The sequence below is a fragment of the Flavobacterium cheonanense genome (assembly GCF_039539185.1).
GTDB lineage: Bacteria > Bacteroidota > Bacteroidia > Flavobacteriales > Flavobacteriaceae > Flavobacterium > Flavobacterium cheonanense.
The window spans coordinates 576,714-634,384 of sequence record NZ_BAABCT010000002.1; the positions used below are offsets into that span (position 1 = coordinate 576,714).

The window sequence follows — 57,671 nt, forward strand, 5'->3', positions numbered from 1 at the left end:
CCTTGATTCGTTATACTGTAAACTTGAAGGAATTTCATTTGAAATAATTGTTCTTGATAATAATTCTTCAGATAACAGCTGCTTATTTATAAAAGAAAATTATCCTCAAGTAATTTTAATTGAGTCAAAAATAAATCATGGTTTCGGAAAAGGAAACAACGAAGCGGTCAAATATGCTAAAGGCGAATTTTTATTATTAATTAATAATGATACTATTGTTTTAGACAATCTATTACCAGTTTTAAATCACATAAAAAGCAATGCAAATATTGGTGTAATTGGCATAAACATGTTGAATAAGGAAAAAAAATACATTCCTGCTGCAGGCGTGTTTCCTAATTTCATCAATATGTTTCTAATGAAGAAACTTCTCCAAATAGATGAAGAATTTGTTAATGGAAATTTTTCAAAATCAAGTTATAATGTAGATTGGCTTGGAGGCTCTTTCTTATTGCTAACCAAAACCCTTTACAATGAAATAAACGGATTTGATGAAGATTATTTTATGTATGTAGAAGATGTAGATTTTTGTAAAAAGATTGCAAATAAAGGACGCGCAAGAGTGTTTTTAACAAACTATAGTTATATTCATTTTGTAGGCTTCACAAAATCAAAAAACCCAATGCTAATCAAAGGTTATGAATTATATATTTCCAAACACTTTAATGGTTTAGAAAAACTAAAGGTGATGACAGCTTTGAAAATAAATAAGTTAGTAAAAAAAATAAAATCATCTCTGAATTTAGATTAATTTTGAATTCTCAAAAAACCTAAATGAAAATAAATTCCACTAAATTTTATAGCGGCTTGTTTGTAATTGTAATTTTATTGCAGTTGTACTTGCCATCATTTAAGTTAAATTTAATTATACAATTATTTTTATTAGCACTATTTTTCTATTATGAAAAAGTAAAAGTAAATATTCAGTTTTATAAAATTATCTCACCACTTTTCCTTCTTTTTTTTATTGGATTTATAGGAGCAATTATCAATAATTTTGGAATGTTTAACATAATAAAAGACATTTCACATTTTTTGAAACCAATAATAGGTTTGCTTATTGGATATCTGTTTTACAAAAAGATTGATAATTTAAAGACATTTACTAAAACAATTGTTTTAGTAGGATTTATTTCTGCAATAATTCATTTTATAATTGTTTTTGGTTTTAGTAAAACCAATACAGTTGCAGAAATAAGAGAATATGGAAGAGATAACTACTTAGAGTTATTTTCTTTTTTCTTTTTATCTTTTTACAAAAAACTAACAAATGACAATTTATTTGATAATAAATTAAATTATAGAATAGTTTTTTGGGTTCTTTTATTATCGTGTATTTTGTATTTATCCAGAACAATGATGGTTTTAGCAATATTACTTTTATTATCAATCAATGGATATACCAAAATAACCATGAAAGGATTAAAAGCAATGGGAATATTTTTATTAGCCATTATTGGCTTTTATATTTTTTTACATAGCATAAAAATAGACAGAGGCAAACCAGGATTAGAAGCATTTTTATTTAAAGTAAAAATTGCTCCTGAAGAAATTTTTAAAACAAGAATAGATAGAGAAAACCATAAAGAATTATGGGATCACTGGCGTGGATATGAAGCAAAAAGAGCTTTCGATTTAATGACAGAATATCCAAGTAGTTTTGTTTTTGGAACGGGTTATGGTTCTTTAGTCAATCTAAAGTTTGAAGCACCACTTACAGGAGAAAATAAAGGAATGAAATTCATTTCTGAGCTTCACAACGGATTTGCTTATGTCTTTTATAAAACCGGAATTATTGGTTTAATAATTTATTTAAGTTTTTTAATTTCTTTATATAAAGTAATATATAAGAACTCTAATTACGCAACGGCTTTTATCTCTTCAATTGGAATTTTATATTTTTTTACAACACTAACCATTACAGGAATATATAATTCTAGAGATATAATTATTTTTATTCTTGGAGCATTATTGTTTTTTAAAGATAAAATTAATGCATCAACAAAGCCTGCTTTATCTTCTCACTAGTAGTTCCATCACCATAAGGATTTGTTGCTTTTGAAATGGAATTATAATAGTCATTGTTTTCTAATAATTTCTTTGTTTCTGAAACAATTTTCTCTTTGTCTGAACCTACTAAAATTGCTGTTCCTGCATCAACACCTTCCATTCTTTCTGTAACGTATCTTAAAACCAAAACAGGTTTCCCTAAACTTGGAGCTTCTTCTTGAATACCTCCAGAATCGGTTAGTATTATATTACTTTTACTCATCATCCAAATAAGATCAGGATAGTCAAGAGGTGAGATTAATTTTATGTTTTTAGCAATAAGTTTTTTATAAGCAATATCCTTAACATTAGGGTTAAGGTGAACAGGATATACAATTTCAACACTTTCTGAATACGTTGAAGAAATTTCAAGTAAAGCATCACAAATATCTTCAAATGGTTCTCCAAAATTTTCTCTTCGATGACAGGTAACTAATAGTATCTTTTTTGAAAAATCTATAAAATTATACTTTTCAACAAATTGATTTTCTATCATTTTTACTTTCTCTAATCCTAAAAGCAAAGCGTCTATAACGGTATTCCCAACAACGAAAACATTTTTATTGATATTCTCTTTTATTAAACTTTCTTTAGAATTTTCAGTAGGACAAAAGTGAAAAGAAGCTAAGTTTGAAGTCAAAACCCTATTCATTTCTTCTGGAAACGGTGAGTGCATATCATTACTTCTTAATCCGGCCTCAATGTGTACAATTTTAATTTTCTGATAAAAAGCAGCAATTGACGATGCTAAAACTGTTGTAGTATCGCCTTGAACAAAAACATAATCAAAATTCTCTTTTAATAAAATTTCATCTGTGATACGCGAAATCAAATCGGCAGTTAACTGATGAAGAGTTTGATTAGGCTTCATGATGTTCAAATCATAATCAACATTAATATTAAAAAAATGCAAAACTTGATCTAACATTTCTCTATGTTGAGCTGTAACAGCAACTTTTACATCAAATAATTCATCATTAGAAAAACATTGAATTAGCGGAGCCATTTTTATAGCCTCTGGTCGAGTTCCAAATAGGAATAGTATTTTTTTCATTATTAGAATAATCCTAATTTTAAGAAGTGTAAAACTACTAATAAAAACTATATTTGCAACTCTTAATTTGCTAAAATGAAAGTGCTTTTTCAATCTCGAACCAATTTATTTGATGCTCCAGGTGGCGACATGGTTCAAATGTTAAAAACGAAGGAATTTCTTGAAAAACTAGGTGTAACCGTTGATGTTTCATTAGAATTTGAACCAGACTTAAAAGATTATGATTTAGTTCATTTGTTTAACTTAATGGAACCACAAGACATTTATCGTCAAATGATAAATGCTAAAAAGCAAAATAAAAAAATTGCTTTATCAACAATTTATGGTCTTTATACCGAATTTGAAAGGAAAGCACGTGGTGGAATTTTTCAAAAAGTAGCCAATTTTCTCTCTCCATATCAGATAAATTATTTGAAAACATTAATAAAACACTATTTTGAAAAACGTTTTCATAAAGGAGTTTTCAAAATGATTTATAAAGGATATTATGGCTTAATGAAAGAGATTGTTGATAACACATCTGTTTTTTTACCTAATTCAGTTTCCGAAATGAACAGAGTTGCAACTGAATTTAATCTTAAAAACTACAATTTTGTTTCCATTCCAAACGCAATTGATAAATCGGTTTTTACTGATAGCGATACTGAAAAGCCAAATAAATATTCAGAATTCAAAGATTGTATACTTTGTGCTGCCAGAATAGAAGGAAGGAAATCAACATTAAATTTAGTAAAAGCAGTGAAAGGAACTAATTATAAGTTAGTTCTAGTAGGTAAAGAATCACAAAATCAAAAAAAGTATGTTGAACAAGTTCATGAAGAAGCTGGAGACAACGTAACTTTTTTAGGTGCAATTTCACATGATGATTTACGAGATTTATACAAAGTTGCTAAAGTACATGTATTAGCAAGTTGGATGGAAACACCTGGATTATCTTCTTTAGAAGCTGCCGCAATGGGATGCAATATAGTTGTTACAAAAAAAGGAGATACTTATGACTATTTTGAAGATTATGCATTTTATTGTGAACCAGACGATGTAGATTCAATTAAAAGAGCAATTGATAAAGCTTACAATTCAACATTCAATCCAAAACTAAAGGAAAAAATACTTACGGATTATATTTGGGAAAAAACCGCACAAGAAACCTTGAAAGGATATGAATTAATATTAAAACATTAGTTTTTATAATTTTTTAAAACAACAAAATTCCCTATTTTTGCCCTCAGAAAAAGAAATCACTTCATGAAAATTGCCATTCTCGGAACTCGTGGAATTCCAAATCATTACGGAGGTTTTGAACAATTTGCTGAATTTTTTTCGGTTTATCTTGTAGAAAAAGGACATGAAATATATTGCTATAACTCGCATAATCACAAATTTCAAGAAAAAACTTTTCACGGTGTAAATATCATTCATCAAAATGATCCCGAACACAAATTTGGGACTTTTGGGCAATTTATTTATGACTACAATTGCATCATGGATTCTCGAAAACGAGATTTTGATATTATTCTTCAATTAGGTTATACAAGTAATTCTATTTGGTTTTTTCTTCTTCCAAAAAAGCCAATCATTATTACAAATATGGACGGTTTAGAGTGGAAAAGAACTAAGTATTCTAAACCGGTTCAACAATTTTTAAAATTTGCCGAAAGACTTGCAGCGAATTCAAGTGATTATTTGGTCTCCGATTCTATTGGAATTGAAAAATTTTTGAAAGAAAAATACAAAAAAGAGTCAACCTATATTGCCTATGGAGCTTATCCGTTTGATTCACCTAATGAAGATTTTCTAAAAGAATACAATGTTGAAAAAGAAAATTTCAACATGATTATGGCGCGCTTTGAACCCGAAAATAATCTTGATATGGTTCTTGAAGGAGTTGCTCAATGCAACGATAAAACACCAATTTTAGTCATAGGAAAACACGAAACAAAATATGGTGAATACCTAAAAAATAAATTTAAAAGCCACGAAAACATTAGATTTCTAGGTGGAATTTATAATCTTGAGCATTTAAATAACCTTCGTTATTTTTCAAAATTATATTTTCATGGTCATTCTGTTGGCGGAACCAATCCATCACTTTTAGAAGCTATGGCTTCGCAAGCATTAGTTATTGCACACAATAACGATTTCAATAAAGGAATCTTAAAAGAAAATGGAATCTATTTTTCTAATCCTTCTGAAGTCAAAAATATTTTAGAATCTGTCAAAAAAATTGATAACTTGCAGAAAGTTCAAAATAACTATCAAGCTATAATTAAAGATTTTAATTGGGAGAAAATAAATGGTCAATATTTACAACTTTTTGAAGAGTGTTATTCAAGACATAAAACAAGAAAGCAATAAGAATAGTTCTTTTATTTTCATCTTAGTATTACTTGTTACAATTCCATTTTCATTAGCCGTAAACAATATTGCATTAATACTATTAATTTTATCGGTTCTTATAAATTTCAATAAGACCAATTTCAATATAAATTTACTTTTTTTCTTTCCAATAGTATTGTTTTTATGGATGTCTGTATCCTATTTTTGGAGTATTGATAAACATGAAACTTTAAAAGCTATTCCAAAAGGAATTACTTTACTACTACTGCCATTGGTGTTCATGAAAGTACAAATTTCCAAAACAGAAAAAGAAAAGCTTTTGAAATATTATAGCTTCTCAATGGTATTAATTGTAGTTTTTTTCCTTTTAAGAGCAGTAATTAGATATTTAGTAAGTCAAGACACACGGAACTTTTTCTACCACGGAGAAAGTGATGATGATTATGGATTAGTACCTAATCTATTAAATGCAATTCATGTTTCAGTTTTTGTTGCATTAGCTTTTTTTTATTTTTTCACAAAAGAAATGAAATCTAAAATTGATATAGCACTCTCATTACTTCTCGCAGGATTTATTATTTTACTTTCTTCCAAAAATATAATTCTAGTTGTTGTTGTTTTAATTTTAGTTTACTTTTTATACTATTCAAAAGCATCTCACAAAATGAGACTAAGAAATCTTATAATTTTTGGAGGGATTATTGTGATTGGACTGTCTTTAGGTAAGATTAAACAACGTTTCCAAGAGGAGTTTAGAAATAATGCACCAAATAGTATAAGTCCAAATGTTTCAGCAACTTTAGAAAACGGCGTGCACAACATTAGTATCTATGAAGCATGGAACAATGAAAAATTTTCTCCAAATGATTATTTTCCAGGAACTGCTTTAAGAGTTTATCAAGCAAGAATGTTTTTGGAACTTTTGAAAGAAGAATCAATTTTCTTTAAAGGATTCGGTTTAAATGCTTCCGAAATTAAATTATTAGAAAAAGAAAAGAAATATAATCTACATAATGGATACGGAAGATTTAACTTTCACAATCAATACATCCAGAATTTTGCCGAAATTGGTGTAGTTGGATTTCTACTTTTAGTCATTATGTTATTTCAAACATTAAAAAAAGCAATTAATAACAAAGATTTTATGCATTTTTCTTTTGCAGTTCTAATGATAAGTTTATTTTTGACAGAATCTTTTCTTTGCAGGCAAAGAGGCGTTGTATTTTTTACATTATTATTTTGTATTTTCAATTCAATAAGCCCCAAAGAATCAATTAATATAGAAGCAAAATTATGAAATCGCCATTAAAAACTTGTTTGCGCAAGCAAACCCTAATAAATAAAAAAGCGATACCATATATGACCGCTTAAAAATAAATTTTACTTATATGAAAAGAATATTAATAACAGGAGCGGCAGGTTTTTTAGGATCACATCTTTGTGATCGTTTTATCAAAGAAGGATACTTTGTTATCGGAATGGATAACCTGATTACAGGAGATTTAAAAAACATTGAACATTTATTCAAACTTGAAAACTTTGAATTTTACCATCACGATGTAACTAAATTCGTTCACGTTCCAGGAAAATTAGATTATATTCTTCATTTTGCATCTCCGGCATCTCCAATTGATTACTTAAAAATTCCTATTCAAACTTTAAAAGTAGGTTCTTTAGGAACACATAATCTTTTAGGATTGGCGAGAGTAAAAAAAGCTAGAATTCTTATTGCTTCTACTTCAGAGATATATGGAGATCCTTTAGTTCATCCACAAACAGAAGAATATTATGGAAATGTAAACACCATTGGTCCTAGAGGTGTTTATGATGAAGCAAAACGTTTTCAAGAATCGATAACAATGGCTTACCATACTTTTCATGGTGTGGAAACAAGAATAGTTAGAATTTTTAACACTTATGGACCAAGAATGCGACTAAACGATGGACGTGTAATTCCAGCTTTTATCGGACAAGCTTTACGTGGTGAAGATTTAACTATTTTTGGTGACGGAAGTCAAACACGATCTTTTTGCTATGTTACCGACCAAGTTGAAGGAATTTTCAGACTATTACATTCAGATTATATTTATCCTGTGAATATTGGTAATCCAGATGAAATCACAATTAAAGATTTTGCAGATGAGATTATAAAACTTACAGGAACTGAACAAAAAGTTGTTTATCATCCATTACCAATAAATGATCCTCTACAACGTCAACCAGACACCACTAAAGCTAGAGAAATTCTAGGTTGGGAAGCTAAAGTAAACAGAGAAGAAGGCATGAAATTGACTTATGATTATTTCAAATCTTTATCATCGGAAGAATTACTAAAAGAAGAACACAAAGATTTCAAAGGTTACATCCATTAAAATATGGTTGCACAGCAAACAGGTAGATATTCAAAATATATTAGACCAATAAGTATCACTATAGATATTTTGGTCATTACCATATTAAGTTTATATTTCTTTAGAGATTTAAATCTTAATATGGTATATTATATTGCATATCAAACACTTGCTTGGATATTTATTGCCTTTTTAGTTAAATTTTATGAAGTATACAGATTTACAACTCCGGTAGAAATTATATCTAAAATATTTAAACAATTTGGCTTATTTCTGTTAGTTGTAATTGCTTTTTTTCCTTTTGCAAAAACAGTAATTTTCAGCGGAAAAGCTATTGCAATTATGATGACGATTAGTTTTGTTATTATTGCAGGAATTAAATACTTCTTGTTTTTTTACCTTAAAAAATACAGAATTACTACCAAAAATAATTTCAGAAATGCAATAATAATTGGATATACTCCAGAAGCAATTCGACTTAAAGAAGTTTTTGATAACAGACAAGATTACGGCTATCGTTTTCAAGGTTATTTTTCAGATAAAAAACAAAATCCCGAGGTAAAAGGTAGAGTAGATGACATTAAGAATTTTGTTATAGATCAAAAAATAGATGAAATTTATTGTTCTTTAAATGAGATTTCAAATGAAAAATTGAAAGAATTAGTTGAGTTTTCAGACGAAAACAATAAAACAATAAAATTTATTCCCGATACTAAAGAGATTTTTTCTAAAAACATGAGAATTGATTATTATGAGCTTTTCCCTGTTTTATCGCTTCAAAAAACCCAACTTCATGACCCAACAATAAAAGGTATTAAAAGAGGATTTGACATTGTTTTTTCTTTTTTTGTTATCGTTCTCATCCTTTCTTGGTTAATGCCTTTAATTGCAATTTTAATTAAATTAGAATCTAAAGGGCCTATTTTCTTCAAACAAGGAAGACCAGGTTTAGATGAAAACGAATTTTTTTGCTATAAATTTCGTTCCATGCAAGTCAATGAAACAACTGAAAAAGAAGCTTCAAAAAATGACCCTAGAGTTACTAAAATGGGACGATTTATGCGTAAAACCAGTATTGATGAATTACCACAATTTTTCAATGTATTACTTGGCGATATGTCGGTTGTTGGGCCAAGACCTCACTTGTGGTCACAAAATAAATCGTATGCTAGCAAAGTAAAAAAATACATGGTTCGTCATTATGTAAAACCAGGAATAACAGGACTTGCTCAAGTAAAAGGATATCGTGGCGAAATAGAAACCGATGAAGACATGATTAACCGTATCAAATTTGACGTTTTCTACATTGAAAATTGGTCAATAGTAATGGATATCAAAATCATTATTCAAACGGTTGTAAATATTTTTAAAGGCGAGGATAAAGCTTACTAAAAAACATCTTTTTCAATTAAATAATTCATTTGATTATCTAAATTGAAATTGATTTCTGATTTAATAAAGATGCTCTTTTTCTTTTCGAATAATTCTGATTTACTCATCTTCGAAATCTTTTGAATTTCATGGTTTAATTGCTCATAATTTTCTACAGATGCAATCCAACCCATATTGTTTTCTTCAACAATAGTTTCGCCTTCGCCACCACCAAAGTATAAAATAGGAAATCCAAGTGCACCATATTCGAAAATCTTAGAAGGAACAGAACCATAAATTCGAACTTTTAATGGAACAATAGCAATATCAAAAGTTTTTAATTTTTCGTGCAAATCATTACGTTCCATCATACCGTGAAAGAAGATATTTTTCCCTTTTTCAGAGGATAGTAAAGCTTTGATTTGACTTTTTTCAGCACCATCACCAAATAGGTGTAGTTCAATATTTAATCCTTTTAAATCTATTTTTTCACACAATTCATATACGCCTTGTGCAATTCCTAAAAGTCCAGCGTAAAATATTTTAATAGGTTGATTTTCTTCAAACTTTAAATCAAATTCTTCAACTTTATGGTCTGGGAAATTCCTATATAAATAACATTTTTTTTCAGGAAACAATGATTTTACGTGAGTGATAATTTCGTTAGATTGACCAATTATTAAAGTTGCTTTTTTATAAATAAATCGTTCTAAAAACAAAGAGAATTTATGTGAAAAAGAGCCTTCTTTCAGAGCTTTCAATTCAATTGCAGCCAATGGCCAAAGGTCTGAAATATTGAGAATTATCTTTTTATTTTTCAACGATAATACAAAAACAGAGATAAAAGAAAGCAATAAAGGAGGTGATTGAACGATCACTTTTTGAGGAGTTTTTTTAAACAATAAATAGAAAAATAAACTCAGTGAAAAAGACAAAACAGAAATAATTCGAACAACCAAATTTTTGCTCACACTAGGATAAATCCATAACCTTTTCACGGTAATATTATCACGATTCTCAGTAACTGAAAATTTACCTTTATACTCAGGAAACAATTCTCCTTTTGGATAATTTCCTAGCGGACAAATTACAGAAACTTTATAATTATTTTGATGCAATTTCAAGGCCAACTGCTCAATTCTATTGGCGGCAGCACCTTTTTCCGGCGGATAATAATTAGATATAATTAGGATTTCTTTCATGTAAGCACAATTTAAAACTTTGCGCCTTTGCGCCTTTGCGAGAAATTATTTAGTTAATAAAATAGCAATAATTCGTTCCGATGCTTTTCCGTCCCAAAGCTCAGGAATTCCTCTTTTCGATAAACCATTTTCTAAAAATTTAGTAAATTCTAAAGTTAGATTTTCAATAGAAATTCCAACCAAATTATTAGTGCCAATTTCAATAGTTTCTGGTCTTTCGGTTGTGGTTCGCATAGTAAAACACGGAATTCCTAAAACCGTAGTTTCCTCAGAAATTCCACCAGAATCGGTAATCACTGCAAAACTATTTTTTATCAAATACATGAAATTCAAATAGCCTTGAGGCTCTACGAATAAAATGTTTTTTAAATTCAAATTGGTTTCACCTAAAATTGCTTTCGTTCTTGGATGAATTGGAAAGATTATTTTTTTATCTCCAACCATTTTATCAATTCCTTCCAATAAATTGATTAATGATTTTTCTTCATCAACATTTGATGGACGATGTAAGGTTAAAATGATATAATTTCCAGTTTCTAAATCGAATTCATCCCAAAAACTCGGAGCGGAAATTCGATTTAAATTCTGATGTAAAGTATCTATCATCACATTTCCAACAAAATGAACATTTGATGAATCGACACCATTTTTTAATAAATTTTCAGATGCAGATTTTGATGTTGTAAAGAAATAATCGGTAATACTATCGGTAACTATACGGTTAATTTCCTCTGGCATGGTCATATCTCCTGAACGAATTCCGGCTTCAACATGAGCCACTTTAATATTCATTTTCTTAGCTACAATAGCACAAGCCATAGTCGAATTGACATCACCAACAACCAAAACTAAATCACAAGGATTTTGAGTTAATTCTTTTTCAAAAGCAACCATTATTGCGCCAGTTTGCTCTGCTTGTGAACCACTTTTAACTTCCAAGTTAGCATTTGGATGTGGAATATTCAACTCCTCAAAAAAAGTATCACTCAAATTTTTATCATAATGTTGACCTGTGTGAACTAATCTATAAGAAATAGTTTTTCCTTCAGATTGCTGCTTTTCAATCGCTTTTATAATAGGTGCGATTTTAATAAAATTAGGTCTTGCGCCTGCAATTATGGTTATTTTCATAGTAATCCTGAACTTGTTTCAGTATCTGTTAATTTATTTCGATTTCATTAAGGTCGCAATTTGCGTCATTAAAAAACTATTTTTTATAACCAATTTTTGTTCTTGGTTTTGTATTTTCTTTTTTATCAGTCAACTCATCAAGATAACTAAAAACCAACTCAATATTTTTATCGTGATTTTCGAGTTTTTTCTGAATTTGCATAATATCAATTTTCAAATCAGTTGTATCCAAAAGCATTTGACGTACTTTGGTAAAGATCCTCATAATTTGAATGTTGGTCTGAATAGCTTTATCACTATTCAAAACACTTGATAACATTAGAACGCCATGTTCGGTAAAAGCCATTGGAACATAACGTAAACCCATTTTATCTGAATTGGAGGTCGCAAATTGCGACCTCCAATTTGCAAATTCATCCCTTGTTAATTCAAACATAAATCTTCAGGAAATCTTGAAATATTTCGTTTAACTTGTTCTTTTAATCTTTTAGTTTCAATCCCATAAAGCATTGCTAAATCTCTGTCTAACATTACTTTTTGATTTCGGATAAAGTAAATTTTATCTGAAATCGTTTCTTCTGAAATAATTAAATTTTGGCTCATATAGTTATTTTAATGGTTTATATTTTATTTCATCATCGAAACAAACTGTTTCAATTTTCCGCTTTTACTTCTTTGTAATTTGTCTTTTCTTGTAAATGTAAAGTTCAAACCACTTTCTAAATAAGTTGTAATTGCTTTTTCAATAGTTAGAATTTGACTTTCCGTTAGCGCATTTTCACTTACATATTCCACTTCAAAAGTATCGATTTTTGTTTGTTTAATCACAAATTCTTTTACATTTCCGTCGTCTTCAATAATACTTTTGGTTACGTAGTAAAATGTTAATCCCGGTGATTTTTTTCCACTTGGTAAAATAGCAATATCGTTGGTTCGACCAATTAATTTCTTAAGAATTGGTTTTTTGAAGGTGCTTTTCTCATCAAGAATTCCAACATCTCCAATATCATATCGAATGAATGGATGCGCTTTGTTATACAAGGAAGTAATTACAATTCGACCTTCTTTTCCGTTGGGAAGCACGTTATCATTATCGTCTAAAATTTCTACAAATAAGGTTTCAGAATTTACTTGCCATTCATCTTGAGGATTTTGAAAAGCAATCAAGTCCAGTTCGGAAGCACCATATTCGTTGATAACTGGAACTCCAAATTGTTTTTCCATTAAAACTTTATCTTCTGCAAATAACATTTCGGAAGTAACAACACAACATTTTAAACTAGGACAAATTGAGGTTAAAACAATGTTTTTCTTTTGAAGAAATTTAGCAAATAAAACGATAGAGGAAGTATAACCATTTATGTAATCGAACTTTTTATTCTGAAATTTCAGCAACACTTTTTCAAGAATTTCATCTGACAAATCAAAAATGGTGAATCGATAACTGTTTTTCAAAACATCTTTTAATCGTTCTTTTTTATTTCCGATAAAATCCAACGGAATTCCATAAAATCTTGCTTGTTTAGAGGAATTAAAATCAATTCCAAACCATCCAAATCTATTAATGATATTTGCCCAAGTCAAGGCATGACAAAATTTATCTTTGGCGAAAATAAACGGATCACCACTTGAACCAGAAGTTTTATTGACGTAAACATTTTTTAAAGTAAAACCATTAGAAAGTCTTTCAGATAAAGGTTTCTGAAATTCTTTTTTAGTCATTATTGGAAGTTCATGCCAATTTTTAATCTCAGGTTTTCCAACAAATTCTTTATAGGATTTGTTGTTTTTTAAATGGTATTCAACAATTTCTTTTCGTTTTAGATTAATATAATTTTCATATTCAGCATCAGAAATGGCTTGAATTTTTTCAAATTCAGCAGTTGCTTTCTTCATCGGAAAACCGTTTGCCTTGAGTGATAAATTGAAAAGGTTGAACACAAAAAAACTATTTTGTTCAAAAATACTAAAAACAAAAACTTTTCTATCAATTAGCTTTAAATTCTTTTGAAAACAAACTATTTTTGCACAACAACATAACTACACACACAATGACAATTTTACTACTTGGTTCAGGCGGACGCGAACACGCTTTAGCATGGAAAATGTTACAATCAGACAAATGTTCTAAACTTTTTGTAGCACCAGGAAACGCTGGAACGTCACAAATTGCCACAAATGTTTCTATAAATATTTTAGATTTTGAAGCTATAAAAACATTTGCTTTGGCTGAAAAAGTGAATATGGTTGTTGTTGGACCTGAAGATCCTTTGGTTCACGGAATTTATGATTTCTTCAAAAACGATGCTGATTTAAATCATATTCCTGTGATTGGACCGTCAAAAGTGGGTGCGCAATTAGAAGGAAGTAAAGAATTTGCTAAAGAATTTCTTATCAAACATAAAATCCCAACTGCAGCTTATGATAGTTTTACCAAAGAAACAGTTGAAAAAGGATGTAATTTTCTAGAAACTTTACAACCTCCATACGTTCTTAAAGCTGATGGTTTGGCTGCTGGAAAAGGTGTTTTGATTATTCAAGATTTGGAAGAAGCTAAATCGGAATTAAGAAACATGTTGGTTCATAAAAAATTTGGAACCGCAAGTGCAAAAGTTGTGATAGAAGAATTTCTTGACGGAATTGAACTAAGTTGTTTTGTTTTAACCGATGGAAAAAATTATAAAATTCTTCCAACAGCTAAAGATTACAAAAGAATTGGAGAAGGCGATACGGGTTTAAATACTGGTGGAATGGGAGCAGTTTCTCCAGTTCCATTTGCAGATGTAGTTTTGTTAGAAAAAATTGAGACACGAATTGTAAAACCAACAATCGCAGGTTTGCAAAGCGACGGAATTGAATATAAAGGTTTCGTTTTTATTGGACTGATTAACGTGAAAGGAGAACCAATTGTTATTGAATACAATGTAAGAATGGGCGATCCAGAAACGGAAGTTGTTATTCCGAGATTGAAATCGGATTTAGTAGAACTTTTTCAAGCAGTTGGAAATCAAACATTGAATGAAGTTTCTTTAGAAATTGATGAAAGAAGTGCCACAACAATCATGGTAGTTTCAGGCGGATATCCTGAAGATTATGGAAAAGGATTTGAAATTTCTGGTTTAGAAAACATCGAAGATTCAATTGCTTTTCACGCTGGAACAAAATTAGAAAATGGAAAAGTGGTAACCAATGGTGGTCGTGTAATTGCCATTACGTCATTTGGCGAAAGCTTTCAAGAAGCCATAAAAAAATCTTATCAAAACATAGACAAGCTACATTTTGATAAGATGTATTTTAGAAAAGATATCGGTTTAGACTTACTTTAAGAAAGAGTGAGCCGTTGTATCTTGGTTTTCTTCGTTGTTTTTTTGGTGAGCAGCTAGTTGTTTGCACCAGTATACAATGTATTTAGCACAAATTGCCATTAATGTCCAGCTAACGATATTAGCCAACCACCAATTATCTAACTCTAATGCACGTAACCAATCTAGTGGTTTAAATAAAAAATCTACAAAAAGTGATTGTATTGCTTCGAAAAATGCTTTCATTTTTAAACAAGTGTTATATTTACATCCACAAAAGTATAAAATATCCTCATGATAACAAGCGTTTTTAAAAAATCTACACCAATTAATTATTCTTTTATAGGAATTTTGATGGTTTCTGTCTTTTTTACCTACCAGTTGCAGGATACAAAATGGACAAGTTCGTTATTTGAAATTGCAAAAAAGTCGGCTTTATTATTGATTTTATTTGCATCACTTTTCATTTCAAATTTTATTGTTAAGAAAAACGCATTAACTAAGGATAGTGCTTATACCATTTTCTTTGTTCTTATTTTTTTAATGTTTTTTCCAAATGTTTTAGATAATTACAAACTAATTGTATCTAATTTTTTTATTCTATTAGCAATGAGAAGATTGGTTTCTTTGCAAACATTGAAATCCCCAAAAGAAAAAATATTTGATGCTTCGTTATGGATTTTTGTAGCTAGTTTATTCCATTTTTGGGCAATACTTTTTATTTTATTGGTTTACATCTCCATAATTTTTCACGTTTCAAGAGATTATAGAAATTGGTTAATTCCTTTTGTAGCCCTTTTCAGTTCATCAATAATCTTTGTTTTTTATGCTTTACTATTTGATAAAGGAGCTATTGATGTTTATCTTCAATCGGAAGTAATAAATTTGCAGGTAGATTATTTTACTAATAATTATCAAAATATTGCTTTTTCTATTTATGCAGTATTCGCTGTTTTTTTTGTTTTACCTTATCTGTTTACCTTAACAAACAAGCCACTAAATTTACAAGCTTCTTACAAAAAAGTATTGTTAGCTTTTTTTATTGGTATAGCAATTTTCTTTATCTCAGCAAATAAAAGTAATGAAGTATTGGTTTATACATTTTTACCAATGGCTATAATGGCGACAAACACGGTAGAATATTTACAGAATAAAATTCAACAAGAAATTATTTTGTTCGTATCAATTATTTGTGGAGTATTCTGTTTCTTTTCACAGTTATAATTTACTTCCGTAAGCTAAATCTCCTGCATCTCCAAGTCCTGGAATAATGTAATTTTTCTCGTTTAGTTTTTCATCAAGAGCGGCAACCCAAAGATGACAATTATTTGGAAGATTTTCTTCAAGATAAGCAATTCCTTCTGGTGCAGCAATTACAACTGCAAGGTGAATTTCTTTTGGTTTTTGTTCCAAATGCAATTTATTTAAAACTGCAACAATGGATTGACCTGTTGCTAACATAGGATCAATTAGAATTAAGTTTTTATTTTCAAAGGATGGAGCTGCTTGATATTCTACTAAAATTTCAAAATAATCATCATTATTTGGATGATGACGATAAGCTGAAACAAAACCATTTTCGGCATTATCAAAAATATTCATGAAACCTGTATGCAATGCCAATCCTGCACGAAGAATAGAACACAAAACGACATTGTCTGCAATTGTTGTAGTATGTTTTACGCCAAGAGGAGTTTGAACATCAATTGATTTATACTCTAAAGTTTTACTTAATTCATACGCCATAATTTCTCCAATACGTTCAATGTTTTTTCTAAAACGCATGCTGTCTTTTTGAATGTTGACATCCCGAATTTCCGCCAAAAAATGATTTAGAATACTATTGTTTTCAGAGATATAATGAATTTGCATAAAAGTAAAAAATTTGTATGTTTAAGTAAAAGTATAAAAACTATCTTTGCAAATAAAATTAATCATTATGTTTTCAAAATTTGCCTATTCTATATTTGAACAAAGTATCAAGGATTATCACGTTTACGACAATGTAAACCAACCTATTAACAATCCATATCCAAAGGAAAAAATAGAACATTTACTTTATTTTAAAAACTGGATTGACACGGTTCAATGGCATTATGAAGACATTATTCGTGATCCAAATATCGATCCTGTTGCAGCATTAACTTTGAAAAGAAAAATCGACGCTTCTAATCAAGAACGTACCGACATGGTAGAATATATTGACAGTTATTTTCTTCAAAAATATGCTCATGTTGAAGTAAAACCAACAGCCAAAATTAACTCAGAATCGCCAGCTTGGACGATTGATAGATTGTCAATTTTAGCTCTTAAAATTTATCATATGAACGAAGAAGCAACTCGCGCAGAAGCTTCTCAAGAACATAGAGATAAATGTCAAGAAAAACTAAACGTACTTTTAGAGCAAAGAACCGATTTATCAACAGCAATCGACGATTTATTGACTGATATTGAAAATGGTGACAAATTCATGAAAGTGTACAAACAGATGAAAATGTACAATGATGATGATTTGAATCCGGTTTTGTATCAGAATAAAAAATAATTTCCGACAACCTTTGTCACATAAAATAAAACATATAGCTGTCATTCGACTCTCTGCAATGGGAGATGTCGCAATGACAGTTCCTGTTATTTTAGCTTTAGTAAATCAATATCCGGAAGTTAAAATAACGATGGTTTCTCGCCCATTTTTCAAACCCATTTTTGAAAATATACCTAATTTAACTTTTTTATCAGTTCATACCAATCACCAACACAAAGGAATATTTGGATTGTATAGATTATACAAAGAAATTAAACACCAAAACGTTGAACAAGTTGCCGATTTGCACAACGTTTTGCGTTCAAAAGTTATTAGATTTTTATTTGCTTTAAGCGGAAAAAAAGTAGCCTTTACTGATAAAGGAAGAAAAGAGAAAAAAGAATTAACACGTGCAGAAAATAAAATTTTCAAGCCATTAAAATCAATGTTTGAAAGACATGTTGCTACTTTTAAACAGTTAGGTTATGATATAGATTTAAGCAATCCTGTTTTTTTGAGACAAATGGATATTCCTTTGAAAGCACAAAAAATCATTGGAAATAAAAATCAAAAATGGATAGGAATAGCACCTTTTGCTCATTATCAAAGTAAAACCTATCCAATGGATTTGATGAGAGAAGTTATTAGTAAATTATCTGAAAACCTAAACTTAAAAATCCTTCTTTTTGGTGGTGGAAAAAAGGAAATGGAACTATTAGAAGAGTTTTCAAATGAAAATGTAATAAATTTTGCTGGGAAAATATCTTTTGATGATGAATTACATCTGATTTCAAATTTAGATTTAATGGTATCGATGGACAGTGGAAACGCTCATTTGGCAGCGATGTTTGGCATAAAAACCATCACGCTTTGGGGCGCAACACATCCGTTTGCTGGTTTTTCACCGTTTAATCAACCTTTAGAAAATTGCTTGACTTCCGATAGAAATCAATATCCATTATTACCAACTTCTGTGTATGGAAATAAAAAAGTTGCTGGTTATGAAGATGTAATGAGAAGTATTTCTGTGGAGAAGGTAGTTTTCAGTATTCAGTCGAAGTTGGCAGAAGAATAATTTTTCACACGAATCTCACCAATTTACACGAATTTTGATGGTAAATTATTTCGCGAATTTATTTTTGTTGCAATTTTAAATTCGTGAAAATAAGTGCAATTTGTGTCAACTTTTTATCACAAATAAATCTGATTATCTCTACAAATCTCCAAAATATAACTCTTTAAATTTGAAATAGTGGCTTGATAATTTGGTGCTTCGTAGCCAAAACGCTCGTGTTCCATTTGTTCTTTTTCGATAGCGTTGCAACCTTTTAAAACTTCCTTAATCATATCGAGCAAGATTAATTCTTTGTTTTTGTTTTTCTCAAATTTGAAATCCACCAACTCATCTTCCAATTTTTCACAATATCCTAAAAGCTCTTGAACTTCTGGTTCGTCCAAAAGATCTTGAGCTTTTTTAAATATTTCGAGTTTGTTTTTCAAAGTTTAATTCTATAAAAATTTAACACAATCTACGTAACTGAACACTGAAATCTGAACACTGCTAACTGAATTTAGACATCATCAAAATCCACAAATATCTCACTACTTGTTGGATGCGCTTGACACGTTAAAATTAATCCTTCGGCAACTTCTTTGTCAGTCAAAATAGAGTTCTTTTTCATTTCAGCAGTTCCTTTTGAAATTCTAGCTAAACAACTGCTGCAAATTCCTCCTTGACAAGAATAAGGAGCGTCGATGCCTTGTTTTAGTGCAGCTTCTAATAAAGTTTGCTTTTGGCTCATTTCAAAAGTTGTTTCTTCATCGTCAACTAAAACAGTGATTTTTGTATGACCATTTTCCGAAGTTGCAATTTCTTTTTCTGCTGAAGTTGATGTTGAAAACAATTCAAATTTGATGTTTTTATCAGCAACATTATTTTCTTTTAAAACATTAGAAACCAAATTAATCATTTCTTCTGGACCACATAAATAGAATTTTGAGAATTCTTTTTCTTTGTGTTTGTTGTTCAAAACAAAGTTTACGTTGGCTTTATCAATTCGACCAAAAAGTTCATTTTCAACCTTAATTTGAGTGTACGCAAAATGAACAAAAAACCTTCCAACATATTGTTGTTGCAAATCGTGTAATTCTTGATGAAATATGGTTTCGTCAGTGTTTTTATTTCCGTAAACTAAAACAAAAGTGCTGTCTTTTTCGTTGTGCAAAACCGATTTTAGAATAGACATAACTGGTGTAATTCCGCTTCCAGCAACGAACGCAGCGTAGTTTCTTTGTCTGCCAACTTGTGGTTCAAAAGTAAATTTACCTTCAGGTTGACCAACTTCTATAATATCGCCAACTTTCAAATTATCGTTAGCAAATTTTGAAAAATGTCCGTTTTTTACAGACTTAATCGCAATTCGTAGCTCACCACTTTCAGGTGATGAACAAATAGAATAGGCACGACGTATTTCTTGTCCGTCAAGCGTAAGTTTTAGATTAATATATTGACCTGCAATAAATTGATAAGCAGATTGTAACTCAGAAGGAACATTAAAAACTACAGAAACCGCATTAGGAGTTTCACGTTTTACTTCTTTGATTTGTAATTTATAGAATTGTGACATTGTAAGTAATTTTTACAAAGGTAAGAAATAGCAATTATTTACTTTTATTTAAAATTTGAAATGTTTGTAACAAATTTTTAAATTCATCATCTAATACTTTATCCAAAAACAATCAACTATGTTCAAACATTTTATCATGCTCGAATGGAAGGCATTTCTTCGTTCGGCATCCTTAGGAACTAATATTGCAATGAAAATCTTTATTGGGTTTTTTGCAGCTTATTTTATGGTGATTTTTATTGCAGCAGGTATTGGAGTTTTCTTCATTTTGAAAAAGTCTGGACTTGAACCACTTTCAACTGTTAATAAATTCATGATTTACTATTTGGTAATGGATTTAGTGGTTAGGTATTTTCTTCAAAAGATGCCTGTGATGAATATTCGCCCATTATTGACTTTACCGATTAAAAGAAATACGATTGTTCATTTTACTTTAGGAAAAACGGCCTTGTCTTTTTTCAATTGGTCGCATGCCTTGTTCTTTATTCCGTTTTCTATTGTTTTAATGATGAATGGTTATTCTGTTTTGAATGTTATTCTGTGGCATTTAGGAATTATGGCGCTGTTTTATTTGAATAATTTTATAAATGTTTTAATTAATAATAAAGACAGTGTTTTCTATTCGGTTTTAGCTGTTGTTGCAGGTTTAGGTCTGGCTCATTATTATAAATTATTTGATGTTACGCTTTACACACAACCTTTTTTTCAAGGAATGTACGAAACAGTTTTTGTGTTTTTGATTCCGATACTTTTGGTAGTTGCTACCTATTATTTTGCTTTCAATTATTTTAAAAGCAATTTGAATTTAGACGAAGGTTTGGCGAAGAAAAGTGAAATTGCAAAGACACAAAACTTTTCTTTCCTAGACCAATTCGGAACTTTAGGAACGTTTTTGAAAAATGACCTTCGATTGTTATTAAGAAACAAGCGTTCTAAAACTACTCTTACAATGAGTTTCTTATTTATTTTTTATGGATTATTGTTTTTCACAAATTCGATAGAAGCTTACAGAAGTCCAATGTTTCAGATTTTTGCCGGAATTTTTGTTTCAGGCGGATTTCTTTTCACGTTCGGACAATTTGTACCAAGTTGGGACAGCGCTTATTATCAGTTGATGATGAGTCAAAATATTCAATACAGAGAATACATCAGTTCTAAATGGTGGTTGATGGTTATCGGAACATTGATTTCAACAATTTTAGCATCGTTTTATCTATTTTTTGGAGTTCACACTTATTTATTAGTTGTTGCTGGTGCAATTTTCAACATCGGAGTAAATTCACATTTAGTAATGCTTGGCGGAGCCTTTGTAAAAACTCCAATTGATTTAACAACAGGTAAAGGAGCTTTTGGCGATAAGCAAGCGTTCAATATTAAAACCATGTTAATTTCTCTTCCAAAAATGCTAATTCCAATGGCGCTTTATGCAATAGGATATTACATTTTCTCTCCAAACATCGGATTATTATTTGTGGCTTTGGCAGGAATTCTCGGATTTGCTTTTAGAAATTACGTTTTCAGTCAGATTGAAAAAATTTATAAAAAAGAAAAATACGCAACCATCGCAGCTTACAAACAAAAAAACTAGTTTTAGACTAATTACTATTTACTAATGACTAATCACTAAAAAAATGATACAAGTAAACAATCTCTCAAAAACATATAACAACGGAGTTAAAGTATTAAACATCACCAATCTTGAAATTCCAAAAGGACAAAGTTTTGGTTTAGTAGGAAATAATGGCGCAGGAAAAACTACTTTTTTCAGTTTGCTATTAGATTTAATTCAACCTTCAACAGGATTTATAAAAAACAATTCGATTCAAGTAAATACTAGTGAAGCTTGGAAACCTTTCACAGCAGCATTTATTGACGAAAGTTTCCTTATCGGATATTTGACAGCCGAAGAATATTTCTATTTCATTGGTGATTTGCGTGGTCAAAATAAAGCCGATGTTGATGCACTTTTAGCAAAACACGAAGAATTTTTCAATGGAGAAATCTTGAAAAGCAAAAAATACTTACGTGATTTATCTAAAGGGAATATGAAAAAAGTTGGAATCATAGCCACTTTAATAGGAAGTCCAGAAGTTGTAATTCTTGACGAACCATTTGCTAATTTAGATCCAACAACAGTAAATAGATTGAAAAAAATTATCAAAGAATTGTCTGATAATCCAGAAGTTACCGTTTTAGTATCTTCGCACGATTTAGTTCACACCGTTGAGGTTTGTAATAGAATTGTAGCTTTAAACAAAGGCGAAATTGTAAAAGATATTGAAACATCACCAGAAACGCTTAGAGAATTAGAAGCATTTTTTGCGGTGTAATTTTTTATACATTCAAAGTCATAAATCCGAAGTTCAAATTAATGTTCTTCGGATTTCTTTTTTAAAAAAAGCATTATTTTTTTCCACTTATCAAAAAGAAATGTATTTTTACCAGTTAGTTATACTAAAATTAGCCTTTTAGAGTTACTTATTAAAACGTTTTTACATTGAAATCAAATACTATCAAATACATTTTTTTATTAGGAACTATTGTTTTTTTTGTGGCTTGTTCAACAAAGAAGAACACTTTTCTTGCTAGAAATTCACATGCTTTAAGTACAGAATATAATATACTTTATAATGGTGGTATTGCTTTAGATAAAGGTATTGCCGACTTAAAATCACAATATAAAGATAACTTTTGGGAAATACTTCCAGTAGAGCGAATGCAAATTACTCAAGATCAAATGCTTCCTGGTCAAGCCAAAAATGCCAATTTTGAAAGAGCCGAAACCAAAGCAACAAAAGCCATTCAAAAACACTCAATGAATATTGATGGCGGTGAAAAAAATCCGCAAATGGATGAAGCACATTTAATGTTGGGGAAAGCGCGTTACTACGACCAAAGATTTGTTCCGGCATTAGAAGCATTCAATTATGTTTTGTACAAATATCCAAATAGTGACAAGATATATGAAGTAAAAATTTGGAGAGAAAAAACTAACATGCGTATGGATAATGATGCGTTAGCGGTTACAAATCTTAGAAAACTTCTAAAAGAAATTAAATTTAAAGATCAAATTTTTGCTGATGCAAATGCAACTTTAGCTCAGGCTTTCTTAAACTTAAAAGAGCAAGATAGTGCTGTTGCAAAATTAAAATTGGCTACAGAATTTACAAAATCTAACGAAGAAAAAGCAAGATATCAGTTCATTTTAGGACAAGTATATGAACAAATGGGTCATAAAGACAGTGCATTTGCTAAATATCAAGATGTAATTGATATGAAGAGAAAAGCAGCAAGACAATATGTAATTCAAGCACATGCTCGTCAAGCGCAACAATTTGATTTTGAAAATGGAGATACTTTATCCTTTATAAAAAAATATAAAGATTTATTGAAAGACAGAGAGAATCGTCCTCATTTAGATGTTCTTAATCATCAAATGGCCTTATTTTATGATAAATCAAAAAAGCCTGAAGTTGCCAAAAAATATTATAATAAATCATTAAAATCTAGATCTCAAGATGAATATTTGATAGCTTCTAATTATAGAAATTTAGCAGAAATTTATTTCAACAAAGCTAAATATGTAACAGCAGGAAAATATTTTGATAGCACTTTAACTGTTTTAAATTCAAGAACACGTGAGTTTAAATTGATTACAAAAAAGAGAGAGAATCTAGAAGATGTAATTAAATTTGAAGGAATTGCGCAACGTAATGATAGTATTTTGAAAGTGGCATCAATGTCATCTTCTGAAAAGGAGAACTATTACAAACAGTTTATTGATGAACTTAAAAAAGAAGAAAAAAGAAAGCAAGAATTAGCTGAGAAAGAAGCAAAAATTAAAGAGTTAGCTGCCTTAAACTCATCTGATGGTGATGTTTTAGGTAAAAACGGCGCTAAAGAATTAGCCCAACCAGATAATATTACTTCTAAGCAAGCTCCTCCTAAAGCAATTGCACCAACACCATCAATTTCAAGTAATTCAAGCACATTTTACTTTTACAATCCATCAACTATCGCTTTGGGTAAAGTAGAGTTTAAGAAAAAATGGGGAAATAGACCTCATGTAGAAAATTGGAGATGGTCAAAAGACATTATCAAAGAAGATAAAAATCCTGATGACAATAACGAAGTTGCCGACAATGGTGATAAAAAAGAAGAAGTAGATGAACGTTACACTACTGATTTCTATTTGAAACAAATTCCTTCTTCAAATAAAGATTTGGATAGTATAGCCAAAGAAAGAAATTTTGCATACTATCAATTAGGTGTTATCTACAAAGAGAAATTTAAAGAGTATAAAAGAGCTGCTGAAAAACTTGAAAAACTACTTCTAAACAATCCAGAAGAACGATTAGTGCTTCCTTCAATGTATAATTTATACAAGATTTATGAAATTATAGATCCAAGTAAAGCGCAAGCCATGAAAGCTAAAATTACGGCTCAATATCCGGATTCTCGTTATGCACAAATCATAAATAATTCTGCTAATTCAGGCCAATTAAGTTCTACACCAGAAGTTGCTTATGATTTACTTTATAAAGATTATGAAAAAGGTTTGTATAGAGAAGTATTTCCAAAAACCGAACTTGCAGTAGAGCAGTTTACAGGTGAGGAAATGGTTTCAAAATTTGAATTGCTAAAAGCCAATCTTTTAGGAAAACTTAAAGGATTGAGTGAATTTAAAAAAGCACTTAATTATTTAGCGTTAACATATCCTAATAGTGAGGAAGGGAAATCTACTGAAGTGTTTTTGGCTAAAAAAATGCCTTACTTAGAATCTCTTTCTTTTAATTCGGAGTTTCCATTATCTTGGAATATCTTGTATAAAGCAGATAACTTGGAAGACAAAAACACTAAAGCATTGTTAGAAAAGTTAAACAAATTTGCTGAAGAAAGAACGATAGAAAAACTATCAATATCAACAGATATTTATACCATTGACAAAAACTTCATTGTAATTCACGGAATCAAATCTTTAGATAACGCAAAAGGAATTGCTCAGGTTTTAAAAGAGTTTAAAGAATACAAAATTGCAGAACCAGCTATTGTTATATCGAGTGAGAATTACAAAGTAGTTCAGGTTAAAAAGAACATTGATGAATATACAGCAGGTGATTGGTTAAATAAAGATATAATTCCTGTTCAGAGAACGCTTGAATTAGACCAACCTAAAGAAGATGCAAAAAAGAAACCAGAGCTCACAAAAGAAGATGTTTTAAACAAACTCAATCAACAAGCTCCTCCAGAAAAAGGCAGATCAAATCAAGTAACAAAAGGAGTTAATCCAATGGAAACTGATGATGTTCCACCAAAAGGGATGATGCCTCCAACACCAGAATTACCTAAAAAACCATAAAGTTATGTTTGATAAAAAACCAAAATCATACACAGACCTTTTAGGAAAAACTAATAGAATAGTTGAAGGAACCACAATTAAAGGTGATATTTCTTCTCCTGCAGATTTTCGTTTAGACGGACATTTAATTGGTAATTTTGAGTCTAAAGGTAAATTAGTCATCGGTCCAGCCGGAAGTGTCAAAGGCGATATCATTTGTAAAAATTGTGATATTGAAGGTAAATTTGACGGAAAAATTCAAGTTTCAGAAATTTTGAACTTGAAATCTAAAGCAATAATTCATGGAGAAGTAGTTTGTGGAAAATTAGCCGTTGAACCAGGAGCAGAGTTTAGTGCCACATGTGTTATGAAACCTCATGTAAAAAATCTTCCACAAAATGGACAACCAGTCGAAGAAAAAACAGCGTAACAAGTGGTTGGCTTTGATAAATATACCTGTTCAAATGGGAGTAATTATTTATTTGTTTTCACTCTTAGGTAATTGGCTTGATCAAAAATATATAAATGAACATGGTTTATTTGTAAAAATCTTAACATTAACTGGTGTAGCAATAGCTTTTTACAATTTGAACAGACAATTAAAAGACATCAATTCCTCTCAATAATGAAATCCAATCCATACAAATCTATTTTTATCTCTTTTTTTGTTGCACTTGTCTTATTTGCTATTCACAAATTTGCCTTTCTTTTATTTGCACCAGAAAAATTTGAATCGAGTTTCGTTTACTCTATTGAACTTCTCTATGCTTTCTTTTTTATTTTCACTGTAATCATTTTATTTGTCTTGATTAAGATCAATCAAAAGAATATAAATAATGTAGGTTTTTCTTTTATGTTCTTAACGAGTCTAAAAATGGCAATTGCCTACTTTTTTTTGCGACCTATTCTCAATTCTCAAAGTATTTATGCAGGATCAGAAAAAATCAATTTCTTTATTATTTTCATTCTGTTTTTAATAATAGAAACTGTTGTTACCATAAGAATATTGAACAATAAACAATAAATAGTTCAAAAATCGATAATTTCATCAAAAAAAATAAAAGTAATACTTTTTAATATTAATTTAAATTGTACTTTTGCACCAAATTTCAGAAAATAAATTAAAGATAATTATCAGATATGGTGTTTTCAAACAAACCACTCCAATTTATAGTAGCCGTTTTAGTCGCTTGTCTTCCCTTATTTAGTTCTGCAAATACTGCAACTGATTCTGTTCATGCAAAAGCAGAAGTTAAAACAGAATCTAAGGTTTTAAATATAAAAGAAAAAGAAGCCGAAGAAAGAAAAGAGTATATTCAGCATCACTTACTTGATACTCATGATTTTCATTTATTTTCTTATGTTGATGCCAATAAAGAAGAACATCATATCGGTTTTCCTCTTCCAGTAATTTTATGGGATGAAGGTTTACATTTATTTTCTTCTTCACAGTTTCACCATGGAGAAAAAGCAGCTGAAAGTAAAGGTAAATTTTATAAGTTACATCACGAAAAAATATACAGAGTTGATTCAGCTGAAGGTGAAATACAATTAAATAATGAAAATCATCATCCTACAAATGTAAAACCTCTAGATTTATCAATAACAAAAAATGTTTTTGTTATGTTGTTGGTTTCTGTATTGATATTTTTGTTATTTAGAAGTTTGGCTAATTCTTATGCAAAAAATAATGGTGTAGCTAAAGGAATTGGTCGTTTCTTTGAGCCAATAATTATTTATGTAAGAGATGAAATTGCTATTCCAAACATTGGCGAAAAGCATTATAAAAAATACATGAGTCATTTATTAACTGTGTTTTTCTTTATTTGGTTTTTAAATATTTTTGGATTGTCACCGTTAGGCATCAATGTTACTGGTAACATAGCAATAACGGCTTGTTTAGCAATTATCACATATATCATTACTACATTGACAGCTAATAAAAACTATTGGGGTCATATTTTTTGGATGCCGGGTGTGCCAGTTCCAATGAAATTAATTTTAGCACCAATTGAATTATTAGGTACAATCATTAAGCCTTTTTCACTTATGATACGTTTGTATGCTAATATTGTTGCTGGTCATATTGTATTAGGAAGTTTAATAGGATTGATGTTTTTATTTAAAAGTTGGTTCGGTAGTACTTTATCTTTTGGACTTTCTTTTGCAATTTCATTAATTGAAGTGCTTGTTGCATTGTTGCAAGCTTATATATTTACAATGTTAACTGCTTTATATTTTGGTTCTGCAGTTGAAGAGCATCATCACGAAGAAGAAGCTCATCATTAAAATAGATAAACAGATATAGGTTTTTAATATATCAAAAATCTAATATTTAATATCTAATATCAAATTTGAATGTTTAATTTTTAATACATATTTTTATGGAAATTCCTAAAATCATTGGAGCTGGATTAGTAGTTATTGGAGTTGGAATGGGTATCGGTAGAATCGGTGGTTCTGCAATGGACGCTATTGCTCGTCAACCAGAAGCTACTGGAAAAATTCAAACAGCTATGCTTATTGCAGCTGCCCTTATTGAAGGTATTGGATTCGCTGCTTTATTTGCAGTTTAATTCAAAAAATTAACAAAAGCTATAACGGTTGGTTGTAGCTTTTGTTTAAATTAAATGTTTTAAAAATATTTTATATATATGGAAAAATTAATAGAACAATTTTCGCTAGGTTTATTTTTTTGGTCAGCATTAATCTTTATAGGGTTAATTTTAGTACTTAAAAAATTCGCTTGGAAACCAATTCTTGATGCTGTAAACGAAAGAGAAGAAGGAATCAAAAACGCATTGCTTTCTGCTGAAAATGCAAAAAAAGAAATGCAAAATCTTAAATCAGATAATGAAAAATTATTAGCTGATGCAAGAGCTGAAAGAGACTTGTTGATGAAAGAAGCTCGTGAAATCAAAGAAAAAATGATTAACGATGCTAAATCTGAAGCTCAAGCAGCTGGAGAAAAAATGATTTCTCAAGCTAAAGCAGCTATCGAAAGTGAAAAAAATGCAGCTATGACAGAATTGAAAAATCAAGTTTCTTCTTTGTCATTAGAAATTGCTGAAAAAGTATTAAGAGACGAATTATCTAACAAAGAATCTCAAACTAAATTAGTTGAGAAAATGTTAGGTGATGCTAAATTAAACTAATCATTATGTCTAGAGCAGCGATTAGATACGCAAAAGCAATTTTAGATATTGCTCAAACTTCAGGAAAAGCTGAAGCAGTAAATAATGATATGAAATCTATCGTTACAGCTGTTGCAGAAAGTACAGAGTTAAAAGATTTTTTATCAAGTCCTGTTATCAAAATGGATGTGAAAAAATCAGCTATATCTGAAATATTTTCAAATGTTCAAGCTGAAACTCAAAGTTTATTCAACTTGTTGTTTGAAAACAAAAGATACGAAATTCTTGAATCAATAGCCGTTCAATACACTAAGTTGTATGATGTAAGTAATGGAGTTGAAGTTGCCAAAGTAACAACAGCTTTCCCAATTACTGCTGAATTAGAAACTAAAGTATTGGCTAAAATCGCAGAATTTTCAAAAAATAAAATTACAATTGAAAATATAGTAGATCCTTCTATTATTGGTGGATTTATTTTAAGAGTTGGCGACCAGCAGTATAATGCTTCTGTAGCAGGCAAATTGAGTGAATTAAAACGTGAATTTGCAAATTAATTGATATGAAAAAAGTAGTATTTATTTTTGTTGTTTTATTTTCTTTTTTAGGATTTAGTCAAGATATTAAATTAAAAAAAGGAGAAGTTCTTGTTGACGAAAAAGCATGGTTGAATTACGATGGTTGTGGTGGTTTTAGTCAAAATTGTAGTTTAATGTTGGCTTCGAATAAAGAAGAAGTTATTTACATGAATCTTGTTATAGTTCCAGGTGTTGAGCCAATTACAAATTACAACAAGAATGGTGAATTGAAATACATTGAAGTTAAATTTCTAGGTCTGAATAGAACAATTGAATTAGATATGACCTTTAAAAAGGCAATTGGTATTCTTTATAATTCAAAATGTATAAATGAAGATGGTACTTTTGATGAAGATAAGGTTCAAAGATTAATTGAAAAATATGGAACTCCTTTTTCAGATAGATTAAACAAAACGACGACAAATAATAATACGAATACAGTTATAATAAAAGAAGAGCCAAGAAGATCAGGCGTTAATATAAACATAGGTAGATAATCATAAATATTATGGCAGAAATTAAACCTGCTGAAATTTCAGCAATATTAAAAAAACAATTATCTGGTTTTGAATCAGGTGCATCGTTAGAAGAAGTAGGAACTGTACTTCAAGTGGGTGATGGTATCGCTCGTGTTTACGGTTTATCAAATGCTCAATACGGAGAGTTAGTACAATTCGAAAACGGATTGGAAGCTATCGTATTGAACTTAGAAGAAGACAACGTAGGAGTTGTACTTTTAGGACCATCTACAGGAATTAGAGAAGGTTCTACAGTAAAACGTACGCAACGTATTGCTTCTTTAAAAGTTGGTGAGCAAATCGTTGGTCGTGTGGTAGATACATTAGGTAATCCAATCGATGGTAAAGGACCAATCGGTGGAGAACTTTATGAAATGCCATTAGAAAGAAAAGCTCCTGGAGTTATCTTTCGTCAACCAGTAACAGAACCATTACAAACAGGTATCAAGTCAATCGACGCGATGATTCCAGTTGGTAGAGGTCAACGTGAGTTGGTTATTGGTGACCGTCAAACAGGTAAAACAACTGTTTGTATCGATACTATCTTAAATCAAAAAGAATTTTATGATGCTGGTCAACCAGTATTTTGTATCTATGTTGCAATTGGACAAAAAGCTTCAACTGTTGCATTAATTGCAAAAACATTAGAAGAAAAAGGTGCAATGGCTTACACAGTTATTGTTGCTGCAAATGCTTCAGATCCAGCTCCAATGCAAGTATACGCTCCAATGGCAGGTGCTGCAATTGGTGAATATTTCCGTGATTCAGGTCGTCCTGCTTTGATTATCTATGATGATTTATCAAAACAAGCTGTTGCTTACCGTGAGGTGTCTCTTTTATTAAGAAGACCACCAGGTCGTGAGGCTTATCCTGGAGACGTTTTTTACTTACACTCTCGTTTATTAGAAAGAGCTTGTAAAGTAATTGCTGATGATGATATCGCAAAAAACATGAACGATTTACCAGACAACTTGAAAGGTATCGTAAAAGGTGGTGGTTCGTTAACTGCTTTACCAATTATCGAAACTCAAGCTGGAGACGTATCTGCATATATCCCAACAAACGTAATTTCGATTACAGACGGACAAATTTTCCTTGATGGAGATTTGTTTAACTCTGGAGTTCGTCCTGCAATTAACGTAGGTATTTCGGTATCTCGTGTTGGAGGTAACGCACAGATTAAGTCAATGAAAAAAGTTGCTGGAACATTAAAATTAGACCAAGCTCAATTCCGTGAATTAGAAGCTTTCGCGAAATTTGGTTCTGATTTAGATGCGGTTACTTTAAACGTAATTGAAAAAGGTAGAAGAAACGTTGAAATCTTAAAACAAGCAGTAAACGATCCTTATACAGTAGAAGACCAAGTAGCAATTATCTACGCTGGTTCTAAAAACTTGTTAAGAAATGTTCCTGTAAATAAAGTTAAAGAATTCGAAAATGATTATATCGAATACTTAAATAACAAACACAGAGACACGCTTAATGCTCTTAAAGCTGGTAAGTTGGATGACAACATTACTGATGTTTTAGAAAAAGCAGCTAAAGAAATTTCAGCTAAATATAATTAATTATAAGTGAAAAGTGAATAGTGATTAGTAAAAAGCTAATTACTATTTACTTATTACTAATTACTAGAAAAAAATGGCAAACTTAAAAGAAATCCGTAATAGAATTACTTCCGTTCAGTCAACGATGCAGATTACATCGGCGATGAAAATGGTTTCTGCTGCAAAGTTGAAAAAAGCACAAGATGCAATTACAGCAATGCGTCCATATGCTGAGAAGTTAACGGAATTATTACAAAGTTTAAGTGCAACACTTGATGGTGAAGTAGGCGGAAGCTTTACATCGCAACGTGAAGTGAAAAAAGTATTAATTGTTGCCGTAACTTCTAATAGAGGTTTGTGTGGTGCTTTCAATACCAATGTTATCAAACAAGTAAAATCAATTGCCGAATCTTATCAAGGAAAACAAGTAGATATTTTTGCTATTGGTAAAAAAGGTGGTGATGTACTAGCTAAAACAAATACTATTTTAGCAAGTCAAAATTCTATTTTTGATAACTTAACATTCGAAAATGTTGCTCAAATTGCTGAAGAATTAACTCAAAAGTTTACTTCTGGTGAGTACGATAAAATCGAAATTGTTTACAATCAGTTTAAAAATGCTGCAACTCAAATAGTTCAAACCGAACAATTTTTGCCATTAGCACCTGTTAAATCTGATAAACCAGTTTCAACAGGAGATTATATTTTTGAACCTTCTAAAGAAGAAATTGTTTTAACATTAATTCCAAAATCTTTAAGAACTCAATTGTACAAAGCAATTCGTGATTCTTTTGCATCAGAACATGGAGCTCGTATGACAGCAATGCATAAAGCAACGGATAACGCAACAGAATTAAGAAACCAATTGAAATTAACATACAATAAAGCACGTCAAGCTGCAATTACTAACGAAATCTTAGAAATCGTTGGTGGAGCAGAAGCTTTGAAAGGATAAGGAAAAATTTTTAATTTTTTCAAATCTTCAAAAATGCGAAGCTTTGAAAGGTTAATTTAATTCAAAATAAAATTAAGGAAGAGTCAACATTTGTTGGCTCTTTTTTTATTACATCAATTTAATAACTATTTTTGTTTCACATTAAATAAAATCACTTTGAGTTTATACAAAAATCTTTTCAAGCAAACACTAATCTATGGTTTGGCAACTGTTTTGCCACGAATGATAAGTTTTATGCTTAATCCATTATACGTTGATAGATTGCCAAAACAAGAGTTTGCCGATGTCTCTATTGTCTTTGCTTGGTTGGTTTTTTTTAATGTAATCTTATCTTACGGAATGGAAACCGCATTCTTCCGATTTTATAATAAAGACGAAAACAAGAAAAGCGTTATTTCAACTGCTACCGTTTCTATTTTTTGGTCGTCAATTTCATTTTTGTTTCTTGCCTTGATTTTTAGAAACACATTATCACATTTGGCTGAAATAAAAGTCGAATACATAACATACACTATTTGGATATTAGTTCTCGATGCATTAGTAATCATACCTTTTTCGAGATTGAGAGCAACTAAAAGACCAATGCAATATGGAATTATTAAAATTGCTAATGTGTCTTTAATGATGCTTTTAAATTTGTTCTTTTTAATTTTTTTACCTGAAATTGCAGAGTCAAATCCTGAGGGTTTTTTTAATACTATTTACTTTGAAAATTTTCAAGTAGGTTATATTTTTATTTCTAATTTAATTGCAAGTTTGTTAACTTTTATTGTGCTTTCTCCAGATTATTTCAAGATAAATTGGAAATTCGATTTCAATCTTTGGAAACAAATGATGCAATATGGGTATCCAATTTTGATTGCTGGAATAGCTTTTGCCATCAACGAACATTTTGATAAAATTCTTTTAGATTGGATGAATGTTCCAAAAGCTGATATTGGAGCTTATTCTGCCTGTTATAAAATTGGAATGTTCATGGTTTTATTTAGAACAGGTTACACACTTGGAATCGAACCTTTTTTCTTCAGTCATGCCAGCAATGAAAACGCACCTCAAACTTATGCAATGATTACAAAGTATTTTGTTATTTTCGGGTCGTTTATCACGCTTTTTGTTATCATTTTTATTGATTTATTAAAACTGCTATTAGTACCAAGTGAAGAATATTGGGATGCAATAAAAGTGGTTCCATTAATAGTTTTAGCGAATTTCTTTCTTGGTATTTATACTAATTTATCGGTTTGGTATAAGTTAATTGATAAAACAAAAATCGGCGCTTACATATCCATAATTGGAGCAATAGTAACTTTGTCATTGAATTATTTATTAATCAAAGAATTCAGTTATTATGGATCAGCAATTGCAACATTGGCAGCTTATGGAACGATGATGATAATATCCTATAAAATGGGGCAAAAGAAGTATCCAATTCCATATGAAATCAATACGATTTTGAAATATTTGGGCTTATCCATTGCCTTTTCAGCTATTGCTTTTTATATTCCTTATTTGAGAGAAAATTATCTTGTGAAAATCGTTTTACTTTCGCTATTTTTATATTTCATTTACAGAAACGAAAAGGAAACACTTTTAAAAATCATCAAACGAAAATAATAAATCATGACGATTAAAATTATAAATAAATCACAACACGAACTACCTAATTACGAAACCATTGCCTCTGCAGGAATGGATTTACGTGCTAATATTTCAGAACCAATTACCTTAAAATCTTTAGAAAGAACTATTGTAAAAACAGGACTTTTTATTGAATTACCAATAGGTTACGAAGCACAAGTAAGACCAAGAAGCGGATTATCTGCAAAAAAAGGAATCACCGTTTTAAATTCACCTGGAACAGTCGATGCCGATTATCGTGGCGAAATCGGAGTTATTTTAGTAAATTTATCCAATGAAGATTTTATCATCGAAAATGGTGAAAGAATTGCACAATTAATTATCGCCAAACACGAAAGAGCCGAATGGATTGAAGTACAAGAATTATCTGAAACTTCTCGTGGAGAAGGTGGTTTTGGTTCAACAGGAGTGAAATAAGAGATCAGTTTTTTTACAGTTACAACAATACAATATACAACAATACAATATACAATATTCAAAGTATGAAAATAATAGTACCAATGGCAGGTCGTGGTTCAAGATTACGTCCGCACACATTAACGATTCCAAAACCATTAATTCCTATTGCAGGAAAACCTATCGTTCACCGTTTGGTAGAAGATATTGCTGGTGTTTTAAATCAACCAATAGAAGAAGTAGCTTTTGTAATTCACGAAAGTTTCGGTAAAAAAGTAGAAGAAGAATTAATTGCAATCGCCGAAAAACTTGGCGCAAAAGGAACAATTTATTATCAAAATGAAGCGCTTGGAACAGGTCATGCTATAATGTGTGCAAAAGATTCTTTGAGTGGTCCAGCAGTAATCGCTTATGCTGATACTTTAATTCGAGCTGATTTTGACTTAGACCAAAATGCTGATAGTGTAATTTGGGTAAAACAAGTTGATCAACCTGAAGCTTTTGGAGTTGTCAATTTGAATTCCAATGGAGAAATAATCGAATTGGTTGAAAAACCAAAAGAGTTTGTTTCTGATTTAGCAGTGATAGGAATATACTATTTTAAAGATGTTGCCGTTTTAAAAAATGAGTTGCAATCAGTACTTGATAATAACATCATTCATGGAGGTGAATATCAAATTAATGATGGAATCAAACAAATGATGGCAAAAGGCATGGTATTTGTTCCGGGTAAAGTAGACGAATGGATGGATTGCGGAAATAAAGATGTAACGGTTGACACCAACAACAGAATGTTAGGGTTTTTACATAATGATGGTGAAAATTTAGTTTCGAGTGATGTAAAATTAGAAAATTCAACAATAATTCCACCATGTTATATAGGTGGAGATGTATATTTGATAAATTCAACAGTTGGTCCAAATGTCTCTTTAGGTAAAGGTTGTCATGTAATTGACAGCTCAATAAAAAATAGTTTAGTTCAAACACATTCAAATATTAAAAATGCCAATTTAGACAACGCAATGATTGGTAATCATGCTACTTTTGATGGCAAATTTACAAGTATTAGCATTGGAGATTATTCCGTTTTAGAATAATTCCTTTGCGGCTTTCAAAACTTAATAGGTTTAAATAGTATAAAGTTAAATTTGGTGAAATTTTTTCTATATATTGAATTTGTGCAAATTCGTGCAATTCGTGTAAAATAATAAAATGAAAAAAATAGTTTTATATAGTTTTCTTTTCGGAATGTTTTTCATTCCAAACGTTCTTTTGGCTCAAACCGAACCAGAAGACGTTGCTACTGTTTCTGATGAATTTGAAAATTACTACTATGAATCTCTGAAACAAAAAGGCATCGAAAACTATGACAAAGCTATTGAAGCACTAGAAAAGTGTAAAAATATTCAACCAGAAAATCCAATTGTGTTTTTTGAATTAGGTAAAAATTATCTTTCTCAAAAAAAGTATAAAGATGCATACGATAATTTTGAAAAAGTGACCAAAATTGATCCCAAAAACCGTTGGGCTTGGGTTGGAATGTATGACGTTTGTTACGACACAAGAGATTATAATCAGGCAATAATTATTGTTCAAAAATTAGTTGAATTCAAACCCGATTATAGAGAAGATTTGGTTTCATTGTATATGAATACGCAGCAATTTGACAAAGCATTAGATTTGATAAACGAGTTGAATGAAACGGTTGGAAAATCTGAAAAACGTGAATTATATAAAGCTGATATCTTACGCGATGCTAAATACCAAGGTTCTGAAAAAGCCAATCTTATCGATAAAATAAAAAAGAATCCTAAAGATGAAGCTAATTATATTGCTCTAATTTATATGTATTCTCAAAGCAATCAAGAAGAAAAAGCTTTAGAAATTGCCAAGCAATTAGAAAAAGAAATTCCAACTTCCGATTGGGCTCAAGTAAGTTTATTTAAGTTTCATATTAATAACAATGACGGAGACAAAGCAGTAAAATCAATGAATACTGTCTTAGCAAGTGATAAAATAGATAAGAAAATTAAGCATCGTATTTTGAATGAGTTTTTAATTTTTTCAAAGAATAATCCACAATACGATAAAGATTTAGACAAAGCAATTGGTTATTTTGATAACGATAAAGAAGTAAAAGTTGCTAAGGAAATAGCTAAATTTTATCAATCTAAAAAAGATTGGACCAAAGCAATAAAGTATTATGAAATGCATCTAAAAAATGCAACAGATGATATGGAAACCATTCTACTTTTAATGCAAGCTTATACAGAGAATTTGCAGTTTGATAAATTAGCAAAAATATCTGAAGAGCAATTGCAATTGTTTCCAACACAACCTCAGTTGTATTATTATAATGGATTGGCAAACAATCAATTAAAAAATTATAAAAAAGCAAAAGATGTTTTAGAATCAGGAATAGATTTTATAATAGACGATACTATTTTAGAAATCAATTTCAACCTTCAATTGGGTGAAGCGTCTAATGGATTGGGAGATATGAAGAAGAAAGATTTATATTTTTCTAAAGCCAACCAATTAATTGAAAAACAAAAAAGAAAATAGTAAACACGCCATTCAGTTTGATTATCTATGAAAAAATACCTTGTCCTTTTCGTTGTTATTTTTCTAGCATCTTGTAAACCTAAAGCTGTTTTGGCAGAAGGTAGTGCAAGTAGTACCTTATCTGCAGATAAAATAATAGAGAATCATTACAACAATAAAACAGATTTTTCTACATTATATATTAAAGCTGGTGCGAGATATGAAGATGAGAAAAACACTCAAAATGTTTCAGCAGAAATAAGAATAAAGAAAAACGAAAAGATATTAGTAAGTATTAGGGTTTTAGGAATAACTATGGCTAAAGCTTTAATTACACCAACATCAGTTCAGTATTATGAAAAGATTGGAAACAAATATTTTGAAGGCAATTATGAAGGATTAAGCCAATGGCTTGGAACCGATTTAGATTACAACAAAGTAGAAAATATGTTTCTTGGAAAAGCATTGGATGATTTGCATAAAGAAAAATATGCAGTTTCAATCATGGAAAAACTGTATAAATTAGAATCAAAGCCTGAGGAGAACACCAACAAATCTTTTTATTTTGAAAGCGAAAATTTTTTAATAAAAAGACAAGAAATCAATCAACCTTTTCAAGATAGAACGTTGCAAATTGCTTATCCCGATTATAAAAAACACAATGAAATGATTTTACCTTTATCTTTGGCAATTAATGCCCGACAAAAGAAAGGGAATACAAAAATCGATATTGAATATAAAACGGTTACATTCAACGAGGATTTATCATTTCCTTACAGTGTTCCTGAAGGATATGAACGAATTTACATTGACAAGATATAATGGTTATGCAAAAAAAATTAGTCACATTATTTTTAGTTTTACTTACTTCATTTGCTTGGAGCCAACAAAGTCAGGAAGAACTTGAACAGAAAAAAGCTAAAATTCAAGACGAAATTCGTGAAAAAGAACGCCTGCTTCAAGAAGTTAGAGGTAAAGAAAAATCGGTAGTAAAATTACTTCAAATTCAAAAAGAGAAAATTGGATTGAAAGAGAAACTAATCAATACAACAGCTAAGCAAACTAAGTTGTTGAGTAATGACATGTACATCAATCAACTTCAAATAAATAAGTTGAATAGAGAATTGGTAGTACTAAAAGACGATTATGCAGAAATGATTTTGAAGTCTTATAAAAGTCGTTCGCAGCAGAGTCGAGCTATGTTTATGTTATCATCAGAAAATTTCTTGCAAGCCTACAAAAGATTGCAATACATGAAACAATACTCTAGCTACAGAAAAATGCAAGGTATTGAAATCAAAGATAAAACTGATAAACTAGCAGATTATAATAAAAAATTAAGCGGACAAAAAACGGAGAAAGAAAAACTTCTTGCTGAGCAAGAAAAGCAACGTCAAGATTTAGAAAAAGAAAAGCAGGAACAAGAAAAAATCGCCAATAGCTTAAAGAAAAATAAAAAACAAATTACAGCTGAGATTAAGAAAAAGCAACAAGAATACAGAAAAATTGATGCTCAAATTCAAAAGTTGATTCGTGATGCGATTGCCGAAGCCAATAAAAAAGCAGCTGCAGCAAAGGCTAAAGCCAATCCAAAAACAACAACCGCTGCTGAAACTAAAAAAATTGAAACATCTACTAAAATTGTTTTAACACCAGAAGGACAATTGGTTTCGAATAATTTTAAAGCTAACAAAGGAAGATTACCTTGGCCAGTAGAAAAAGGAACTATTACTTTAGGTTATGGTGATCAACCACATCCAGTTTATAAATCTTTAATCATTCACAATAGTGGTCTCGAAATAACCACAGAATCTGGTTCTAATGCACGAGCTGTTTTTAGTGGAGAAGTAACTAAAGTAATTGTAATTTCGCCTTTAAACAAAGCTGTTTGTGTGCAACACGGAGATTACTTTACTATCTATCAAAATCTTGGAAGTGTAAATGTAAGTGCCGGTGATAAAGTATCGACCAAACAAGTGTTAGGAAAAGTACGAACCAATGCCGAGGGTAAAACAGTGTTGAAGTTTATGATTTCTCAAAATACAACTTACACCAATCCTTCACAATGGATAAGTAGATAAAAGAAAAGTCCGCAATTAGCGGACTTTTCTTTTTATAAAAACAATGCTTTCAATTCAGTAGCATCGTGTGGATTCATTTTTCCTGCCAGGACTAAACTTAATTGCTTTCTTCTTAAAGCTGCGTCAAATCTTGATTTTTCTTCCTCAGTTTGCGGTTCTAATGGTGGAACGGCAACTGGGTTTCCTGTTTCGTCTACGGCCACAAAAGTGTAGATGGCTTCATTGGCTTTAGTTTTATTTCCAGATTCTCTATCTTCAATCCAAACGTCTAGAAAGATTTCCATAGATGATGTAAAAGCTCTTGAAACTTTTGCTTCAATAGTAACCACACTTCCCAAAGGAATAGAACGGTTGAAAGCTACGTGATTGACAGATGCAGTTACTACAATTCGTCTAGAATGTCTTCTTGCTGCAATACTTGCTGCTCTGTCCATTCTGGCTAATAATTCACCACCAAAAAGATTATTTAATGGATTTGTTTCACTTGGCAACACTAAGTCGGTTAACGTTGTTAAAGAATCTATAGGATGTTTAGGAGTCATAGTTTTTTTTTATTTCATACAGTTCGACCTTATGGTCTCGGGTGCAAAGGTAGTAATTATAGTATTTTAATAAAGGAACAAAAAACAAAAAATCCCGAATATATCGGGACTTTTCTATAATTCTTGAATTAATAACCAAGCTTCTGGATTATGTGATTTTTTTATTCTTTGCATTTCATTTTGAGCTTCTGTGTAGGAAGAAAAACTCTTGTAAACTACAGGAAATAATCCATGTTTATTTTGAGGAATTCTTCTTGCAGGATAACCTAATTTTAGAAGTAAATCATACATCTTCTCTGCATTTTTCTCCATTTGAAAAGCACCAGCTACAACATGGTAAGGCATTTTTCCTTCAGAAACGGTAAGTGTTACAGCAGGAAGTGGATTGCTAATGATAAAAGTAGCCTCTTGAATTTTTTGTTCAACTTGTTTTTGAACTTTTGTTTGAACTGCTAATGTTTCTTGTTGTATTTGATTTTGATAATACTGATTTCCAAAGAAACCACCAGCACCAAGTAATCCAGCACCAAGAACAAAAATGGCTGCATATTTTAAGAAATTACCCGAACTTCTTTTTTCTGGAGTAAAAGCAATCGGAGCTTTTTCCTCAAGAACTTCAATTTCTTCTTTGTAAACTTCACGTTTTACAGCAGGCGAAACATATGTCGTTAATCCGAAAGAAGAAGTCAAATAATTAACTTGATCTGAAGGTACAAAAACTAAATTTCGTTCAGCATTTAAGGAAAGATCACCAATATTTTTAATAGTAATAGCACCAAAATCATTCAACTTAGATTTCCATGCAGCCACTTGATTTTCAATTATAGTAACTGCTACTTCATAACTCATTTTTTCAGCTTGAGCGATATGATTAGCAAGTAAACCGTCATTATTTTTCAAATAAGCATTGAAAGAAATCAATTTCTTTGGTGGATAAAACGAATGCGAATCTTGATGCAATTGCGCCGATTGGATTTCGGTTAAAAAAGCACCAAATCCTGGAACAGTTACACATTGGTAACGATATAATAATTGTGATATGTATTGATCCATCTTCATAATGACAAATTTAATTATTTAATGTGGAATGCAAAATTTTATCAACAAACTTTGTTAACAATTTTTATTGTTCTTACTTTTGGAGTCATATTTATACACACCATACAGATTTAATATAATGAACGACACAGAATTACTGCACTTATTGGCATTACTAAAAGTAGATGGCGTTGGCGATATTGTTGCCAAAAAATTGCTCACTCATTGCGAAAATGCCCAATCAATCTTCAAAACCAAAGCCTCTAAACTAACTTCAATTGACGGAATTGGTAAAACTTTAATTAAAAGTTTGAAAGATAAATCGGTTTTTAAACAAGCCGAAGAAGAACTTCGTTTTATTAAAGACAACAACATTAATTTGATTTATTATCAAGATAAAGAATATCCTAATCGACTCAAACATTGCATTGATAGTCCGGTTTTAATGTTCTCTTCTGGAAAAATGGATTTGAACAATCAGAAGATAATCAGTATTGTTGGCACTCGTGAAGTTACTTCTTATGGTACCGAGTTTTGTAAAAAATTAATCGAAGATTTAGCACCATTAAATCCAATCATCGTTAGCGGATTTGCCTATGGAGTTGATATCGTTGCTCACAAAGCTGCTATGGATAATAATTTGCAAACTATTGGTGTCATTGCCCATGGATTGAATCAAGTTTATCCAAAAGTGCATAAAAAATATGTTGCCAAAATGGAAGAAAATGGAGGTTTTCTAACCGAGTTTTGGAGCACATCAAATCCTGAAAAGGAGAATTTTGTGAAACGAAATCGCATCGTTGCCGGAATGAGCGAAGCTACTATTGTAATTGAAAGTGCAGAAAAAGGTGGCTCGCTAATTACAGCCAATTTAGCCAATGATTACAATAGAGATGTCTTTGCCGTTCCAGGAAGAATTTCTGATAAATTTAGTCAAGGTTGCAATAATTTGATTAAAACCCAACGCGCCCATTTACTAACATCAGCAGCTGATATTCTTTACATTCTAAATTGGGAATTACAACCTAAAGAAGAAAAAGTAATTCAAAAACAGCTTTTCATCACTTTAGAAAGCGACGAACAAAAACTCTACGATTATCTTATAAAAAACGGAAAGCAACTACTTGATGTAATTGCTCTCGATTGTGATTTTCAAGTTTTTAAAACCGCATCTATTTTATTGAATATGGAACTAAAAGGAGTTGTTAGACCTTTGCCGGGAAAATTGTTTGAAGTGGTTTAGGTTATTCAAATCCTAGTTTTACTCTAACTCTTCCTAAAACTTCATTGGCAATTAAATGAGCTTTTTGAGCACCTTTTTGCAACAAAGCATCAACTTCTTCAAGATGGTTGATGTAGTAATTATATTTTTCTCTTTGGGTTTTAAATTTCTCGCAGATCAACTCAAACAAAGCTTGTTTGGCGTGACCATAACCATAATTTCCACCAAGATAATTTTGTCTCATGCTTGCAACTTGCTCCTCATTAGCTAGTAATTTATAAAGAGCAAAAATTTTGCAAGTATCTGGGTTTTTTGGTTCTTCAAGTGGCGTGCTATCACTTTCAATTGACATAACTTGTTTGCGCAAAGCTTTGTCATCAAGGAAAATATCTATAATATTTCCACGAGATTTACTCATTTTATTTCCGTCAGTTCCGGGAATGTACATGGTTTCTTCTTGCACTTTTCCTTCAGGAATAACAAAGGTTTCACCCATTTGATGATTAAATCTTGAAGCTACATCACGAGTAATTTCAATATGTTGCATTTGGTCTTTTCCAACAGGAACAAAGTTAGCATCATACAATAAAATATCAGCAGCCATCAACATTGGATACGTAAACAATCCTGCGTTTACGTCTTCCAGTCTATCGGCTTTATCTTTAAATGAATGTGCTAATGTCAATCTTTGAAAAGGAAAGAAACAACTCAAATACCATGACAATTCTGCCGTCTGAGGCACATCGCTTTGACGGTAAAAAGTTACTTTATTGATGTCTAAACCACAAGCAAGCCATGCAGCAGCAGTACTATAAGTGTTTTTTCTTAGCGTTTCACCATCTTTAATTTGAGTAATGGAATGTAAATCGGCTATAAACAAAAACGATTGATTATCAGGATTATTAGATAACTCAATTGCCGGAATGATAGCTCCAAGTAAATTGCCTAAATGTGGTGTGCCTGTGCTTTGTACGCCTGTAAGTATTTTTGCCATAATTGCTGAATTGATTTCAGTATCAAAATTTATTTTATGCAAAGTTAAACCTTTGTAGTATAATTTGCATACTATTACTTATTTTTGACGCTATGAGATTGCTAAAAATTATTTTTTGGGTCCTTTGGCGCGTTTGGTTTTACATTTTAATGGGTGCGCTTATTTTAATAATGTTACCTTTTCTGTTACTTTCAATTTTGAAAGAAGAATGGTATCCTTATTTTTTTGTGATGGCAAGAATTTGGGCTAAAGGCATTCTTTTAGGGATGGGTTTTTATACTAAAATTGAGAGAGAGCAAGAGTTAGAAAAAGGCAAAAGTTATATGTTAGTAGCCAATCACACTTCAATGACCGATATAATGTTGATGCTTTCTATTGCTCAAAATCCTTTTGTTTTTGTGGGAAAAAAAGAATTGTCTAAAATTCCACTTTTTGGATTTTTTTACAAACGTACTTGTATTTTAGTAGATAGAAGTAGCCAAAAGAGTAGAATGGAAGTTTTTGCAAGAGCTCAAAAACGATTAAATCAAGGTTTGAGTATTTGTATTTTTCCTGAAGGCGGTGTTCCTGATGAAGCTGTAATGTTAGATGAATTTAAAGATGGTGCTTTTAAATTAGCAATAGAACATCAAATTCCAATTGTTCCAATGACCTTTGCTGATAATAAAACTAGAATGTCTTATACTTTTTTAAGTGGTAGTCCAGGAATTATGCGAGCAAAAGTGCATAGGTTTTTTGATACAAAAGGAAAAACATTAGAAGATAAAAAAGTTATAAAAGAAGAAATACATTCCATTATTTTGAAACAATTGGAAGATTACAGTAAATAAAAAAGAGCGCCTAACTAAAGCGCTCTTTTCCGTTATTACTCGAAAGCAATAACACCACTTAACTAATTTTAACCTAACATGTATTAAAAAGTATAATTTATTCCTGAGTAAACACCAAACACAAATGGTTTGAAATTTCCTGCATCGTTATTAAATGTATTTATTTGATATTTAAATACTGGTTCGATGCGCGCCTCAAGACGTTTAAAGAAACCATATTTTAATCCTAATCCTAAATTACCACTAAAGTGAACATTGTTCAAATTGTTTGCTTCACCGATTTTCAAATTCAACTCCGATGATTGAAGATAAACCTCATTTCTATTAAGAACTAGTGTACTCATTCCTCCAATTAAATCAATTCCGAAATTCTTATCTAAAATTTTGTAGGTAACTTCCAGAGGCATCTCTATGTAACCTAATTTTTGATTTAAACTGCCTTCAAATTTTTGAAAAGATCTATTATATAAAGTGTTTACATTACTCAGACTTTCAATAACTAAAAGTGATCCAGGTACATTGGGATTTAGACCACTCAATCTGCTGCTTACGGTTGGATTTTGATAATACAAAATTCCATTAGTATCGTAGTCAACATTTAAAATATTAACTCCAGTTCTTATTTTTATTTTTTTATTAACTGCATAATTTACACCAATGCCATAACTAATATTCTCAGCCGAATAGACTTTATCATTGTTTACTAATTTACTGTCAAGTGGTGAACCATTTGAAGTTGAACTGAAATAAATAGGCGCAACATTAGACGTAACTTGCCACCTATTTATTTTTTGTTCAGTAACTGTTTGCTTTTCTTTTTCAATTAGCAACTCTTCCAACGCATTTGGCTCAGCACTAGCAATTGATGCTGAGTCAATTTTTTTAATTATAGGTTCATCTGTTTTTGGTGTTAAAACAGAAGTTTTTCTATCTGATGTTGTATTCTTTACAATAGAATTATTCTCTTTTGATGGATTTACAACTTTATCAATAACACTATTATTTTTTTCTTTTTCTTTGGTTTCTTGTTGAACTAGAACTTCGTTACTTGACGAATTATTAGTTTTATTTTTTTCTTTTAAATCGTTATTTTTTTCAAAAGCAATTTCATTATTAGAATTAATGTTGCTCATTTTCAACGATGTTTTTCTATTCTTATCTTTTTTAGAACCATTGTTTACAAGTTGACTATCTGAATTTGATTTAATTTTATCAGTTTCAACCAATGGTTTTTTATTGATTTCAGAATTAGCAACCTGAGTTCCATTATTTGACTTAACGTCAAGTTTATTTATTTTAGAATTTGTTTTATTGTTCTTGTCAGATTGTGAATTTGTTTCTTTTACAACAACTACATTATTTACGTTATTATCAGATGAAATGGTTTTTGAATTATCAGAATTTGTGGTTTTACTTCCGTTAGTAACAACTGGATTTGTATTTTTTTCTACAGAATCTTTTGAATTTTCTTTATCATTTTTCTCCTGATTTACAACCGAATTTTCATTGTCATTAGTTGTGTTCAAACTGTTGTAAGTAAAAAAACCAATTACTAAAGCAGCAGCAATACCCGATAGTTTCCACCAAAACGGAATAACTCTTCTTTTTTTCTTTTCTTTTAATTTGAGTTCGATGTTTTCCCAGATAAATTCTTCTGGAGTAACCTCATGATTTTCAAATTTTTCTTGAAAGAGATTGTTTATATTTTTTCTTTCACTCATTTTATTGAAGGCATTTTTACACTGCCGGTATTATTTTCAATTTTTTCTTTCAATATCAATTTTGCTCTTGATAAATTCGATTTAGATGTTCCTACAGATATACCTAATGAATCGGAAATTTCTTGATGTGAATAATTTTCAAAAACACTAAGATTAAAAACCAATCGATATCTATCTGGTAATTCTTGAATAATTTTCATTAAAAAATCCATGGATACACCATCTTCTATTTCAATTTCAACTTCTTCGGCAATATCTTCGTCTATCGGGCTTAAAAAACTTTTATTTCTATATTGTTGAAGAGCTTGATTTACCATCACTCTTTTTATCCAACCATCAAATGAACCTTTAAATTCAAAAGAATTAATTTTTTCAAAAACTAATAAAAAACCATCTTGTAAATTATCTTGAGCTTCTGCATAATTGCGTGAATATTTTAAGCATACTGAGAACATTTTTGGAGCAAATTGCCTGTATAATTGTTCTTGTGCTTTGATATCGTTTTTTTTGCAATCATGTATTAATTTTTCTAAACTCAAGAGCATTATTTTAGTGGTCTACAACTACATCGTATTCTATAAATTGATTAACGCCTTGAACATCTTTTCCATTCCAGAATTTAAAATGATACGTTCCTAATGACTTTGGTTGAAAAGGTAAATTCAATTCTATGTCTGTTTGATTATCTATTGTACAATTATCTTGTCTTACAATTAAGCTTTCAATAGCAACTGTTCTATTAAAATCAAATGATTCATAATAAAATTTATTAAACAAATGGCAAGTTGAGGGTCTTTTGTAAATAACGGTGATGTTTGTAGTACTGTCTTTTGCAAACTCAGTAGGCATAATTACTTGATCTACTGGATTTATTTCATAAGAGTAGGATTGATCTTCGGATACCTCGCAAGAGAAGATGCTAAAGGAAATAAGTATTAGTAAAAATAATTTTTTCATTTGTAATTTTTTTATTTTTAAGGTTGTTTTTAAATATATGTAAAATTTATTTTTAAGCTGTCAAATAAGGTTTCACCTTTTTAATCGTTGGTGTTTATCTCACAATTGTTTTATTTTTAACTGGTGTTAAATGATATTTTCATTTCATAAGTTTATCTAACTGAAAATTATTTTATATAAACAAAATGTAAACTATTTAATGTCATTGTTTTATATTAATATTAATTTAAAAATTAAATAATAAAGTTAGCAGTTTCAAACAAATTTTTTCTCACTAAAGTATAGATACAAAAAGCACAAAAAGGTTGCGTATAAATATAAAAAAAAATCCGCCGAAGCGGATAATTTATTTTTAAGCGTTATTTTCTTTGATCAATGCTTTGATTTTCAGTTCTAATTCGTCTGCCAATTCTGGATTGTCTTTTATTAATGCTTTTACTGCATCTCGACCTTGTCCTAATTTGGTTTCACCATAGCTAAACCATGAACCAGCTTTTTTGATTACTTCAAATTCTACAGCTAAATCAAGTATTTCACCAGTTTTAGAAACGCCTTCTCCATACATAATGTCAAATTCAGCAGTTTTAAATGGTGGCGCAACTTTATTTTTAACCACTTTTACTTTAGTTCGGTTTCCGATAACATTTTCACCATCTTTAATTTGTGATGAACGACGGATATCTAAACGAACAGAAGCATAAAATTTTAATGCATTTCCTCCTGTTGTAGTTTCAGGATTTCCAAACATTACTCCGATTTTCTCTCTCAACTGATTGATGAAGAAAACAGTACAATGTGTTTTACTAATTGTTCCTGTCAATTTTCTCAAAGCTTGCGACATTAAACGAGCGTGTAATCCCATTTTAGAATCACCCATTTCTCCTTCAATTTCACTTTTTGGAGTTAAAGCAGCAACCGAGTCAATAACCACAATATCAATTGCTCCTGAACGGATAAGATTTTCAGCAATTTCTAATGCTTGTTCACCATTATCTGGTTGCGAAATAATTAAATTTTCAATATCAACACCCAATTTTTCAGCATAATTTCTATCAAAAGCGTGTTCTGCATCAATAAATGCTGCAATTCCACCAGCTTTTTGAGCTTCTGCAATAGCATGAAGTGTTAAAGTAGTTTTACCTGAAGATTCTGGACCATATATTTCTATAATTCTTCCTTTTGGGTAACCGTTTACACCTAAAGCTAAATCTAAACCTAACGATCCCGAAGAAATAGTTTCTACTTCTTCAACGGCTTTATCGCCCATTTTCATTACGGTTCCTTTTCCGTAGGTTTTGTCTAATTTGTCAAGCGTAAGTTGTAACGCTTTTAATTTTGCATCTTTTTCTGAACTCATCTTTTCTATATTTTTGGCTTTTAAAGTTGTAAAAATAATTAAAAAAAGAATGTAAATGAAGTTTATATAAATGAGTTTTAAACAATTCCATCCAAAATATATTTATTACTTTAGCCAACAATTTTTTTCAACTATGGAAAAGCTTTTTTCTTATCCAATTTCGGTAATTTATTATTTGTGTTTTGGATTGTGTTTGGTGATTTTTCATCCAATTCAATGGATATGTTTCAATGTGTTTGGTTATCAAGCACACAAAAAAAGTGTAGATTATCTTAATTTTTTTCTTGTAAAATGTACTAATCTTTTAGGAACATGGTTTCAATTTAGAAACATCAATAAAATTCCTAAAGGTGTTCCTATAATTTTTGTGGCAAATCACCAAAGTATGTATGATATCATCGGAATGATTTGGTATTTAAGAAAATTTCACGCCAAATTTGTAAGTAAAAAAGAACTAGGAAAAGGAATTCCGAGTGTTTCTTACAATTTGCGTCATGGAGGTTCGGTTTTGATTGATAGAAAAGATCCAAAACAAGCTATTCCAACCATTAAAGGTTTATCAGAATATATTGAAACACACAAACGATCTGCAGTAATTTTTCCGGAAGGAACTAGAAGTAAAGACGGAAAACCAAAAGAATTCGCACAAAGCGGATTAAAAATATTGTGTAAATACGCTCCTTCTGCCTATGTTGTGCCAATTTCTATAAATAATTCGTGGAAAATGGTTAAATTTGGTGCTTTTCCAATGGGTTTAGGAAATCGATTAGAATTTATCATTCACGAACCAATGGCTGTAAAAGATTTTTCATTTGAAGAATTAATGCAAAAAACAGAAAAAGCAATTGTTCAATCGTTAAAATAATAATCAGATTTTATTTTGTCTCAAATCTAAAGTCTACAACATAAATAAAATGTCAATAAAAAACATGCGTCTGGAAGTGATGCAATTTCTAGAAAACAAGGTTGATGACTTTGTTGATCAATTTTTAATTCCAGTTGAAAAAATATGGCAACCTTCAGATTTAATTCCTGATTCTCAAAGCGAAAATTTCTTTGAAGAAGTAAAGGAATTACAAGAAATTGCTAAAGATTTACCTTACGATTTCTGGGTAGCAATGGTAGGAGACACTATTACCGAAGAAGCACTTCCAACCTACGAATCGTGGTTAATGGAAGTAGAAGGAGTTGATAATGAAGGAAGAAATGGTTGGTCAAAATGGGTGCGTCAATGGACTGGTGAAGAAAATAGACATGGAGATTTATTAAACAAATATCTTTATCTATCGGGAAGAGTAAACATGCGTGAAGTTGAAATCACAACACAACATTTAATAAATGATGGTTTTGATATTGGCACTGGAAAAGATCCTTATAAAAACTTTGTTTACACTAGTTTTCAAGAATTAGCCACTTATGTTTCTCACAACAGAGTTTCGCAAATTGCTAAAGATTATGGCGATAAAAAATTATCAAAAGCTTGCAAATTAATTGCTGGCGATGAAATGCGTCACCATCATGCATATTCTGAATTTGTTAATCAAATTTTTAAAGTTGATCCTTCCGAAATGATGTTGGCTTTTCAATACATGATGAAACAAAAAATCACAATGCCTGCTCATTTCTTAAGAGAATCAGGACAATCTATAAGTACAGCTTTCAATCAGTTTTCAGATTCTGCACAAAAATTGGGTGTTTATACAGCCAATGATTATGTTGATATTATGCAAAAATTAATTGAAAAATGGCAAATAGACAAAATCTCTGGATTAACTGATGAAGCCGAAAAAGCAAGAGATTATTTGATGAAATTACCTGCAAGAATGGCCAAAATTTCTGAAAGATTAGTTTTGCCTGAAGAAAATTATATTTTTAAATGGGTGCAACCTGCTTTGATAAAGTAAACTTTCAAAAAATAGCAATATTAAAATTCCAAATTCCAATTTTATTTAGAGTTTGGAATTTTTTATAAAATGTAAAATGAGTATAATAGATAACACGATTTTATTTGTAAGGCAAAAACTAGAAAATGCTGAAGCTGGTCACGATTGGTTTCATATTGAAAGAGTTTACAAAAATGCTTTGTTAATTGCTCAAGATGAAGTTTGTGATATTCAAATTGTAAAACTTGGAGCACTTCTTCATGATATTGCCGATAGTAAATTCAATGATGGAGACGAAACCATTGGACCAAAAGTTGCCAGAGCTTTTTTAGAATCTCAAAAAGTTTCTGAAGAAATCATTGTTCATGTTGTAAATATTATCGAAAATATCTCTTTCAAAGGAGGAAATTTTGAAAAGAAGTTTAATTCAATTGAATTAGAAATTGTTCAAGATGCTGATAGATTAGATGCTATCGGAGCCATCGGAATTGCAAGAACATTCAATTATGGTGGATTCAAAAATAGACAATTGTATAATCCTGAAATTGCTCCTAAACTCAATATGAGCAAAGAGGAATATAAAAAAAGTGAAGCACCAACAATCAATCATTTTTATGAAAAATTGTTGTTGCTAAAAGATAAAATGAACACCAAAACCGGAAAACAATTAGCTCAAGAAAGACATAAATTTATGGAACTTTTCTTGTCTCAATTTTATGCAGAATGGGATGGTGAGAAATAGTATTCAGTCGCAGTTTTCAGTTGGCATTCACTGCGACTGAAAACTGAAAACTGCGACTTATAATTATTTTCCTTTAAATTCAGCTTTTCTTTTTTCTAAAAATGCAGTAGTTCCTTCTTTAAAATCTTCTGTTCCGAAGCATTTTCCAAAGTTTTTTATTTCAGTTTTATAACCATCAACGCCGTCTTTGAAATTGGCATTTATTGCTTTTATCGCATATCCAATGGCGACTGGAGAATTACGCATAATTTTAGAAGCAATTCCTTTTGCAAATTCTATTAATTCTGCTTGAGCAACTACATGATTGACTAATCCATACGTTTTAGCAGTTTCGGCATCAATCATTCCTGCGGTCATTACTAATTCCATAGCGCGACCTTTTCCTACTAGTTGAGGTAATCTCTGCGTTCCGCCATAACCTGGAATTACTCCTAGTGAAACTTCAGGTAAACCCATTTTTGCATTGTCTGAGGCTACTCTAAAATGACATGCCATTGCCAATTCTAATCCGCCACCAAGAGCAAATCCGTTTACGGCTGCAATGACTGGAGTTTTTAAATTTTCTACAAAATCGAATAATAATTCTTGACCTTGTTGTGCTAATTGCGCTCCTTCTTCTACAGAAAAATTAGCGAATTCAGAAATATCTGCACCGGCAACAAATGCTTTTTCACCTTCACCGGTTACAATAATAACTTTGGTAGCAGCATCTGCATCTAATGTTTCAAAAGCGTTGTGTAATTCTTGAATAGTTGCCACATTCAAAGCATTTAATTTTGATGGACGATTAATGGTAATTTGACTAATTCCGTTTTCTGAGGTAATAAGAATGTTTTCGAAGTTCATGATTTTATTTTTCAATTATTGGAAGCGAAACCTTAAATGTTGTTCCTTTTCCGAATTCAGTTTCAAATGTAATAGTTCCTTTGTAATTTTCTATAATGTTTTTGATAATTCCTAAACCTAATCCCATTCCGCTGGTTTTTGTGGTGAATTTTGGTTCGAAAATATGCTCAATGTATTCTAATTCAATTCCAATTCCGTTATCTTTTACCGTAATATTTACGTTGTTTTCTTCTCGTTTTACGGCAACCAAAATGGATTTTTCAGTTTGTTCTTCAGGAATGGCTTGAATAGCATTTTTGACCAAATTAGTTATAATTCTAATCAACTGCGTTCTATCCATTATTGTGATAATTTCTTCTTCATTGCTTTCAAAAGAAATATATTCTTCATTAAAAATATCTAATGAAAATTCTACCACTTCTACCACATTTAAGGTTTCATTTTGTTGTGCTGGCATCGACGCAAAATTTGAAAATGCTGATGCAACCGAAGTCATCGTATCAATTTGCTGAATCAATGTTTTTGTGTAATCATTCAGTTTTTGTTTCAAATCAGGATCTTCTGGATTGAATTTTCTTTCAAAACTTTGAACCGTCAATCGCATTGGCGTAAGCGGATTTTTAATCTCATGAGCGACTTGTTTTGCCATTTCGCGCCAAGCTTGTTCACGTTCGCTTTGAGCGAGCATAGTGGCACTTTCTTCCAGTTTATCAACCATCGCATTATAAGCTTTTATCAACGAATTAATCTCACGACTGTTGGCTTCAATTACGATTTTTTCGTTCTTTTGATTCAAACTAGTTTCGTTGATTTTATCGGAAATGGTTTTTAACGATTGTGTGATATAAGAAGCTAAAAAGTAAGCCAAAGCAAAAGCAATAATCAACATGAAAAAATAAACCTGACTCAATCGGATTAAGAATTCTTGAATTTCATTTTCATAAAAACTATCGTCGTCAACATAAGGTAAATTCAAAATTCCGAGTGGTTTGAATTTGTCGTCTTTGATTTGTGTGTATGAAGAACGATTTTTGATTCCATCGACACTTTTAATATCAACATATCTTTTCTCGATAGAAGATTGAACCAATTTGATAATGTATTTTGGAATAGGAGGTGAAATACTATCAACAGAAAACGAAGCTTTAGATGATTTTAAAAGATTTCCGTTCAAACTGTAAATATTGATTTCCACATTGTGAATATCTGAAAGTTCGTGGATTTTGTCTTTAAAAATTAACGGCAGATTTTTTTCCGTTAACGGATAAGTGGTGTTAGATAAAATGTAATTGATGTGTTCTTTTACGGCATCTTCTTTACGTTCCAAACGTTCTTGATGGTAATTTCGAGCTTCATTTTTAAACTGAATCACCGAAATCGAAGCCATTAGAATCGAAGCTATCAAAATCAATACAATCATCGATAGGAAAATCCTAATACGAAGTGATAGCATTGAAAATTTGAAGTTTTTAAACATAGTATTCAGTCTCAGTCTCGGTTTTCAGTTTCAGCTGCAAACTGAATACTGAACACTGCCAACTATTTTCTTTCTCTTATTCTTTTATAAAATTTGAACCCAAGCATAATTAAAATCGAAAATAAAAAGATTCCGATTACGCCATAAATCCAATTGAAAGCATTTTTTAAAATTACTAAAAAAACTACAGCAAATAAAATAATTGTGGCACCTTCATTCCAAAGGCGCATAAAATTAGAAGAATAGTTGAATTTGTCGTTTTGCAATTGCTTATAAATTTGATGACATTTTAGATGGTACAAAAACAACGCCAAAACAAATCCGAGTTTCACGTGCATCCACGGCATTTGCAACCAAGCAGGCATCAAAAACAATAACCAAACAGCAAAAACTGTTGCCAAAACCGCACTTGGCCAAGTAATAATATACCAAAGGCGATAGGTCATTATTTTGTATTGATTTAATAAAATTTCTTTTTCTGGCGATGTTTTTTCATTGGCTTCAATTTGATAAACAAACAAACGAACAATATAAAATAATCCTGCAAACCAAGTGATTACAAATATTAAATGAAGTGATTTTATGTAGTTGTAGATTTCCATTATTGGTCAATTTTGTTAACATCAGGAAAACAATCTGATGTAAATTTTGCAATTCTGTTTTGCAGTTTTGTAGAGCTGTTTTTTATCATTTCAGCCTCCATTTTTGTTCTAATTAGTTTAGGTTTATTATAATCATCATTTTCATAGAATCCACTATAAGAAATAATATCGGTCCAGTTTGAATATCTAGTTTTACTGGTGTCGGAATCTAAAAAATTAAATAATTCTTCGGGAAATTTTTCTGCATATTTTCTTGCAGGAATGCCCGGATATTCGGCTAAAGCACCATCAGATATCTCAATTGTTTTATCTAATATCCATCGATAAAAAGGTCTCAGATTTTTATCATTTGTAGAGGATAAAGCCAAAAGATTTTCGGTTAAATTGTCGTCCGTTGGTCGGTATTTTCCATAATAAAATGCAATTGCTAAGGAGTCACAATTTTTGTTTTCAATATAAAATTTCACCGGTTTTCCATCAATAGAATCGACTTCAATATTATGTGTTAAATGAAATCCTGCTTGATAACTATCACTAACTGATGTTCTCAGTTCAGCACTCTTTTTTACTGTTGAATCCAAAGTTTTACTTTCTAATGTCTTACTATCAGAATCTGTTTTCTTAGAACAAGAAAAAAGAATAAAACTTAAAAAAATTAAAAAGTAAATTTTCATCCTGTTTCTATTTTTTCTTAAAATCCTCAATCCAATTTGCCACAACGCCACACCATTCGTCTTCATCATTCATACATGGAATTGCCATAAACTCTTCACCACCATGGTGTAAAAATTGTTCGTTAGCTTCCATTGCAATCTCTTCCAAAGTTTCTAAACAATCGGCTACGAAAGCTGGAGTTACAACAGCTAATTTTTTGATTCCTTGTTCTGGCATTTTGTTAATTTCCACATCAGTGTAAGGTGTTAACCATTTGTCACCTGCCAATCTTGATTGGAATGTTTGACTGTATTTTCCTTCTGGAATTCCTAACAATTTTACTACTTGTTTTGTAGTTTCATAACATTGATGACTGTAGCAAAATTCATGTGCCGGTGATGGCGTGTTGCAACAAGTTCTATCCATTTTACAATGCGATTTGGTTACATCGGTTTTACGAATATGACGTTTCGGAATTCCGTGATATGAAAACAATAAATGGTCATAATCAAATCCTTCCAAATGTTTTTTAATTGAATTTGCTAATGCCTGAATATAATCGGGTTTGTTATAAAATGCTGGAACTTTTGTAAGCTTCATTTCAGGAAACTTTGAAGCCACTAACTCATCTGCTAAAGCCCAAATCGTCGTGGTTGACGCCATAGCATATTGAGGATAAAGTGCCAAAAGCATAACTTCGGTCACACCTTTTTCTTTTAATTCTTGCAATCCTTTTTCAATTGTAATGGTTCCATAACGCATTGCTAAAGCCACAGGAACATCAACCAATTTCTGAACTTTCTGATGCATTTTTTTTGAAAGGACAATCAAAGGAGAACCTTCGTCAGTCCAAATTCTAGCATAAGCTTCAGCCGATTTTTTTGGTCTTGTTTGTAAAATGATTCCTCTAACTAATAAGGCACGTAATAAAAACGGAACGTCAATTACGTATTTATCCATTAAAAATTCATCTAAATACGGCTTAACATCTTTAGCTGTTGGACTTTCTGGTGAACCTAAATTTACTAATAATACTCCTTTCATTGTTGTAATTTTTTGTAAAAGTAACTAATCTACTTTTTTAAGATTTTATGTTTATGTTTTTTTTATCGATTGTTTGATATACGAAATTGATGTTGTTATGTATTTGGATTTATCGACATCAAATATTTTTTCGGAGTTGTAGCAAATTTTTTCTTGAACGCCGCAATAAAATGACTTCCGGTGCTGTAACCAATTTTCAATCCAACTTCGTTTACATTATAAGAACCAGAATCTAATAATTGTCGAGCGTAATCCATTTTGTAATCAAATAGAAATCCGTAAACGGTATCGCCATAAATTTGTTTGAAACCCATTTTTAGTCTTTTCAAACTCAATCCAACTTGTTCTGCTAATTCCTCCAAACCTGGTGGTTCTGCCATATTTTGGATTATAATTTCTTTGGCTTTTTTGATTTTTAAAACATTTTCTTCATCTATCAAAAACGGACATTGTTCTGCATTTGGATCTTCCGAACGATTGAAATACAAACTCAATAATTCATATCCTTTTCCTTTATAGTAAAGATTTTTAATCGAAGGATTCAAATTATAATGGAACAACTGACTTAAAACAATCGCCATCGATGGACTGATGTCAGTTTCTTTATAATATTTTTTATCCTTGTTTTCTTTGCTCAAAAAAGGAATATGTTCAGCTTCTGAAGAAAATAAGCCATGAAATTTCTGAATTGAAATAATCATTGTAATTACCCACGAATTTGGAGCGATTTCTAAATTCAAAGGCAATTCTTTTTGTGGATTGTAAAATAAAAGCGCTTTTTCTTCTCTCAAATCTAAAGCATAATTCCCATCATTAAAGACAAATTTTGCTTTTCCTTTGATGCCAAAATGAAATTGAATAAGACCTTGATTAACATGTCTTTTCACGTGAAAATTCTCATTTCCATCATTTTGAAAACGAATTAAGGTAAAATCATTTTCAATTTTTATTTCTTCTTGTGAACCCATAGCGATATTTTTTCGTATATGATTTTGGAATCATGCTCATTACTTATTTAGAATTAATCTACATAAGTAATTCTGAAAGACTTGATTTCATTGCAAATTTATAATAAATAACGCTAAAAAGTCAAATAAGGTTTAAAAAATCGCATAGCGACACAAAAAGTACTTTGAGCGTTACTTTTATAAATAGTATAGTAATATTTTTGTTGAACTTTTAGGTAAAGTACAAATATGGAAAATTTTAACATGTCGAAACACGCCACTTTTTATGCATTAGGACTTAGCTACAAAAAGGCCGATGCAGCAATAAGAGGAAAATTCAGTCTAGATGCTCAAGCTAAAGCAACTTTACTTATACAAGCCGAAGCCGAAGGAATAGATTCTTTAATCGTTACTTCTACCTGCAACCGAACTGAAATTTATGGTTTTGCACAACATCCATATCAATTAATCAAACTTTTATGTGCTAATAGTCAAGGTTCTGTAGAAGAATTTCAAGAAGTTGCTTATATTTATAAAAATCAAGAGGCTATTAATCACATGTTTCGGGTTGGAACAGGTTTAGACAGTCAAATTCTTGGTGATTTCGAAATTATTAGTCAACTAAAAACCGCTTTCAACGAAAGTAAATCTAACGGAATGGTTAATTCTTTTCTAGAAAGATTGGTTAATTCGGTTATTCAAGCGAGTAAAAAAATTAAAACACAAACCGAAATTTCTTCGGGTGCAACTTCTGTTTCTTTTGCATCGGTGCAATACATTTTCAAAAATGTAGAAGATATTGCCAATAAAAATATTCTTCTTTTCGGAACAGGAAAAATTGGAAGAAATACTTGCGAAAACCTTGTAAAACATACTAAACACGAGCAAATTACTTTAATAAATCGTACAAAAGATAAAGCAGAAAAATTAGCTCAAAAATTAGATGTTGTTGTAAAAGATTACGCCGATTTACAATTGGAATTACAAAAAGCCGATGTGGTTGTAGTGGCAACAGGCGCTCAAAATCCTACAGTTGATAAAGCCATTTTAAATCTTAAAAAACCGTTGTTGATTTTAGATTTATCTATTCCGAAGAATGTAAACGAAAATGTAAAAGATATTGAAGGTGTTACCTTAATTCACATGGATCATTTGTCGCAAATGACAGATGAAACTTTGGAAAACAGAAAACTACATATTCCTCAAGCAGAAGCAATTATAGAGGAAATCAAAGATGAATTTATAGCTTGGACCAAAAACAGAAAGTTTGCGCCGACTATTCATGCACTGAAAGAAAAATTAAATTCTATCAAAGACGGTGAGCTGAATTTCCAACGTAAAAAATTAGCTAATTTTGACGAAGAACAAGCTGAATTAATTAGTAATAGAATCATTCAAAAAATTACTAATCATTTTGTAAACCATTTAAAAGATGGTGAATCAATGGAAGAAGGAATTGAATGGATTGAAAAAGTCTTTCAGCTAGAACAAGAGAAAATATTTAATTAAAACTTTGCATCTCTGCGTCTTTGCGAGAAATTAATCAACAATAAAGTGTCTGAAAAAACAATACGTATAGGAACTCGTGATAGTGAATTAGCACTTTGGCAAGCACACACGGTTCAAAAACAATTAAACGATTTAGGTTACAAAACCGAAATTATAGCCGTAAAATCGCAAGGTGATATCATTCTCGACAAACCGCTTTACGAACTCGGAATCACAGGAATTTTTACCAAAACATTAGACATTGCAATGATTAACGGTCAAGTTGATATTGCAGTGCACTCTATGAAAGATGTTCCAACGGCACTTCCAATTGGAATTGTTCAAGCAGCCGTTTTAGAAAGAGCCAATATTTTAGACATTTTAGTTCACAAAGGAAACTTAGATTTTTTAGAATCTAATGGAACAATCGCCACAGGAAGTTTGCGTCGTCAGGCAATGTGGTGGAATAAATATCCAAACCATAACGTAGTAGATTTGCGTGGAAATGTTAATACCAGAATGCAAAAACTAAATGAAAATGATTGGAATGGAGCCGTTTTTGCAGCTGCAGGTTTAGAAAGAATCAACTTAAAACCAGAGAATTACATCAATCTAGATTGGATGATTCCAGCGCCAGCACAAGGAGCAATGGT

General features: G+C 30.6%; 57 protein-coding genes and 1 pseudogene (2 of these 58 cut by a window edge). 36 read left to right on the forward strand and 22 right to left on the reverse strand.

Going from position 1 to position 57,671, the window contains the following annotated elements; translation table 11 throughout:
* Nucleotides 1-751 carry the 3' portion of a glycosyltransferase family 2 protein gene (locus ABD766_RS06070; protein ID WP_344815829.1) on the forward strand. The gene continues 62 nt to the left of window position 1, outside the view, so only the last 751 of its 813 coding nucleotides appear in the window; the start codon falls outside the window, past its left edge; the stop codon is at nt 749-751.
* Nucleotides 752-774: 23 nt separating this feature from the next.
* On the forward strand, nt 775-2,028 hold the full coding sequence (locus ABD766_RS06075) for an O-antigen ligase family protein (RefSeq protein ID WP_344815830.1): 1,254 nt from the start codon (nt 775-777) through the stop codon (nt 2,026-2,028).
* On the opposite strand, the gene wecB (ABD766_RS06080) is transcribed toward ABD766_RS06075, so the two are convergent.
* On the reverse strand, nt 1,991-3,103 hold the full coding sequence (wecB, locus tag ABD766_RS06080) for a non-hydrolyzing UDP-N-acetylglucosamine 2-epimerase (RefSeq protein ID WP_344815831.1): 1,113 nt from the start codon (nt 3,101-3,103) through the stop codon (nt 1,991-1,993). The genes ABD766_RS06075 and wecB (ABD766_RS06080) overlap by 38 nt on opposite strands.
* Nucleotides 3,104-3,178: 75 nt before the next feature.
* On the opposite strand from wecB (ABD766_RS06080), the gene ABD766_RS06085 reads away from it, so the two are divergent.
* From ABD766_RS06085 to ABD766_RS06105, 5 genes are all read left to right on the forward strand, one after another.
* Nucleotides 3,179-4,285 (forward strand): glycosyltransferase family 4 protein, encoded by a 1,107-nt coding sequence (locus ABD766_RS06085; protein WP_344815832.1) that lies wholly within the window; start codon nt 3,179-3,181, stop codon nt 4,283-4,285.
* 63 nt (nt 4,286-4,348) lie between these two features.
* On the forward strand, nt 4,349-5,458 hold the full coding sequence (locus tag ABD766_RS06090) for a DUF1972 domain-containing protein (RefSeq protein ID WP_344815833.1): 1,110 nt from the start codon (nt 4,349-4,351) through the stop codon (nt 5,456-5,458).
* Nucleotides 5,418-6,737: an O-antigen ligase family protein gene (locus ABD766_RS06095; RefSeq protein WP_344815834.1), complete on the forward strand. Its 1,320-nt coding sequence runs from the start codon at nt 5,418-5,420 to the stop codon at nt 6,735-6,737. Before ABD766_RS06090 ends, ABD766_RS06095 begins: the two co-directional genes overlap by 41 nt.
* A gap of 91 nt (nt 6,738-6,828) precedes the next feature.
* Nucleotides 6,829-7,812 (forward strand): UDP-glucuronic acid decarboxylase family protein, encoded by a 984-nt coding sequence (locus tag ABD766_RS06100; protein ID WP_298305063.1) that lies wholly within the window; start codon nt 6,829-6,831, stop codon nt 7,810-7,812.
* A gap of 3 nt (nt 7,813-7,815) precedes the next feature.
* Nucleotides 7,816-9,183: an undecaprenyl-phosphate glucose phosphotransferase gene (locus ABD766_RS06105; RefSeq protein WP_298305060.1), complete on the forward strand. Its 1,368-nt coding sequence runs from the start codon at nt 7,816-7,818 to the stop codon at nt 9,181-9,183.
* Here the strand turns inward: ABD766_RS06105 and ABD766_RS06110 are convergent.
* The 4 genes and pseudogenes from ABD766_RS06110 to ABD766_RS06130 form a co-directional block, all read right to left on the reverse strand.
* Nucleotides 9,180-10,364: a glycosyltransferase family 4 protein gene (locus ABD766_RS06110; RefSeq protein WP_344815835.1), complete on the reverse strand. Its 1,185-nt coding sequence runs from the start codon at nt 10,362-10,364 to the stop codon at nt 9,180-9,182. The two genes, ABD766_RS06105 and ABD766_RS06110, sit on opposite strands and share 4 nt — an antisense overlap.
* Nucleotides 10,365-10,409: 45 nt before the next feature.
* Nucleotides 10,410-11,495 (reverse strand): non-hydrolyzing UDP-N-acetylglucosamine 2-epimerase, encoded by a 1,086-nt coding sequence (wecB, locus tag ABD766_RS06115; protein WP_344815836.1) that lies wholly within the window; start codon nt 11,493-11,495, stop codon nt 10,410-10,412.
* A gap of 76 nt (nt 11,496-11,571) precedes the next feature.
* A pseudogene (locus ABD766_RS06120) lies at nt 11,572-12,098 on the reverse strand (ORF6N domain-containing protein).
* Nucleotides 12,099-12,122: 24 nt separating this feature from the next.
* Nucleotides 12,123-13,436: a phenylacetate--CoA ligase family protein gene (locus ABD766_RS06130; protein WP_344815839.1), complete on the reverse strand. Its 1,314-nt coding sequence runs from the start codon at nt 13,434-13,436 to the stop codon at nt 12,123-12,125.
* 110 nt (nt 13,437-13,546) lie between these two features.
* Between ABD766_RS06130 and purD the strand changes: the two genes are divergently transcribed.
* Complete coding sequence (gene purD / locus ABD766_RS06135) at nt 13,547-14,821, forward strand: phosphoribosylamine--glycine ligase (protein WP_344815840.1); 1,275 nt, start codon at nt 13,547-13,549, stop codon at nt 14,819-14,821.
* Here the strand turns inward: purD and ABD766_RS06140 are convergent.
* Nucleotides 14,813-15,043 (reverse strand): DUF6341 family protein, encoded by a 231-nt coding sequence (locus ABD766_RS06140; RefSeq protein ID WP_344815841.1) that lies wholly within the window; start codon nt 15,041-15,043, stop codon nt 14,813-14,815. The genes purD and ABD766_RS06140 overlap by 9 nt on opposite strands.
* 48 nt (nt 15,044-15,091) lie before the next feature.
* Here ABD766_RS06140 and ABD766_RS06145 point away from each other — a divergent pair, with 48 nt between their 5' ends.
* Complete coding sequence (locus tag ABD766_RS06145; RefSeq protein ID WP_344815842.1) at nt 15,092-16,021, forward strand: DUF6427 family protein; 930 nt, start codon at nt 15,092-15,094, stop codon at nt 16,019-16,021.
* On the opposite strand, the gene upp is transcribed toward ABD766_RS06145, so the two are convergent.
* Nucleotides 16,016-16,669, reverse strand: coding sequence for a uracil phosphoribosyltransferase (gene upp / locus ABD766_RS06150; RefSeq protein ID WP_344815843.1), 654 nt, complete (start codon nt 16,667-16,669; stop codon nt 16,016-16,018). The two genes, ABD766_RS06145 and upp, sit on opposite strands and share 6 nt — an antisense overlap.
* Before the next feature lie 67 nt (nt 16,670-16,736).
* On the opposite strand from upp, the gene ABD766_RS06155 reads away from it, so the two are divergent.
* Together ABD766_RS06155 and ABD766_RS06160 are read left to right on the forward strand one after the other, a co-directional pair.
* Nucleotides 16,737-17,342, forward strand: a complete 606-nt coding sequence (locus ABD766_RS06155) for a DUF4254 domain-containing protein (RefSeq protein ID WP_344815844.1) — start codon at nt 16,737-16,739, stop codon at nt 17,340-17,342.
* Nucleotides 17,343-17,400: 58 nt separating this feature from the next.
* Nucleotides 17,401-18,396 (forward strand): glycosyltransferase family 9 protein, encoded by a 996-nt coding sequence (locus ABD766_RS06160; protein WP_344815985.1) that lies wholly within the window; start codon nt 17,401-17,403, stop codon nt 18,394-18,396.
* Between the two features lie 116 nt (nt 18,397-18,512).
* On the opposite strand, the gene ABD766_RS06165 is transcribed toward ABD766_RS06160, so the two are convergent.
* Nucleotides 18,513-18,821, reverse strand: coding sequence for a hypothetical protein (locus ABD766_RS06165; protein WP_344815845.1), 309 nt, complete (start codon nt 18,819-18,821; stop codon nt 18,513-18,515).
* A 71-nt stretch (nt 18,822-18,892) separates the two neighbouring features.
* The gene (locus ABD766_RS06170; RefSeq protein WP_344815846.1) at nt 18,893-19,948 is read right to left on the reverse strand and encodes a 2Fe-2S iron-sulfur cluster-binding protein; all 1,056 of its coding nucleotides are present in this window, start codon (nt 19,946-19,948) and stop codon (nt 18,893-18,895) included.
* A gap of 118 nt (nt 19,949-20,066) precedes the next feature.
* Between ABD766_RS06170 and ABD766_RS06175 the strand changes: the two genes are divergently transcribed.
* The 18 genes from ABD766_RS06175 to ABD766_RS06260 all read left to right on the forward strand — a co-directional run bounded on the left by ABD766_RS06175 (nt 20,067) and on the right by ABD766_RS06260 (nt 38,674).
* Nucleotides 20,067-21,536 carry a DUF5687 family protein gene (locus ABD766_RS06175; protein WP_298306882.1) on the forward strand — a complete coding sequence of 490 codons (1,470 nt, stop codon included), beginning with the start codon at nt 20,067-20,069 and terminating at the stop codon, nt 21,534-21,536.
* 43 nt (nt 21,537-21,579) lie between these two features.
* Complete coding sequence (locus ABD766_RS06180) at nt 21,580-22,278, forward strand: ABC transporter ATP-binding protein (protein WP_298306885.1); 699 nt, start codon at nt 21,580-21,582, stop codon at nt 22,276-22,278.
* Between the two features lie 167 nt (nt 22,279-22,445).
* Complete coding sequence (porW, locus tag ABD766_RS06185) at nt 22,446-25,307, forward strand: type IX secretion system periplasmic lipoprotein PorW/SprE (RefSeq protein WP_344815847.1); 2,862 nt, start codon at nt 22,446-22,448, stop codon at nt 25,305-25,307.
* A gap of 4 nt (nt 25,308-25,311) precedes the next feature.
* Nucleotides 25,312-25,716, forward strand: a complete 405-nt coding sequence (locus tag ABD766_RS06190) for a bactofilin family protein (RefSeq protein ID WP_298306890.1) — start codon at nt 25,312-25,314, stop codon at nt 25,714-25,716.
* Entirely contained in the window at nt 25,685-25,912 is a 228-nt protein-coding gene (locus tag ABD766_RS06195) for an AtpZ/AtpI family protein (RefSeq protein WP_344815848.1), read from the forward strand. The genes ABD766_RS06190 and ABD766_RS06195 overlap by 32 nt, the downstream gene beginning before the upstream one ends.
* A gap of 514 nt (nt 25,913-26,426) precedes the next feature.
* Nucleotides 26,427-27,575: a F0F1 ATP synthase subunit A gene (gene atpB, locus ABD766_RS06200; RefSeq protein ID WP_344815849.1), complete on the forward strand. Its 1,149-nt coding sequence runs from the start codon at nt 26,427-26,429 to the stop codon at nt 27,573-27,575.
* Nucleotides 27,576-27,670: 95 nt separating this feature from the next.
* On the forward strand, nt 27,671-27,862 hold the full coding sequence (locus tag ABD766_RS06205) for an ATP synthase F0 subunit C (RefSeq protein WP_298306898.1): 192 nt from the start codon (nt 27,671-27,673) through the stop codon (nt 27,860-27,862).
* Nucleotides 27,863-27,940: 78 nt separating this feature from the next.
* Nucleotides 27,941-28,441, forward strand: coding sequence for a F0F1 ATP synthase subunit B (locus tag ABD766_RS06210; protein ID WP_344815850.1), 501 nt, complete (start codon nt 27,941-27,943; stop codon nt 28,439-28,441).
* The gene (gene atpH / locus ABD766_RS06215; protein WP_344815986.1) at nt 28,441-28,974 is read left to right on the forward strand and encodes an ATP synthase F1 subunit delta; all 534 of its coding nucleotides are present in this window, start codon (nt 28,441-28,443) and stop codon (nt 28,972-28,974) included. Before ABD766_RS06210 ends, atpH begins: the two co-directional genes overlap by 1 nt.
* A 5-nt stretch (nt 28,975-28,979) precedes the next feature.
* Nucleotides 28,980-29,492: a hypothetical protein gene (locus ABD766_RS06220; RefSeq protein WP_344815851.1), complete on the forward strand. Its 513-nt coding sequence runs from the start codon at nt 28,980-28,982 to the stop codon at nt 29,490-29,492.
* A gap of 11 nt (nt 29,493-29,503) precedes the next feature.
* Nucleotides 29,504-31,081 (forward strand): F0F1 ATP synthase subunit alpha, encoded by a 1,578-nt coding sequence (atpA, locus tag ABD766_RS06225; RefSeq protein ID WP_344815852.1) that lies wholly within the window; start codon nt 29,504-29,506, stop codon nt 31,079-31,081.
* Between the two features lie 73 nt (nt 31,082-31,154).
* A complete protein-coding gene (gene atpG, locus ABD766_RS06230; protein WP_298306908.1) occupies nt 31,155-32,015 on the forward strand; it encodes an ATP synthase F1 subunit gamma in 861 nt (286 codons plus the stop codon).
* 156 nt (nt 32,016-32,171) lie between these two features.
* Nucleotides 32,172-33,629: an oligosaccharide flippase family protein gene (locus ABD766_RS06235; RefSeq protein ID WP_344815853.1), complete on the forward strand. Its 1,458-nt coding sequence runs from the start codon at nt 32,172-32,174 to the stop codon at nt 33,627-33,629.
* Between the two features lie 6 nt (nt 33,630-33,635).
* Nucleotides 33,636-34,070: a dUTP diphosphatase gene (gene dut, locus ABD766_RS06240; protein ID WP_344815854.1), complete on the forward strand. Its 435-nt coding sequence runs from the start codon at nt 33,636-33,638 to the stop codon at nt 34,068-34,070.
* A 65-nt stretch (nt 34,071-34,135) separates the two neighbouring features.
* Nucleotides 34,136-35,146: a sugar nucleotidyltransferase gene (locus tag ABD766_RS06245; RefSeq protein WP_344815855.1), complete on the forward strand. Its 1,011-nt coding sequence runs from the start codon at nt 34,136-34,138 to the stop codon at nt 35,144-35,146.
* A 115-nt stretch (nt 35,147-35,261) separates the two neighbouring features.
* A complete protein-coding gene (locus ABD766_RS06250; RefSeq protein WP_344815856.1) occupies nt 35,262-36,614 on the forward strand; it encodes a tetratricopeptide repeat protein in 1,353 nt (450 codons plus the stop codon).
* A gap of 27 nt (nt 36,615-36,641) precedes the next feature.
* A complete protein-coding gene (gene lolB1 / locus ABD766_RS06255; protein WP_344815858.1) occupies nt 36,642-37,415 on the forward strand; it encodes a lipoprotein insertase outer membrane protein LolB1 in 774 nt (257 codons plus the stop codon).
* A 5-nt stretch (nt 37,416-37,420) separates the two neighbouring features.
* On the forward strand, nt 37,421-38,674 hold the full coding sequence (locus tag ABD766_RS06260) for a murein hydrolase activator EnvC family protein (protein ID WP_344815859.1): 1,254 nt from the start codon (nt 37,421-37,423) through the stop codon (nt 38,672-38,674).
* A 32-nt stretch (nt 38,675-38,706) separates the two neighbouring features.
* On the opposite strand, the gene ABD766_RS06265 is transcribed toward ABD766_RS06260, so the two are convergent.
* Complete coding sequence (locus tag ABD766_RS06265) at nt 38,707-39,216, reverse strand: acyl-CoA thioesterase (protein ID WP_298306928.1); 510 nt, start codon at nt 39,214-39,216, stop codon at nt 38,707-38,709.
* A 114-nt stretch (nt 39,217-39,330) separates the two neighbouring features.
* Complete coding sequence (locus ABD766_RS06270) at nt 39,331-40,275, reverse strand: HU domain-containing protein (protein WP_344815860.1); 945 nt, start codon at nt 40,273-40,275, stop codon at nt 39,331-39,333.
* 118 nt (nt 40,276-40,393) lie between these two features.
* Here ABD766_RS06270 and dprA point away from each other — a divergent pair, with 118 nt between their 5' ends.
* Nucleotides 40,394-41,497: a DNA-processing protein DprA gene (gene dprA / locus ABD766_RS06275; RefSeq protein ID WP_344815861.1), complete on the forward strand. Its 1,104-nt coding sequence runs from the start codon at nt 40,394-40,396 to the stop codon at nt 41,495-41,497.
* A 1-nt stretch (nt 41,498) separates the two neighbouring features.
* Here dprA and trpS read toward each other — a convergent pair whose 3' ends face one another.
* The gene (gene trpS / locus ABD766_RS06280; RefSeq protein ID WP_344815862.1) at nt 41,499-42,470 is read right to left on the reverse strand and encodes a tryptophan--tRNA ligase; all 972 of its coding nucleotides are present in this window, start codon (nt 42,468-42,470) and stop codon (nt 41,499-41,501) included.
* Nucleotides 42,471-42,562: 92 nt separating this feature from the next.
* Here trpS and ABD766_RS06285 point away from each other — a divergent pair, with 92 nt between their 5' ends.
* Nucleotides 42,563-43,300 (forward strand): lysophospholipid acyltransferase family protein, encoded by a 738-nt coding sequence (locus ABD766_RS06285; RefSeq protein ID WP_344815863.1) that lies wholly within the window; start codon nt 42,563-42,565, stop codon nt 43,298-43,300.
* 83 nt (nt 43,301-43,383) lie between these two features.
* Here the strand turns inward: ABD766_RS06285 and ABD766_RS06290 are convergent, their stop codons facing one another.
* The 4 genes from ABD766_RS06290 to recA all read right to left on the reverse strand — a co-directional run bounded on the left by ABD766_RS06290 (nt 43,384) and on the right by recA (nt 47,335).
* On the reverse strand, nt 43,384-45,021 hold the full coding sequence (locus tag ABD766_RS06290) for a hypothetical protein (protein ID WP_344815864.1): 1,638 nt from the start codon (nt 45,019-45,021) through the stop codon (nt 43,384-43,386).
* Nucleotides 45,018-45,560: an RNA polymerase sigma factor gene (locus ABD766_RS06295; RefSeq protein WP_344815865.1), complete on the reverse strand. Its 543-nt coding sequence runs from the start codon at nt 45,558-45,560 to the stop codon at nt 45,018-45,020. The genes ABD766_RS06290 and ABD766_RS06295 overlap by 4 nt, the downstream gene beginning before the upstream one ends.
* Before the next feature lie 10 nt (nt 45,561-45,570).
* Nucleotides 45,571-45,978 carry a hypothetical protein gene (locus tag ABD766_RS06300; protein WP_344815866.1) on the reverse strand — a complete coding sequence of 136 codons (408 nt, stop codon included), beginning with the start codon at nt 45,976-45,978 and terminating at the stop codon, nt 45,571-45,573.
* A 352-nt stretch (nt 45,979-46,330) separates the two neighbouring features.
* Nucleotides 46,331-47,335, reverse strand: coding sequence for a recombinase RecA (gene recA, locus ABD766_RS06305; RefSeq protein WP_298117848.1), 1,005 nt, complete (start codon nt 47,333-47,335; stop codon nt 46,331-46,333).
* A 133-nt stretch (nt 47,336-47,468) separates the two neighbouring features.
* Here recA and ABD766_RS06310 point away from each other — a divergent pair, with 133 nt between their 5' ends.
* The 3 genes from ABD766_RS06310 (at nt 47,469) to ABD766_RS06320 (ending at nt 49,960) form a co-directional block, all read left to right on the forward strand.
* A complete protein-coding gene (locus tag ABD766_RS06310) occupies nt 47,469-48,200 on the forward strand; it encodes a lysophospholipid acyltransferase family protein (protein ID WP_344815867.1) in 732 nt (243 codons plus the stop codon).
* Nucleotides 48,201-48,249: 49 nt separating this feature from the next.
* On the forward strand, nt 48,250-49,239 hold the full coding sequence (locus tag ABD766_RS06315; protein ID WP_298308663.1) for an acyl-ACP desaturase: 990 nt from the start codon (nt 48,250-48,252) through the stop codon (nt 49,237-49,239).
* Nucleotides 49,240-49,315: 76 nt separating this feature from the next.
* A complete protein-coding gene (locus tag ABD766_RS06320; RefSeq protein WP_344815868.1) occupies nt 49,316-49,960 on the forward strand; it encodes an HD domain-containing protein in 645 nt (214 codons plus the stop codon).
* Between the two features lie 63 nt (nt 49,961-50,023).
* Here the strand turns inward: ABD766_RS06320 and ABD766_RS06325 are convergent, their stop codons facing one another.
* From ABD766_RS06325 to ABD766_RS06350, 6 genes are all read right to left on the reverse strand, one after another.
* Complete coding sequence (locus ABD766_RS06325; RefSeq protein ID WP_344815869.1) at nt 50,024-50,806, reverse strand: enoyl-CoA hydratase/isomerase family protein; 783 nt, start codon at nt 50,804-50,806, stop codon at nt 50,024-50,026.
* A gap of 4 nt (nt 50,807-50,810) precedes the next feature.
* Complete coding sequence (locus ABD766_RS06330) at nt 50,811-52,226, reverse strand: sensor histidine kinase (RefSeq protein WP_344815987.1); 1,416 nt, start codon at nt 52,224-52,226, stop codon at nt 50,811-50,813.
* Nucleotides 52,227-52,345: 119 nt separating this feature from the next.
* Nucleotides 52,346-52,885: a CopD family protein gene (locus tag ABD766_RS06335; protein WP_344815870.1), complete on the reverse strand. Its 540-nt coding sequence runs from the start codon at nt 52,883-52,885 to the stop codon at nt 52,346-52,348.
* On the reverse strand, nt 52,885-53,559 hold the full coding sequence (locus ABD766_RS06340) for a hypothetical protein (RefSeq protein WP_344815872.1): 675 nt from the start codon (nt 53,557-53,559) through the stop codon (nt 52,885-52,887). The genes ABD766_RS06335 and ABD766_RS06340 overlap by 1 nt, the downstream gene beginning before the upstream one ends.
* 7 nt (nt 53,560-53,566) lie before the next feature.
* The gene (hemH, locus tag ABD766_RS06345; RefSeq protein ID WP_344815874.1) at nt 53,567-54,583 is read right to left on the reverse strand and encodes a ferrochelatase; all 1,017 of its coding nucleotides are present in this window, start codon (nt 54,581-54,583) and stop codon (nt 53,567-53,569) included.
* A gap of 95 nt (nt 54,584-54,678) precedes the next feature.
* Nucleotides 54,679-55,551: a helix-turn-helix transcriptional regulator gene (locus ABD766_RS06350; protein ID WP_344815875.1), complete on the reverse strand. Its 873-nt coding sequence runs from the start codon at nt 55,549-55,551 to the stop codon at nt 54,679-54,681.
* Nucleotides 55,552-55,779: 228 nt separating this feature from the next.
* Here ABD766_RS06350 and hemA point away from each other — a divergent pair, with 228 nt between their 5' ends.
* Entirely contained in the window at nt 55,780-57,039 is a 1,260-nt protein-coding gene (gene hemA, locus ABD766_RS06355; protein WP_344815876.1) for a glutamyl-tRNA reductase, read from the forward strand.
* 45 nt (nt 57,040-57,084) lie between these two features.
* A protein-coding gene (gene hemC, locus ABD766_RS06360) for a hydroxymethylbilane synthase (RefSeq protein WP_344815877.1) crosses the window boundary here: on the forward strand, nt 57,085-57,671 show its 5' portion. Its footprint extends 340 nt past the window's final position; 587 of the gene's 927 nt are visible here — the first part of the coding sequence; it begins with the start codon at nt 57,085-57,087; the stop codon falls past the right edge of the window.

What these genes read in the sequence shown, in the direction of transcription:
- ABD766_RS06075 (WP_344815830.1), top strand. Translation starts at nt 775, where the DNA reads ATGAAAATAAATTCCACTAAATTTTATAGCGGCTTGTTTGTAATTGTA.
- wecB (WP_344815831.1), bottom strand. Translation starts at nt 3,103, where the DNA reads ATGAAAAAAATACTATTCCTATTTGGAACTCGACCAGAGGCTATAAAA.
- ABD766_RS06085 (WP_344815832.1), top strand. Translation starts at nt 3,179, where the DNA reads ATGAAAGTGCTTTTTCAATCTCGAACCAATTTATTTGATGCTCCAGGT.
- ABD766_RS06090 (WP_344815833.1), top strand. Translation starts at nt 4,349, where the DNA reads ATGAAAATTGCCATTCTCGGAACTCGTGGAATTCCAAATCATTACGGA.
- ABD766_RS06100 (WP_298305063.1), top strand. Translation starts at nt 6,829, where the DNA reads ATGAAAAGAATATTAATAACAGGAGCGGCAGGTTTTTTAGGATCACAT.
- ABD766_RS06105 (WP_298305060.1), top strand. Translation starts at nt 7,816, where the DNA reads ATGGTTGCACAGCAAACAGGTAGATATTCAAAATATATTAGACCAATA.
- ABD766_RS06110 (WP_344815835.1), bottom strand. Translation starts at nt 10,364, where the DNA reads ATGAAAGAAATCCTAATTATATCTAATTATTATCCGCCGGAAAAAGGT.
- wecB (WP_344815836.1), bottom strand. Translation starts at nt 11,495, where the DNA reads ATGAAAATAACCATAATTGCAGGCGCAAGACCTAATTTTATTAAAATC.
- purD (WP_344815840.1), top strand. Translation starts at nt 13,547, where the DNA reads ATGACAATTTTACTACTTGGTTCAGGCGGACGCGAACACGCTTTAGCA.
- ABD766_RS06140 (WP_344815841.1), bottom strand. Translation starts at nt 15,043, where the DNA reads ATGAAAGCATTTTTCGAAGCAATACAATCACTTTTTGTAGATTTTTTA.
- ABD766_RS06145 (WP_344815842.1), top strand. Translation starts at nt 15,092, where the DNA reads ATGATAACAAGCGTTTTTAAAAAATCTACACCAATTAATTATTCTTTT.
- upp (WP_344815843.1), bottom strand. Translation starts at nt 16,669, where the DNA reads ATGCAAATTCATTATATCTCTGAAAACAATAGTATTCTAAATCATTTT.
- ABD766_RS06155 (WP_344815844.1), top strand. Translation starts at nt 16,737, where the DNA reads ATGTTTTCAAAATTTGCCTATTCTATATTTGAACAAAGTATCAAGGAT.
- ABD766_RS06160 (WP_344815985.1), top strand. Translation starts at nt 17,401, where the DNA reads ATGGGAGATGTCGCAATGACAGTTCCTGTTATTTTAGCTTTAGTAAAT.
- ABD766_RS06170 (WP_344815846.1), bottom strand. Translation starts at nt 19,948, where the DNA reads ATGTCACAATTCTATAAATTACAAATCAAAGAAGTAAAACGTGAAACT.
- ABD766_RS06175 (WP_298306882.1), top strand. Translation starts at nt 20,067, where the DNA reads ATGTTCAAACATTTTATCATGCTCGAATGGAAGGCATTTCTTCGTTCG.
- ABD766_RS06180 (WP_298306885.1), top strand. Translation starts at nt 21,580, where the DNA reads ATGATACAAGTAAACAATCTCTCAAAAACATATAACAACGGAGTTAAA.
- ABD766_RS06190 (WP_298306890.1), top strand. Translation starts at nt 25,312, where the DNA reads ATGTTTGATAAAAAACCAAAATCATACACAGACCTTTTAGGAAAAACT.
- ABD766_RS06195 (WP_344815848.1), top strand. Translation starts at nt 25,685, where the DNA reads ATGGACAACCAGTCGAAGAAAAAACAGCGTAACAAGTGGTTGGCTTTG.
- atpB (WP_344815849.1), top strand. Translation starts at nt 26,427, where the DNA reads ATGGTGTTTTCAAACAAACCACTCCAATTTATAGTAGCCGTTTTAGTC.
- ABD766_RS06205 (WP_298306898.1), top strand. Translation starts at nt 27,671, where the DNA reads ATGGAAATTCCTAAAATCATTGGAGCTGGATTAGTAGTTATTGGAGTT.
- ABD766_RS06210 (WP_344815850.1), top strand. Translation starts at nt 27,941, where the DNA reads ATGGAAAAATTAATAGAACAATTTTCGCTAGGTTTATTTTTTTGGTCA.
- ABD766_RS06220 (WP_344815851.1), top strand. Translation starts at nt 28,980, where the DNA reads ATGAAAAAAGTAGTATTTATTTTTGTTGTTTTATTTTCTTTTTTAGGA.
- atpA (WP_344815852.1), top strand. Translation starts at nt 29,504, where the DNA reads ATGGCAGAAATTAAACCTGCTGAAATTTCAGCAATATTAAAAAAACAA.
- atpG (WP_298306908.1), top strand. Translation starts at nt 31,155, where the DNA reads ATGGCAAACTTAAAAGAAATCCGTAATAGAATTACTTCCGTTCAGTCA.
- dut (WP_344815854.1), top strand. Translation starts at nt 33,636, where the DNA reads ATGACGATTAAAATTATAAATAAATCACAACACGAACTACCTAATTAC.
- ABD766_RS06245 (WP_344815855.1), top strand. Translation starts at nt 34,136, where the DNA reads ATGAAAATAATAGTACCAATGGCAGGTCGTGGTTCAAGATTACGTCCG.
- ABD766_RS06250 (WP_344815856.1), top strand. Translation starts at nt 35,262, where the DNA reads ATGAAAAAAATAGTTTTATATAGTTTTCTTTTCGGAATGTTTTTCATT.
- lolB1 (WP_344815858.1), top strand. Translation starts at nt 36,642, where the DNA reads ATGAAAAAATACCTTGTCCTTTTCGTTGTTATTTTTCTAGCATCTTGT.
- ABD766_RS06260 (WP_344815859.1), top strand. Translation starts at nt 37,421, where the DNA reads ATGCAAAAAAAATTAGTCACATTATTTTTAGTTTTACTTACTTCATTT.
- ABD766_RS06265 (WP_298306928.1), bottom strand. Translation starts at nt 39,216, where the DNA reads ATGACTCCTAAACATCCTATAGATTCTTTAACAACGTTAACCGACTTA.
- ABD766_RS06270 (WP_344815860.1), bottom strand. Translation starts at nt 40,275, where the DNA reads ATGAAGATGGATCAATACATATCACAATTATTATATCGTTACCAATGT.
- dprA (WP_344815861.1), top strand. Translation starts at nt 40,394, where the DNA reads ATGAACGACACAGAATTACTGCACTTATTGGCATTACTAAAAGTAGAT.
- trpS (WP_344815862.1), bottom strand. Translation starts at nt 42,470, where the DNA reads ATGGCAAAAATACTTACAGGCGTACAAAGCACAGGCACACCACATTTA.
- ABD766_RS06285 (WP_344815863.1), top strand. Translation starts at nt 42,563, where the DNA reads ATGAGATTGCTAAAAATTATTTTTTGGGTCCTTTGGCGCGTTTGGTTT.
- ABD766_RS06290 (WP_344815864.1), bottom strand. Translation starts at nt 45,021, where the DNA reads ATGAGTGAAAGAAAAAATATAAACAATCTCTTTCAAGAAAAATTTGAA.
- ABD766_RS06300 (WP_344815866.1), bottom strand. Translation starts at nt 45,978, where the DNA reads ATGAAAAAATTATTTTTACTAATACTTATTTCCTTTAGCATCTTCTCT.
- recA (WP_298117848.1), bottom strand. Translation starts at nt 47,335, where the DNA reads ATGAGTTCAGAAAAAGATGCAAAATTAAAAGCGTTACAACTTACGCTT.
- ABD766_RS06310 (WP_344815867.1), top strand. Translation starts at nt 47,469, where the DNA reads ATGGAAAAGCTTTTTTCTTATCCAATTTCGGTAATTTATTATTTGTGT.
- ABD766_RS06315 (WP_298308663.1), top strand. Translation starts at nt 48,250, where the DNA reads ATGTCAATAAAAAACATGCGTCTGGAAGTGATGCAATTTCTAGAAAAC.
- ABD766_RS06320 (WP_344815868.1), top strand. Translation starts at nt 49,316, where the DNA reads ATGAGTATAATAGATAACACGATTTTATTTGTAAGGCAAAAACTAGAA.
- ABD766_RS06325 (WP_344815869.1), bottom strand. Translation starts at nt 50,806, where the DNA reads ATGAACTTCGAAAACATTCTTATTACCTCAGAAAACGGAATTAGTCAA.
- ABD766_RS06330 (WP_344815987.1), bottom strand. Translation starts at nt 52,226, where the DNA reads ATGATTGTATTGATTTTGATAGCTTCGATTCTAATGGCTTCGATTTCG.
- ABD766_RS06335 (WP_344815870.1), bottom strand. Translation starts at nt 52,885, where the DNA reads ATGGAAATCTACAACTACATAAAATCACTTCATTTAATATTTGTAATC.
- ABD766_RS06340 (WP_344815872.1), bottom strand. Translation starts at nt 53,559, where the DNA reads ATGAAAATTTACTTTTTAATTTTTTTAAGTTTTATTCTTTTTTCTTGT.
- hemH (WP_344815874.1), bottom strand. Translation starts at nt 54,583, where the DNA reads ATGAAAGGAGTATTATTAGTAAATTTAGGTTCACCAGAAAGTCCAACA.
- ABD766_RS06350 (WP_344815875.1), bottom strand. Translation starts at nt 55,551, where the DNA reads ATGGGTTCACAAGAAGAAATAAAAATTGAAAATGATTTTACCTTAATT.
- hemA (WP_344815876.1), top strand. Translation starts at nt 55,780, where the DNA reads ATGGAAAATTTTAACATGTCGAAACACGCCACTTTTTATGCATTAGGA.